General features: G+C 58.2%; 43 protein-coding genes and 2 pseudogenes (1 of these 45 cut by a window edge). 21 read left to right on the forward strand and 24 right to left on the reverse strand.

What is annotated here, in order from left to right; genetic code table 11:
- The 9 genes from JZX87_RS21225 to JZX87_RS21265 all read right to left on the reverse strand — a co-directional run.
- Positions 1-94, reverse strand: partial view of an ABC transporter substrate-binding protein gene (locus JZX87_RS21225; RefSeq protein WP_206827839.1) — the beginning only. Its footprint begins 1,628 nt before the window's first position; the window shows 94 of its 1,722 coding nt (coding positions 1-94); it begins with the start codon at positions 92-94; the stop codon falls past the left edge of the window.
- An 83-nt stretch (positions 95-177) separates the two neighbouring features.
- Positions 178-459, reverse strand: coding sequence for a DUF2160 domain-containing protein (locus JZX87_RS21230; protein WP_206827840.1), 282 nt, complete (start codon positions 457-459; stop codon positions 178-180).
- Between the two features lie 13 nt (positions 460-472).
- Entirely contained in the window at positions 473-1,291 is an 819-nt protein-coding gene (locus tag JZX87_RS21235; RefSeq protein ID WP_148144669.1) for a carbohydrate ABC transporter permease, read from the reverse strand.
- 13 nt (positions 1,292-1,304) lie between these two features.
- Positions 1,305-2,174, reverse strand: coding sequence for a carbohydrate ABC transporter permease (locus JZX87_RS21240; RefSeq protein WP_206827841.1), 870 nt, complete (start codon positions 2,172-2,174; stop codon positions 1,305-1,307).
- Positions 2,175-2,176: 2 nt separating this feature from the next.
- Positions 2,177-3,247 (reverse strand): ABC transporter ATP-binding protein, encoded by a 1,071-nt coding sequence (locus tag JZX87_RS21245; RefSeq protein ID WP_148144667.1) that lies wholly within the window; start codon positions 3,245-3,247, stop codon positions 2,177-2,179.
- Positions 3,248-3,257: 10 nt separating this feature from the next.
- Positions 3,258-4,340 carry an ABC transporter ATP-binding protein gene (locus JZX87_RS21250; protein WP_206827842.1) on the reverse strand — a complete coding sequence of 361 codons (1,083 nt, stop codon included), beginning with the start codon at positions 4,338-4,340 and terminating at the stop codon, positions 3,258-3,260.
- A gap of 52 nt (positions 4,341-4,392) precedes the next feature.
- On the reverse strand, positions 4,393-5,904 hold the full coding sequence (locus tag JZX87_RS21255; protein WP_206827843.1) for a glycerol-3-phosphate dehydrogenase: 1,512 nt from the start codon (positions 5,902-5,904) through the stop codon (positions 4,393-4,395).
- Between the two features lie 129 nt (positions 5,905-6,033).
- Entirely contained in the window at positions 6,034-6,795 is a 762-nt protein-coding gene (locus tag JZX87_RS21260; RefSeq protein ID WP_206827844.1) for a DeoR/GlpR family DNA-binding transcription regulator, read from the reverse strand.
- A 104-nt stretch (positions 6,796-6,899) separates the two neighbouring features.
- A complete protein-coding gene (locus tag JZX87_RS21265) occupies positions 6,900-7,376 on the reverse strand; it encodes an Lrp/AsnC family transcriptional regulator (protein WP_148144759.1) in 477 nt (158 codons plus the stop codon).
- A gap of 145 nt (positions 7,377-7,521) precedes the next feature.
- On the opposite strand from JZX87_RS21265, the gene putA reads away from it, so the two are divergent.
- The gene (gene putA / locus JZX87_RS21270; protein WP_206827846.1) at positions 7,522-11,208 is read left to right on the forward strand and encodes a trifunctional transcriptional regulator/proline dehydrogenase/L-glutamate gamma-semialdehyde dehydrogenase; all 3,687 of its coding nucleotides are present in this window, start codon (positions 7,522-7,524) and stop codon (positions 11,206-11,208) included.
- A 49-nt stretch (positions 11,209-11,257) separates the two neighbouring features.
- Here putA and JZX87_RS21275 read toward each other — a convergent pair whose 3' ends face one another.
- Together JZX87_RS21275 and JZX87_RS21280 are read right to left on the reverse strand one after the other, a co-directional pair.
- Positions 11,258-12,220, reverse strand: coding sequence for a GntR family transcriptional regulator (locus JZX87_RS21275; RefSeq protein ID WP_206827848.1), 963 nt, complete (start codon positions 12,218-12,220; stop codon positions 11,258-11,260).
- Positions 12,221-12,245: 25 nt separating this feature from the next.
- Positions 12,246-13,796: a UxaA family hydrolase gene (locus JZX87_RS21280; protein WP_206827850.1), complete on the reverse strand. Its 1,551-nt coding sequence runs from the start codon at positions 13,794-13,796 to the stop codon at positions 12,246-12,248.
- A gap of 1,488 nt (positions 13,797-15,284) precedes the next feature.
- On the opposite strand from JZX87_RS21280, the gene JZX87_RS21285 reads away from it, so the two are divergent.
- A complete protein-coding gene (locus tag JZX87_RS21285) occupies positions 15,285-15,539 on the forward strand; it encodes a hypothetical protein (RefSeq protein WP_206827851.1) in 255 nt (84 codons plus the stop codon).
- Between the two features lie 519 nt (positions 15,540-16,058).
- Here the strand turns inward: JZX87_RS21285 and JZX87_RS21290 are convergent.
- Positions 16,059-17,408, reverse strand: a pseudogene (locus tag JZX87_RS21290) (IS3 family transposase).
- Between the two features lie 262 nt (positions 17,409-17,670).
- Between JZX87_RS21290 and JZX87_RS21295 the strand changes: the two are divergent.
- Entirely contained in the window at positions 17,671-17,958 is a 288-nt protein-coding gene (locus JZX87_RS21295; protein ID WP_206827852.1) for a DUF982 domain-containing protein, read from the forward strand.
- An 811-nt stretch (positions 17,959-18,769) separates the two neighbouring features.
- On the opposite strand, the gene JZX87_RS21300 is transcribed toward JZX87_RS21295, so the two are convergent.
- Positions 18,770-19,807 carry a LacI family DNA-binding transcriptional regulator gene (locus tag JZX87_RS21300; protein ID WP_206827853.1) on the reverse strand — a complete coding sequence of 346 codons (1,038 nt, stop codon included), beginning with the start codon at positions 19,805-19,807 and terminating at the stop codon, positions 18,770-18,772.
- 190 nt (positions 19,808-19,997) lie between these two features.
- Here JZX87_RS21300 and JZX87_RS21305 point away from each other — a divergent pair, with 190 nt between their 5' ends.
- Entirely contained in the window at positions 19,998-21,308 is a 1,311-nt protein-coding gene (locus tag JZX87_RS21305; RefSeq protein ID WP_206827854.1) for an MFS transporter, read from the forward strand.
- Positions 21,309-21,311: 3 nt separating this feature from the next.
- Positions 21,312-22,505, forward strand: a complete 1,194-nt coding sequence (locus JZX87_RS21310; protein ID WP_206827855.1) for an enolase C-terminal domain-like protein — start codon at positions 21,312-21,314, stop codon at positions 22,503-22,505.
- A gap of 331 nt (positions 22,506-22,836) precedes the next feature.
- Here the strand turns inward: JZX87_RS21310 and JZX87_RS21315 are convergent, their stop codons facing one another.
- The gene (locus tag JZX87_RS21315; RefSeq protein ID WP_286194985.1) at positions 22,837-24,813 is read right to left on the reverse strand and encodes a putative bifunctional diguanylate cyclase/phosphodiesterase; all 1,977 of its coding nucleotides are present in this window, start codon (positions 24,811-24,813) and stop codon (positions 22,837-22,839) included.
- 254 nt (positions 24,814-25,067) lie between these two features.
- On the opposite strand from JZX87_RS21315, the gene JZX87_RS21320 reads away from it, so the two are divergent.
- Complete coding sequence (locus tag JZX87_RS21320; RefSeq protein ID WP_206827856.1) at positions 25,068-26,111, forward strand: class I SAM-dependent methyltransferase; 1,044 nt, start codon at positions 25,068-25,070, stop codon at positions 26,109-26,111.
- A gap of 242 nt (positions 26,112-26,353) precedes the next feature.
- Entirely contained in the window at positions 26,354-26,839 is a 486-nt protein-coding gene (locus tag JZX87_RS21325; protein ID WP_286194986.1) for a GFA family protein, read from the forward strand.
- A 303-nt stretch (positions 26,840-27,142) separates the two neighbouring features.
- On the opposite strand, the gene JZX87_RS21330 is transcribed toward JZX87_RS21325, so the two are convergent.
- The 5 genes from JZX87_RS21330 to JZX87_RS21350 all read right to left on the reverse strand — a co-directional run bounded on the left by JZX87_RS21330 (position 27,143) and on the right by JZX87_RS21350 (position 29,841).
- Positions 27,143-27,553, reverse strand: a complete 411-nt coding sequence (locus JZX87_RS21330) for a GFA family protein (RefSeq protein WP_206827858.1) — start codon at positions 27,551-27,553, stop codon at positions 27,143-27,145.
- A 15-nt stretch (positions 27,554-27,568) separates the two neighbouring features.
- On the reverse strand, positions 27,569-27,781 hold the full coding sequence (locus tag JZX87_RS21335) for a hypervirulence associated TUDOR domain-containing protein (RefSeq protein ID WP_206827859.1): 213 nt from the start codon (positions 27,779-27,781) through the stop codon (positions 27,569-27,571).
- Between the two features lie 79 nt (positions 27,782-27,860).
- Positions 27,861-28,283 carry a GNAT family N-acetyltransferase gene (locus tag JZX87_RS21340; RefSeq protein WP_286194987.1) on the reverse strand — a complete coding sequence of 141 codons (423 nt, stop codon included), beginning with the start codon at positions 28,281-28,283 and terminating at the stop codon, positions 27,861-27,863.
- A gap of 334 nt (positions 28,284-28,617) precedes the next feature.
- The gene (locus JZX87_RS21345) at positions 28,618-29,181 is read right to left on the reverse strand and encodes an alpha/beta hydrolase (RefSeq protein ID WP_353654231.1); all 564 of its coding nucleotides are present in this window, start codon (positions 29,179-29,181) and stop codon (positions 28,618-28,620) included.
- Between the two features lie 210 nt (positions 29,182-29,391).
- Positions 29,392-29,841 (reverse strand): DUF892 family protein, encoded by a 450-nt coding sequence (locus tag JZX87_RS21350; RefSeq protein WP_206827861.1) that lies wholly within the window; start codon positions 29,839-29,841, stop codon positions 29,392-29,394.
- A 245-nt stretch (positions 29,842-30,086) separates the two neighbouring features.
- Between JZX87_RS21350 and JZX87_RS21355 the strand changes: the two genes are divergently transcribed.
- Positions 30,087-30,470, forward strand: a complete 384-nt coding sequence (locus tag JZX87_RS21355) for a glycine zipper domain-containing protein (RefSeq protein WP_206827863.1) — start codon at positions 30,087-30,089, stop codon at positions 30,468-30,470.
- 134 nt (positions 30,471-30,604) lie between these two features.
- Here the strand turns inward: JZX87_RS21355 and JZX87_RS21360 are convergent.
- Positions 30,605-30,925, reverse strand: a pseudogene (locus tag JZX87_RS21360) (winged helix-turn-helix transcriptional regulator); the annotation flags it as partial.
- A gap of 45 nt (positions 30,926-30,970) precedes the next feature.
- On the opposite strand from JZX87_RS21360, the gene JZX87_RS21365 reads away from it, so the two are divergent.
- Both JZX87_RS21365 and JZX87_RS21370 read left to right on the forward strand, forming a co-directional pair.
- On the forward strand, positions 30,971-31,156 hold the full coding sequence (locus tag JZX87_RS21365) for an SDR family oxidoreductase (protein WP_502711330.1): 186 nt from the start codon (positions 30,971-30,973) through the stop codon (positions 31,154-31,156).
- A 306-nt stretch (positions 31,157-31,462) separates the two neighbouring features.
- The gene (locus tag JZX87_RS21370) at positions 31,463-32,299 is read left to right on the forward strand and encodes a fumarylacetoacetate hydrolase family protein (protein ID WP_206827864.1); all 837 of its coding nucleotides are present in this window, start codon (positions 31,463-31,465) and stop codon (positions 32,297-32,299) included.
- An 86-nt stretch (positions 32,300-32,385) separates the two neighbouring features.
- On the opposite strand, the gene JZX87_RS21375 is transcribed toward JZX87_RS21370, so the two are convergent.
- From JZX87_RS21375 to JZX87_RS21385, 3 genes are read right to left on the reverse strand one after another with little or no spacing between them, the layout of a single operon-like run.
- Positions 32,386-33,513, reverse strand: coding sequence for an acyl-CoA dehydrogenase family protein (locus JZX87_RS21375; protein ID WP_206827866.1), 1,128 nt, complete (start codon positions 33,511-33,513; stop codon positions 32,386-32,388).
- Between the two features lie 14 nt (positions 33,514-33,527).
- The gene (locus JZX87_RS21380) at positions 33,528-34,715 is read right to left on the reverse strand and encodes an acetyl-CoA C-acyltransferase (protein ID WP_206827868.1); all 1,188 of its coding nucleotides are present in this window, start codon (positions 34,713-34,715) and stop codon (positions 33,528-33,530) included.
- A 21-nt stretch (positions 34,716-34,736) separates the two neighbouring features.
- Positions 34,737-35,504, reverse strand: coding sequence for a 3-hydroxyacyl-CoA dehydrogenase (locus tag JZX87_RS21385; protein WP_206827871.1), 768 nt, complete (start codon positions 35,502-35,504; stop codon positions 34,737-34,739).
- A gap of 130 nt (positions 35,505-35,634) precedes the next feature.
- Between JZX87_RS21385 and JZX87_RS21390 the strand changes: the two genes are divergently transcribed.
- The 11 genes from JZX87_RS21390 to JZX87_RS21440 all read left to right on the forward strand — a co-directional run bounded on the left by JZX87_RS21390 (position 35,635) and on the right by JZX87_RS21440 (position 48,771).
- Complete coding sequence (locus tag JZX87_RS21390; protein WP_148144652.1) at positions 35,635-36,636, forward strand: AraC family transcriptional regulator; 1,002 nt, start codon at positions 35,635-35,637, stop codon at positions 36,634-36,636.
- Between the two features lie 130 nt (positions 36,637-36,766).
- Positions 36,767-37,999, forward strand: a complete 1,233-nt coding sequence (locus tag JZX87_RS21395) for a 3-methyl-2-oxobutanoate dehydrogenase (2-methylpropanoyl-transferring) subunit alpha (RefSeq protein WP_206827873.1) — start codon at positions 36,767-36,769, stop codon at positions 37,997-37,999.
- A 1-nt stretch (position 38,000) separates the two neighbouring features.
- Positions 38,001-39,014 carry an alpha-ketoacid dehydrogenase subunit beta gene (locus JZX87_RS21400; protein ID WP_206827875.1) on the forward strand — a complete coding sequence of 338 codons (1,014 nt, stop codon included), beginning with the start codon at positions 38,001-38,003 and terminating at the stop codon, positions 39,012-39,014.
- Between the two features lie 3 nt (positions 39,015-39,017).
- Positions 39,018-40,280: a dihydrolipoamide acetyltransferase family protein gene (locus JZX87_RS21405; RefSeq protein ID WP_206827878.1), complete on the forward strand. Its 1,263-nt coding sequence runs from the start codon at positions 39,018-39,020 to the stop codon at positions 40,278-40,280.
- Positions 40,281-40,283: 3 nt separating this feature from the next.
- A complete protein-coding gene (gene lpdA, locus JZX87_RS21410) occupies positions 40,284-41,678 on the forward strand; it encodes a dihydrolipoyl dehydrogenase (protein WP_206827880.1) in 1,395 nt (464 codons plus the stop codon).
- A 28-nt stretch (positions 41,679-41,706) separates the two neighbouring features.
- Positions 41,707-42,870, forward strand: coding sequence for an acyl-CoA dehydrogenase family protein (locus JZX87_RS21415; protein ID WP_206827881.1), 1,164 nt, complete (start codon positions 41,707-41,709; stop codon positions 42,868-42,870).
- Positions 42,870-44,465: a carboxyl transferase domain-containing protein gene (locus JZX87_RS21420; RefSeq protein WP_206827883.1), complete on the forward strand. Its 1,596-nt coding sequence runs from the start codon at positions 42,870-42,872 to the stop codon at positions 44,463-44,465. The genes JZX87_RS21415 and JZX87_RS21420 overlap by 1 nt, the downstream gene beginning before the upstream one ends.
- Before the next feature lie 12 nt (positions 44,466-44,477).
- Complete coding sequence (locus tag JZX87_RS21425) at positions 44,478-46,337, forward strand: acetyl/propionyl/methylcrotonyl-CoA carboxylase subunit alpha (RefSeq protein ID WP_206827885.1); 1,860 nt, start codon at positions 44,478-44,480, stop codon at positions 46,335-46,337.
- Positions 46,337-46,789, forward strand: coding sequence for a MaoC family dehydratase (locus JZX87_RS21430; RefSeq protein WP_206827887.1), 453 nt, complete (start codon positions 46,337-46,339; stop codon positions 46,787-46,789). The genes JZX87_RS21425 and JZX87_RS21430 overlap by 1 nt, the downstream gene beginning before the upstream one ends.
- Positions 46,786-47,628 carry an HpcH/HpaI aldolase/citrate lyase family protein gene (locus JZX87_RS21435; protein ID WP_206827889.1) on the forward strand — a complete coding sequence of 281 codons (843 nt, stop codon included), beginning with the start codon at positions 46,786-46,788 and terminating at the stop codon, positions 47,626-47,628. The genes JZX87_RS21430 and JZX87_RS21435 overlap by 4 nt, the downstream gene beginning before the upstream one ends.
- A gap of 57 nt (positions 47,629-47,685) precedes the next feature.
- Positions 47,686-48,771, forward strand: a complete 1,086-nt coding sequence (locus tag JZX87_RS21440; RefSeq protein WP_206827891.1) for a branched-chain amino acid aminotransferase — start codon at positions 47,686-47,688, stop codon at positions 48,769-48,771.
- Positions 48,772-48,863: 92 nt separating this feature from the next.
- Here the strand turns inward: JZX87_RS21440 and tpiA are convergent, their stop codons facing one another.
- Positions 48,864-49,538, reverse strand: coding sequence for a triose-phosphate isomerase (tpiA, locus tag JZX87_RS21445; protein ID WP_206827893.1), 675 nt, complete (start codon positions 49,536-49,538; stop codon positions 48,864-48,866).
- Positions 49,539-49,572 lie beyond the last annotated feature (34 nt).

The raw sequence follows: 49,572 nt of genomic DNA on the forward strand, positions 1-49,572 counted from the left end.
CAAGGAATTTCTTGGCGGCCGCCATATCGGCATGGGCCGCACCTGTCATTGCCAGCAGCATGACTGCCGTCGTCGTCATAAGATGCCGTCGCATATCTAGTCCTCCCGGTTGATGCGATTGCAGTTCACTTTAGTCCTGGCGGCTGGACCTCCTCCCGCCGCCCTATTGTCTTGGCCCTAAACGAAACGGAATACGCCGATCGCGTAAACCACCGACAAGGCCAGAGCCCACCACAGGCTGGGGCCTCCAAGACCCAGCCATGCGAGATGAATGAAAGCGGAGCCGAGCAGCGAAACGAACAGGCGGTCGCCCCGCGTCGTCTCGAAGCGCAGGATGCCGACGCGCGGGCCGCCGCCCGGCGAGAAATATTCCCACGCGCCCATCGCTGCGATGAGCGCGAAAATGGTGATGAAGAAGATCGCTGTCGGCAATGTCCAGGCCATCCATGAGAAGCTCATCGGTCTCTCCTTCTCAGACGCGGCCGAGGGCAAAGCCCTTGGCGATGTAGTTGCGGACGAAATAGATGACGAGCGCACCCGGAATGATGGTCAGCACACCGGCCGCCGCCAGCACGCCCCAGTCCATGCCGGAGGCAGAAACGGTGCGGGTCATCGTCGCGGCGATCGGCTTCGCGTCGGTCGTCGTCAGCGTGCGGGCTATCAGCAGCTCGACCCACGAGAACATGAAGCAGAAGAAGGCGGCGACGCCGATGCCGGACGCAATCAGCGGCATGAAAATCTTCACGAAGAAGCGCGGGAAGGAATAACCGTCGATATAGGCGGTCTCGTCGATCTCCTTCGGCACGCCGGACATGAAACCTTCGAGGATCCAGACCGCCAGCGGCACGTTGAACAGGCAATGCGCGATGGCAACCGCGATATGGGTGTCGATCAGGCCGAAGGCCGAATAGAGCTGGAAGAATGGCAGCGCGAAAACGGCAGGCGGCGCCATTCGGTTGGTCAAAAGCCAGAAGAACAGGTGCTTGTCGCCCAAAAACCGGTAGCGCGAGAAGGCATAGGCTGCCGGCAGCGCCACGAGGACGGAGATAACCGTGTTCATCACCACATAGATGATCGAGTTGATATAGCCGTTATACCAGGCCGGATCGGTGAAGATGACGGTGTAGTTTCTAAGCGTCGGATTTGTCGGCCAGAGCGTCAGTTGGCCCAAGATCTCGCTATTGGTCTTGAAGCTCATGTTGACGAGCCAGTAGATCGGCAGAAGTAAAAAGATGATGTAGATCACCGGTATCAGGAAGCCGAAACGGGCGCCGCTGCTGTTGTTGGTCATGGCGTTCTCCCCCTCACTTCTGCTCTGCATCGCTCTGCGTCATCACGGTGTAGAACACCCATGACAGCAGAAGGATGATCAGGAAGTAGATTATCGACATGGCTGCCGCCGGTCCGAGATCGAACTGGCCGATCGCCATTTTCACGAGATCGATCGACAGAAATGTCGTTGAATTGCCCGGCCCGCCGCCGGTAACGACGAAGGGTTCGGTATAGATCATGAAACTGTCCATGAAGCGCAAAAGCACGGCGATCAGCAGTACCCGCTTCATCTTCGGCAACTGGATGTAACGGAAGACAGACCAGCGCGATGCGCCATCGATGCGAGCCGCCTGATAATAGGCATCGGGGATGGAGACAAGGCCGGCGTAGCAGAGCAGCACGACGAGGCTCGTCCAGTGCCAGACATCCATGACGATCACAGTCGCCCAGGCATGCGTCGGGTTCTGGGTATAGTTGTAGGAGATGCCGAGCGAGTTTAGAAAATACCCCAGAAGCCCGATATCGACGCGGCCAAACACCTGCCAGATCGTGCCGACAACGTTCCATGGAATGAGCAGCGGTAGCGCCATAAGCACGAGGCAGACGGGAACGCCCAACCCATGTTTCGGCATGTTGAGCGCGATCAGGATGCCGAGTTGCACTTCGATCGCGAGGATGACAGCCGAGAAGATCAGGTTGCGCCAAAGCGCATCCCAGAAGCGAGGTGATGTCAGGATTTCGACAAACCAGTCGGTGCCTGCCCAGAAGAACTGATTGTTTCCGAACGTATCCTGAACCGAATAATTGACCACGGTCATTAGCGGAATAACGGCGGAAAACGCGACCAGCAGCAGGACCGGCAGAACCAGAAACCAGGCTTTGTTGTTCCAGGTCTTGTCCATGGTCAGCCCTCCTGTCCTACACGCCAGCTATCGGCAAAAATGCCAATCGCCTGCTTTTCGAATGTCACCTTCGCGTCGGCCGGAATTTCGTCATCCTCGGGCACAACGATCGAGATCGGCTGGCCGCAGAAAGAGGCGCGGACGATCTTCTGGCGGCCGATATCCTCCACCTTGTTGATGGTGATCGGCATGCCTTCGCGGCCGAGCTTTATGAACTCCGGGCGGATGCCGAGTTCGATACGCCCCTGGGCCTTCAGCGCAGGGGCGGCGGAAAGGGCGATATTCTGGTCGCCGATGCGCGCGGTCGCGCCATCGATGGCTGCGGACATGATGTTCATGCCCGGCGAGCCGATGAAATAGCCGACGAAGGTGTGACTCGGTCGCTCGAACAGTTCCGCCGGCGTACCGATCTGTACGATCTGGCCGTCATGCATGACGACGACCTTGTCGGCAAAAGTCAGTGCTTCGGTCTGGTCGTGGGTGACATAGACCATGGTGAAGCGCGACTGCCGGTGCAGGCGCTTCAGCTGCGAGCGCAGCACCCATTTCATATGCGGGTCGATCACCGTCAGCGGCTCATCGAACAGGATGGCGTTGACATTGGCCCGCACCAATCCGCGGCCGAGCGAGATTTTCTGTTTCTGGTCGGCCGTCAGCCTTTGCGCCCGGCGCTTGGCCATGCCGGCAAGATCGGTCATTTCGAGGATTTCGTTGACGCGTTTTTCGACTTCCGCCTCCGGCACCTTGCGGTTGCGCAAGGGGAAAGCGAGATTGTCGAACACCGTCATCGTGTCGTAGACGACCGGGAACTGAAAGACTTGGGCAATGTTCCGCTCCTCGGTCGAGAGCTGTGTGACATCCTTGCCGTCGAACAGAATTCGCCCGTCGGACGGTGTCAGCAGACCGGAAATGATGTTGAGCAGCGTTGTCTTTCCGCAGCCGGATGGACCAAGCAAAGCGTAAGCCCCGCCATCCTCCCATTCGTGATGGACTTCCTTCAGCGCATAGTCGCCGGCGGCCTTGGCCTTTTCGCTATAGGCGTGGCGGATATGTTCGAGCGTGATGCGTGCCATCTCGTCCTCCTCACGCTGCCAGTGGCGCGGCGATGAGCGCCTTGCCGGTCGATTGATCGAAAGCCATCAGGTGGCGACTGTCGAGATGTACCTCGAGGACCTGATCCTGCTCGATATCGTGAATGCCATGCGCAAGCATCACCCAGCGGCGACCGGCAAAATCGAGATGGATGAAGCTTTCAGATCCGGCGATCTCCGAGACCAGCGTGCGAGCCTTGAGCGGCGTCGTGTGGCCGTTGGCGGGATGCAGAAACAGGTGATGAGGCTGGAAAGCCAGCGTCACCGGCCCGTCCGCGATAGATGACAGATGCGGCGGCACCGGAATGACCGGCTCGCCGTCGAACAGGAAAGCGTTGCCGGAACGCGTCAGTGCAATCGTATTCAGCGGCGGATCGGCAAAGATTTCAGCGGTAACGAGATCGGCAGGCCGACGATAAACGTCCACTGTCCTGCCGAACTGCGTCACGGCTCCCTCATGCAAAGTCGCAGTATTGCCGCCGAGCAGCAGCGCTTCCGAAGGTTCCGTCGTGGCATAAACGAAGATCGCGCCGGAAGCGGCAAAGATTTTTGGTAGTTCCTCGCGCAATTCCTCGCGCAGCTTGTAATCGAGATTGGCGAGCGGCTCGTCGAGGAGCACGAGATTGGCGTTCTTGACGATCGCCCGCGCCAGCGCTGTGCGCTGCTGTTGACCACCGGAGAGATTGAGCGGGGTTCGGTCGAGATAGGGCGAAAGCTTCAGAAGCTCGGCGGCCTTCTTCACTTCACGATCGATGGTGGCAGCATCCTTGCCGGCGATACGCATCGGTGAGGCGATGTTTTCATACACGGTCAGCGCCGGATAGTTGATGAACTGCTGGTAGACCATCGCGACATTGCGCTTCTGCACCGGCATGCCGGTGACGTCAGCCCCATCGAAATGGATTGAGCCTTCCGTTGGCTTGTCGAGCCCCGCCATCAGCCGCATCAGCGACGTCTTGCCGGCAAGCGTCGGCCCGAGCAGGACGTTCAGCGTTCCCCGCTTTAATGTCAGGTCGGTCGGGCAAATGTGATATTCGCCCGCCACCGTCTTCGACACATTGCGCAATTCCAGCATATATACCTCGGGCCTCCCAACCCTCTGGCAACAGGCAGTTATCTCCCAAGCCTCACGCGGCCCGGCGAACGCCCGCCATGTATTCCTCCAGTCCCTGGGCTTCCTCTGCCGTCAGGAACAATCCCTGCTTGGTACGGCGCCACAGCACGTCTTCAGCCGTGCGCGCCCATTCCTTTTCGATAGACCAGCGAACTTCCGCTTCGTAAAGCGTGCCGCCAAAATGCCGGCCAAGCCCCTCGATGGATCTGGCCTCTCCCAATATCGCTTTGGCATCGGTGCCGTAGCACTTGATGAGCCGCGAGGCTTGTCGCTGACTGATGAACGGATAGGCCGCCATCAATTTTCGCTCTTCTTCTATAGCCCCCGCGACTGGAAAATCCCCACCAGGAAGATGGCTCCTGGCCGTCCAGGGGCCGCCCTTTTCGCCGATCGTCTCGCCGATCTTTTCCAGCGCGTGTTCGGAAAGGCGCCGATAGGTTGTCAGCTTGCCGCCGAAGACGTTGAGCAGTGGCGCGCCATCTGCCTCGTCTACCTTCAGCACATAATCGCGGGTCGCTTCCTGCGCCTTCGACGCGCCATCATCATAAAGCGGGCGAACGGCCGAATAGGTCCAGACGATGTCGTCCGAGGTTACAGGTTCCGAAAAATACTCGCTCGCTGCACTGCAGAGATAGTCTATTTCTTCCGGACTAATCCTGACATCTTTCGGATCGCCTGGAAAATCACGATCGGTGGTGCCGATCAGGGTATAATCGGTCTCGTAGGGAATGGCGAAGAAGATGCGATTGTCCGGGTTCTGGAAGAAATAGGCTCTTCTGTCTTCGAACTTCTTGCGCACGATGATGTGGCTGCCCTGCACGAGCCGGACATTGTGGACATTGTTGCGACCAACCGCGTTCGACAGAACTTGATCCACCCACGGACCACCGGCATTGACCAGCATCCGAGCCTTGTGGCTGGCCGTCGTGCCTGACGCTTCGTCGCGAACCTCGATCTGCCATAAGCCGCCTTCGCGACGGGCCGAAACGACCTTAGCGCGGCTCATGATCATCGCGCCCTTCGATGCGGCATCGCGGGCATTAAGCACCACCATACGGGCATCGTCCACCCAGCCGTCCGAATATTCGAAAGCCTTTCCGAAGACCGGTTTCAGCGGCTTGCCGGCTGGATCGGTCTTCAGGTTCAAAGTCTTGGTCGCCGGCAGAAGTTTTCGACCACCGAGATTGTCGTAGAGAAAAAGACCGAGCCGGATCAGCCAGGCCGGACGCACGCCACCCTTCTGGTAGGGGAGCACGAAACGGAGCGGCCAGATGACATGCGGGGCCATGGCCCACAGCACTTCACGCTCCATCAATGCTTCACGTACCAAACGGAATTCGTAATGCTCGAGATAGCGCAAGCCGCCATGGATCAGCTTGGTAGCGCCGGAGGAAGTGCCGGAGGCGAAATCGTTCATTTCGGCAAGCGCGACGGAATACCCTCTACCCGCAGCATCGCGCGCGATGCCGCATCCGTTGATGCCACCGCCAATCACGAAGAGATCGAAAACCGTATCGCCTGACATTGCCTACCGATGGCCCCGCTCACTTTCGCATTGCACAAAATTATGCTTTTTACGAAACTGAATACAGTCTAAAATGAAAGAAAAACGAATGTCAAATGAAGATTGACGGAACGCAAAAATGAGACCGGATTAATGCGTCTCTATCAGTCGAACGTCGCTTTCGGCGCAGATTTTCCGAATCTCGGGCGATGGACAACAGTCGGTAATGAATGTGTGCACCTGCGAGATATGGCCCATGCGAACGGGCGCGGTTCGTTCGAACTTTGTGGCGTCGGACACGAGAATGACATGCCGCGCATTGGCAATGATCGCCTGCGCTACCTTTACCTCGCGAAAGTCGAAATCGAGCAGCGCCCCATCTGCGTCGATGGCCGAGACACCGATTACGGCATAATCCACCTTGAACTGGCGGATGAAATCGACAGCCGCCTCTCCCACGACACCACCATCCGAACCCCGTACGACGCCACCGGCAATAATGACCTCGATCGAGGGAAACACGCGCAACCGGTTGGCTACATTGATATTATTGGTAATAACCATCAATTCGCGATGATCAACAAGCGCATCGCCGACGGCCTCCGTCGTGGTGCCTATATTGATAAAGAGCGATGAATTGTCGGGAATGATCTCGGCGGCAGCCTTGCCGATCGCCTGTTTTTCGACTGCGGCCATCGAACGGCGCGCTTCGTATTTGACATTCTCGTTGCCGCTCGGGAACACTGCCCCACCATGGACGCGGTTCAACACCTTATCATCGCAGAGATCGTTCAGGTCCTTGCGGATCGTCTGTGGGGTGACCTGGAAATGCGCAGCCAGATCCTCCACCAGCACCTTACCCTGCTCCTTGGCGATCGCGAGAATCTCTTCCTGCCGGCTGGTTAGATGCATGGTGTTTCCAAGGCTCCCTCGATTTTCGTTTTGCCATCACATTAGGACAAAACGAAACCGTGAACAATATGGGCTGGAGGGTGTGACTTGACGTTACCAGTTCGCTATTCCGGCGATGCCATGAGCTGCGGGCTGTCTTCTTTGACCGTTTGCATCACCACGTTTGTGGATGTGTTTGCCACGAAGGGAAGGGTTGAAATTTTCTCACCCAGTACGATCCTATATCGCCTGATATCTCTGGTGCGGACCTTCAGAAGATAGTCGAAGCGACCGGCGATCATGTGGCAGCCTTCGATCTCTCTGATTTTGCGAGCTGCATCGTTGAAGCTCTTCAATGCCTCCTCCCGTGTGTCGCTGAGTTTGACTTCAACGAAGGCAATGTGATCGAGACCGAGTTTTTGCGAACTGAGGATCGCTCTGAACCCTTCGATATAACCTTCTTCGATCAATCGACGCAGGCGCAATTGGCAGGGTGTTTTGGAAAGACCGATGCGGCTGGCAAGTTCTGTGATCGACAGACGTCCATCTGCTGAAAGCTCCTGCATGATCTTCTTGTCGAACTGGTCTAATTCGCTAGCCATGACGCCATATTCCAACTTTTCGCCGCTATTTGCCCGTGTATTTAGTCCAAACAAATAGATTAAGCTTGAAAACTGGGCAACGTGAAAATTCCGGCCATGTTATCTTCCGCGACTTATTGAACTCCTACGACAACCGGGAACCGCCATGACGAACCCTCGCTCCTTCGACAAGAATACCGACGCATTCCCGGCATTTGAAAATTTTGCGCCCGCCCTGCGCCAGCAGAGCGAATTGCGCCGCGCCATCACCGCTGCCTACCGCAAGCCGGAGGGCGAAAGCGTTGCTGCGCTTCTGGTGGAGGCAACATTGCCGGAAGAGACGCGCCGCGACATTCGCAAGACGGCGAGCCAGCTGATCAAGGCACTCCGCGCAAAGCACAAAGGCACGGGCGTTGAAGGGTTGGTGCATGAATATTCTCTGTCGAGCCAGGAGGGTGTCGCCCTCATGTGTCTTGCCGAAGCACTGTTGCGTATTCCCGATACGGCAACCCGCGATGCGCTGATCCGCGACAAGATTTCAGACGGCGACTGGAAGTCCCATGTCGGCGGCGGCCGTTCGCTTTTCGTCAATGCCGCCACCTGGGGCCTCGTCGTCACCGGCAAGCTTACCAACACGGTCGATGGCCGCAGCCTTTCTGCCGCGCTCACCCGGCTGATCGCCCGTTGTGGCGAACCAGTCATCCGCCGCGGCGTCGACATGGCAATGCGCATGATGGGCGAGCAATTCGTCACCGGTGAAACGATTGCCGAGGCGTTGAAGCGTGCAAAGCCGCTGGAGGAACGCGGGTTCCGCTACTCCTATGACATGCTGGGCGAGGCTGCGACGACCGCGGCAGATGCCGAGCGCTACTACAAGGATTATGAAAAGGCGATCAACGCCATCGGCCTCTCGTCTGCCGGTCGCGGCATCTATGACGGTCCTGGCATTTCCATCAAGCTCTCGGCACTGCACCCACGTTATGTCCGCGCACAGGCCGAACGCGTCATGGGCGAACTCCTGCCGAAGGTGAAGGCTCTCGCTAGCCTGGCGAAAAAATACAATATCGGCCTCAACATCGATGCCGAGGAGGCTGACCGTCTCGAACTGTCGCTCGATCTTCTGCAGAGCCTTTGCGAAGATCCTGATCTCGCCGGCTGGGAGGGCATGGGCTTCGTCGTGCAGGCCTATGGCAAGCGTTGCCCGGCCGTGCTCGACTTCATCATCGATCTTGCCCGCCGCAACAATCGCCGCATCATGGTGCGCCTCGTCAAGGGCGCTTATTGGGATGCGGAGATCAAGCGCGCCCAGGTGGACGGACTGGAAGATTTTCCAGTCTTCACGCGTAAGGTCCATACCGATGTTTCCTACATTGCCTGTGCCCGCAAACTGCTGGCGGCGACCGACGCTGTATTCCCGCAATTTGCGACCCATAATGCGCAGACTTTGGCGACGATCTATAATATCGCCGGGCCGGAATTCCAAAGCGGCAAATACGAATTCCAGTGCCTGCATGGAATGGGGGAGCCGCTCTATGACGAGGTTGTCGGCACAAGCAAACTTGGCCGCCCCGCACGTGTCTACGCTCCCGTCGGCACCCATGAAACATTGCTTGCCTATCTGGTTCGACGCCTCTTGGAAAACGGCGCCAACTCCTCCTTCGTCAACCGCATCGGCGACAAGAACGTTTCGGTAGATGAACTGGTGATCGACCCAGTCGATGTGGTTCGTGGCATGGCTGAGATGGGCGCCCGTCACGATCAGATCGCTCTCCCCCGCGATCTTTATGGTGCCCGGTTAAATTCCACCGGGCTGGATCTCTCAAACGAAACGACGCTTGCGGAACTCTCCACATCGCTGAAAAACTCGTCCACCCGTGAATGGACTTCCGCTTCAAGTTTGGAAAATGCTGGAGCCAGCCGTCCGGTGCTCAACCCTGGCGACCGGCGCGATGTTGTCGGCACGGTCACCGAGATCACGGAAGCCGGCGCCGGCAAGGCCATGACAATCGCCACGAGTGCAGCCGCGGGCTGGGCCGCCACGGCTCCCACAGACCGTGCTGCCTGCCTGGAGCGCGCAGCCGATATCATGCAGGCTCAAATGCCGGATCTGCTCGGCCTCATCATGCGCGAAGCCGGCAAGTCCATGCCCAACGCGATTGCGGAAGTACGCGAGGCAATCGATTTCCTTCGTTATTATGCCGAACAGGCGCGCCGCACGCTCGGCCCGGGACATCGTCCACTCGGCCCTGTCGTCTGCATCAGCCCATGGAACTTCCCGTTGGCGATCTTCACCGGCCAGATTGCCGCAGCGCTGGTCGCCGGCAATCCGGTTCTGGCTAAGCCCGCGGAAGAAACTCCGCTCATCGCCGCGCAGGGCATCCGCATTCTGCACGAGGCCGGCATTCCCGCCAATGCTCTTCAGCTGCTTCCGGGTGATGGTCGCATCGGTGCGGCACTCGTTGCAGCACCGCAGACCTGCGGCGTCATGTTCACCGGCTCCACTGAAGTGGCGCGTCTCATCCAGGCCGAACTGGCCCGCCGTCTGCTGCCAAACGGCAAGCCGATCCCGCTGATCGCCGAAACCGGTGGCCAGAATGCGATGATCGTCGATTCCTCGGCGCTCGCCGAGCAGGTCGTTTTCGATGTCATCGCGTCAGCCTTCGACAGCGCCGGCCAGCGTTGCTCGGCACTGCGTGTTCTCTGCCTGCAGGAAGACGTCGCAGACCGCATCCTTTCCATGCTCAAGGGCGCACTGAAGGAGCTTTCGATCGGTCGCACCGACACGCTGAATGTCGATATCGGCCCCGTCATCACTGAAGAAGCCAAGGGCAATATCGAAAAGCATATCGAAGCCATGCGCACGCTTGGCCGCAAGGTTGAGCAGTTGCCGCTCGGCCCTGAAACAGCAAACGGAACCTTCGTTGCCCCGACGATCATCGAGATCGGCTCGCTGAAGGATCTTCAGCGCGAAGTCTTCGGTCCGGTCCTGCATGTCGTACGCTACAAGCGCGATGATCTGGAACGGTTGATCGAGGATATCAACGGTACCGGCTACGGCCTGACTTTCGGCCTGCATACGCGCCTCGACGAGACGATCGCGCAGGTGACCGGCCTCATCCGGGTCGGCAATATCTATGTGAACCGAAACGTCATCGGCGCTGTCGTCGGCGTTCAGCCGTTTGGCGGACGCGGCCTGTCCGGGACAGGCCCGAAGGCAGGAGGTCCGCTTTATCTCGGCCGTCTGGTCGACAAGGCCCCGGTTCCGCCACGCCACAGCTCGGTCCATACCGATCCCGCACTCACGGATTTCGCCCGCTGGCTCGGCCAGCGCGGACGCAACAAGCTGGCACAGGATGCCCGCGAGACGGGCGCCGTTTCCGCACTTGGCCTGCAAACCGATCTCGCCGGCCCGGTCGGTGAACGCAATATCTACGCGCTTCACCCGCGTGGCCGCGTCCTGCTTGTCCCACAGACGGAAATCGGCCTCTATCGCCAACTCACCGCAGCGCTTGCTACGGGGAACGAGGTCGCAATCGATGCTGCTTCAGGCCTCAAGGCTTCGCTCGGCGATCTGCCGGCAAACGTCGCTGCGCGGATCACCTGGAGCGAGGATTGGGCCAAGGATGCCCCCTTTGCCGGTGCACTGATCGAGGGCGAAGGCGAGCGTCTCGTCGAAATCACGAAGAGGATCGCCGCGCTGCCAGGGCCACTCGTTCTCGTTCAAGCCTCACCCTCGGCAGAACTTGCGATGGATTCTGAGGCCTACTGCCTGAACTGGCTGCTTGAGGAAATCTCCACGTCAATCAACACGACCGCTGCAGGCGGCAACGCCAGCCTTATGGCGATCGGCTGATAGGTCATCTGGAAAGTCAACGCACCCGGTGTGAAAACCGGGTGTGACCTCACCAAATATATTCGACATCCGGCGTGGTCTTCGTTTCAAGATATTCCGTCAGCCGCTCCACGATCTGCCCGCAGGACAACACAAGATGTTCACGGAGGCGCTCACCTGCGTCCGTACTCCTGCCGTCCAGTATAAGGGTGATGATCTCGTTGTGATCATGCATGAAGGTTTCGATAGTCGGGTTGTCGGATAAGGTGACCTGCAGATATTTTCCGCAGATATAGGTCGGTGCAGTGCGGGAAAGCGCCTCGATGATTTCCGGATTGGGACAATATCCGAGGCATCGCTCATGAAGATCGTTTTCCAGCCTATCAAGATCGACGATATCCAGAGCAGGCGAGACGGCAATCGCTTCGCCAAGACGACCTCGCATGTCTTTAAGTTCGCTGCGCGGTATCAGCGATGCTGCGGCCTCCAGCGCGATCGGCTCCAGGATTCGCCGCAGGTCATAGAGATTTCGGCAACGTTCGACATCAAGGCCGACGATCTGCCAGTGTCCGCCGTTTCCCCGCGCAACGATCCCGAGCTTGTTGGCCCGGAAGATGAGATCGCGCGCCACCGTCCGGCCGATGCCGAAATGCCGGGCAAGCGCCAGTTCGTTTACACGCAGATGCCCGGACATCGAGTGCAGGATCAGTTCGCGCTCGATCCTGAAATACAGTTCGTCAAGAGCGCTCTGGTTTGCATCGATCTCGCCGTCGCCCAGCGTCAGATGATCAGCAGTCAGCGTAAAACGGAAAGGTTCGCTATCGTTTCCAACTACGAACCCCTGCCCGTCATGAGGGCGCACGCTGCCCTGCGCCTCCAGGATTTCGAAAGCCTGTTTCACCGGAGAGCGGCTCGACCCGAAGATCTTGGCGACTTCTGCTATCTTGATGATCGCGCCGGTAACGATCCGCTCGTCACGGATTGCCCCATCGAGATGTTCGGCTATGCGCCGATAGGCCGGCTGTCGCTCCAAGTCTCGCTCCGATTGCAGTCTGACATCAGGTGATCGCACCAAGCTGCCAAGGTACGAATTCGTTATTGCCGTAGTCATAGATTTCGCTGAGCGTCCGCTGGCCCGAAGCGACCGCGATCAGCGTCTCGAAAATCCGCTCGCCGGCTTCTTCGATGCTTTCGCGCCCGTTTACGATATCACCGCAATTGACGTCCATGTCCTCACTCATGTGTTCGAACATTTCCGTATTGGTTGCAACCTTGATCGTCGGCACCGGCTTGAAACCGGAAACGGAACCACGGCCGGTGGTGAAGATCAGCATATTGCAGCCACCGGCGATCTGGCCGGTCACCGCGACCGGATCGTAACCGGGTGTATCCATGAAGACGAAGCCGGTTTCGTCAATGATCTCCGCATACTCATAGACCGCCTGCATCGGCATTGAGCCGCCCTTGGCGACCGCTCCCAGCGATTTCTCCAGGATCGTCGTCAGGCCACCCGCCTTGTTGCCATGCGACGGGTTGTTGTTGAGTTCGGCACCGTGGCGCGACGTGTAGTCGCCCCACCATTCGATCCGGTCTATCAGCTTCTGCGCAACTTCCGGCTTTACCGCACGCATGGTCAAAAGATGTTCGGCGCCATAGATTTCCGGCGTCTCGCTCAGGACAGCCGTGCCGCCGTGCTTGACCAGAAGATCGGATACATGGCCGAGAGCGGGATTGGCGGAAATGCCGGAATAACCGTCCGAGCCGCCGCATTGCAGCGCCAGCTTCAGCTTGGAAAGCGGCTGGGTCGTCCGCTCCAGCCCTTTAAGTGCATCGAGCATTTCGACGATGATTGCAGATGCGACCTCGACCGTCTTGCGGGTGCCGCCGAGCTGCTGGATCGTCATGGTTCTAAGGAACTGGCTTTCCTCCAGCCCGTATTTCTCCTGGATCAGCGAGATCTGGTTCACCTCGCAGCCGAGGCCGATCATCAGGATACCGGCAAAGTTCGGGTTGCGCGCATAACCGCTCAGTGTCCGGATCAGATATTCGTAACCTTCGGTACCGGTACCGATCGCACAGCCCTGCCCGTGCGTCAGCGCAACCACGCCGTCGATGTTGTCGTACCCCTTCAGGCCGCCGCCGCGGTTGAAATGATCGGCAATCGCATGGGACACGGTGGCGGAACAGTTCACCGACGAGATGATGCCGATATAGTTTCGGGTGCCGACCTGGCCGTCCGGCCGCAGATAGCCTTCGAAGGTCCGGCGTTCGGCGTCCGGCACAAAATCGATCACCGGCACGTGCGACGAGAAATGGTGAGTCACGTCGCTGTGCTGCATGGCGATGTTCTGCAGATGGACATGGTCGCCGGGAGCGATATCGCAGCTGGCGATGCCGATCGTCTGGCCGTATTTCGTCGCGGCCTCACCCTTGGCGATTGCGCGGATCGCGATCTTGTGACCGCGTGGAATGACTGCGTCAGCCACAATTCCGTCGACGCCGGACGCTTCGCCAATCGCGATCTCACGTCGGGCTACGGCAACATTATCCAGTGAATTCAAGAGAATGGCGGCTGGAATATTCGAGCCGGCCTGGACATCAATTTTCATCTTATCCTCCCAAAGAAAGAAATGACTTTGTCGACAAAAGTCGTTTCACTGAGTCTATCGAACTGTCAAGGAAAATAATCGGTGATTTTGCCCCGTTGATCTGTCCACAACCCGCGTGATCACGTACAAAAGATCCGGTAGCTGTCCACCAGGTCTAAGCTCCTGAAATCGCATCTCTTGGCGGCGTCCGACTTGCATTTAGGCTGGAAGTTGAAGATGCCGCATGACGTGGGATGCTTCATCCTTAATTGCGTCTTCCGAAGAACCGGATTGCTGCGCTTTTGACGCCCCTGCGCTACGCTTGAACCCCTCGCGCTGTGTAGCGCATCGTGCGATGCAGGCAGCGATTGCAAGCAGATGCGATCGGATGGATATGGGCCACTCATCCTTTTCATGGGTCCGACATTGATTAATCCATTGCTATCTTGAAGCGGGCGCTTGCGCTAAGGAGTTCGCCGTCACCCAAGGTTCCAAATCCGGTACCGCAAGCCCCTTCCGCTTTCGAGGACTTGCTTCATGTGGCTCACCTTCTTGCCGCAGCAGCGTCGGGCTTGGGGCATCATCGCCTAAGGGTAACGAAAGCTCGGACGGTAGGTTCGTGGGCAAAGTTAAAGGCAGGGTGACAGCTGTTCTATGATTCAACACCAAGAGTGGTCTGGTCGATATCAGCCATTTCGATGTAACGATCTCTCATCGTCGTCGCGGCCTATGCAGGCGTTTTACCCAACAGCTTTACTGCGCCCTTAGAGGCGCGGTGTTTTCGAAGATCGTGCTCATTGCTAGTTTCGAGGGGCGATATGTTTGGTCGGTATTAGGTCTTCATCCAACAGCGTTCAGCTATCCCCAACTAAAAGTTACCGCTCGAACGTTAATGGAGAGCGGAAAACCTTTCGATGAAACTGCAAGGCGGCTGCTTGAAAGACTGGCGATCGAGGATGACGCCGGGTCGCTGCCGATCCTTTGCAACGGATCTGGACACAAGGACGATCCATTGTCCCCGGCAGGCTTAGGTTTTTAGAATCCTAACAAGCAGATCCATTTGGAACGGCGAACTCGAGATTGGAGATCTAGTAGATGAGAGCCATCTGTTCGGCTCAAAGAGCCACGGCGCGCATTCCAGCGCATGAAGATATCCAATATGATCTTGATGGATACCCACGCGCGCTCGACTTCTCGGCTATTCGCTTGGGTTTCGAGACGCGGTTATTCTGGAGAGGACATCGACGATATAATGAAAGTGTATGGACCTGGTGCTAACCGAACGGAACAATGAGAAACGGCGGCACCCTCGCCACTCGTTTCAGCGGTCGTCTGCTTTTGCAATTCGCTCTCGAACTTTTCGTCTAGTGGCCTCATGAAGACGACTTTCTCACCTCCCCGATCCCCGTCAGCTTGATCCGCAGCCGCAGGAGGGTTGATTCGACCCAATTCTAGCCATTAGTGTGCCTGTTCTAGTCGCTATTGGTTCAACGCTGACAGGAATGACGCATGGAAGCTGACCCCAAGATCATCTACTCTTCCCGCTGCACGAAGTTTGCCAAGGATGGCCGGGTGGTTGAAGTTAACATTTTCCGACTTGAGCTCGAAACTGGATGGAATTTAGAAGTTGTGAACGAGCACAACACATCGACCGTTTGGGACGATCCATTCGAGACAGACGAGGAAGCTTACGCGGAATTCCTCTCCACTGTGGAAGAGGAGGGTATGGCCGCATTTGAAGACGTACCGACGGTAGTTCATTGACATTAGTGCGTCACTATCGTTTTCGGCGGGTTTAGCAAACTGAAGGCTCGTCTATCCGAAATGAGTGTTCGGCCCCTCGCTGGTCTGACAAAGCGCATCAACAATCACAAATCGCATGATGAGAAACCTTAGCGGGAACTAATAGGCGAGCGTGTGGTTCGGCGGACGTGAACGGGCCTCAGGCATCCTGATCCACCTCCAGAAGTCCCCAAGTGCAGGTTCGGTCCCCCTCAGATCGGGCCTGCCCGCCCGGCTTCGGAGATCCCCAAACCTCAACTAGGCGCTCGTTCCGGGGCTCTTTTTGTTCCAGGTGTTGGCCTCCCTTTTTTCGCCGCATGGCTGCGGCAATACGCTATTGTTTTTGGACCCACTTGGAGGCGGAGATAGACGCTCGCCCCGAATGATACAGCCGTTCGCTATTGTGCCCATCGAAATTGACGATGATTGTCCGTCATCAAATGATTTGAGACTTTTGGGGCTCTGGAAGAATGGAGTTTCCGGCTCGGTCTGCGGGTTGATTTAAGCCGCTTTGGCTTGGTGGTTCAAGCGGCGCTGTTTGATCGTATCTTGTTTGATCCTTTCGCGTTCGAGCAGGATAGTCTGGCCGCATCCGAAGTAGACGTCGGCCGGAGTGAGATTGTCGAGGCTCTCGTGGTATCGTCGATGATTCTAATGCTCGACGAAGGCCGCGATCTGGGCTTCGAGGTCTTCCTGGAAGAAGTAGTTTTCCAAGAGGATGCGGTTCTTCAGCGTTTGGTGCCAGCGTTCGATCTTGCCCTGCGTTTGCGGATGACCGGGAGCGCCATGGACCTGGTCGATCTTGTACTTCTCCAGCCATTCGCCGAGATCGGAGGCGACGTAACACGGCCATTGTCCGACAGCAGTCGCGGTCGGTGTCGACCTTGACCTTGTCGCAGCCTTAGGCGGCCAGTGCCAGATCGAGCGTGTCGGTGACATCTTCCACCTTCATGCTGGTGCACAGCTTCCAGGCGATGATGTAACGAGAATAATCGTCGAGGATGGTCGACAGGTAAAACCATCCCCAGCCGATGACCTCCAGGTAGGTGAAGTCGGTTTGCCACATCTCGTTCGGCCGCGTGGTCTTGTCCTTGAACTCGTCGTTGGCCTTGATGACGATATAGGCTGGTGACGTAATTAGGTCATGGGCCTTGAGCAGGCGGTAGCCCGAAGCCTCTGACACGAAATAGCCTTCCGTGTCGGTGAACTTTACCGCCAGCTCGCGCGGCGAGAGGTCGGCGTGATCGAGTGCGAGTGAGATGATGCGATCCCGGATATCCTCGGGGATGCGGTTCCACACCCGTGATGGCGCGGACGTCCGGTCTTCTAGCCCTTCAACGCCATGGGTCAGGAAGCGATCATACCAGCGATAGAAGGTCGGCCTTGGAATGCCGAGCTTGTCGAGGGTTTGCCTGGCCGACAGATGCGACTGTTCGACAAACCGAATGATTTCCAGTTTCTCGGTGGCGGGGTATCTCATTCGTCGTCGCCCCCATCCGCGATCATGCTTTTTTTGAGCAGGCGGTTTTCCAAGGTGAGGTCGGCCAGCGCCTCTTTCAGGTCGCGGCTTTCACGGCGCAGCGCTTTCACCTCGTCGCTGGTGGCCGAACGGGCGGTGTCACCCGCAAGTCGTTTCTTGCCCGCTTCGAGGAATTCCTTTGACCAGCTATAATACAGGCTCTCGGCAATCCCCTCACGGCGGCAGATCGCAGCAATGCTGTCTTCGCCTCGCAGCCCTTCAAGCACGATGCGGATTTTGTCCTCGGCTGAATGGTGCTTGCGCGTGGCGCGGCGGATGTCCTTGATCGTCTTTTCGGCCGCCGATGTCTGCGGCCCGGTTTTCTGTCTCATCTTCGCTTCCTTTGATAGAGCTACGATGAGCCGAAAATCCTCTCTTCTCAATTAAGCCAATTCTGTCTCATGGGCGCTGATGTCGGACACAGTGTTGCAGCCCCACCTGCATAAGCTGATCAAGCCTGGCAGCGCTGGATCGGGGTCGCTTTACTTACAGCCTCCTCTTCCAATGACCGTGGTGACAACCCTAGCAATTTTCCATCTGTGGCACGGTTATTGCTCGGTAAACGTTTGATGAAGCGCAGGAGGAGTTTGTGTTTTGGAACGGGACAATTTGCATATTTTCAATCCAGTCATAATCTCTCTCGGGGACGCAAATCCAGACTTAACCATCAGTTCGGTCGAGGAAGCTGCCGAGGAACTTCTATCGGAATGGCCAATCGAGGATGGCGACCGCTATTATGAAGCGGTGAAGGCATGCCTCGACTGTATCACGTCGGACGCAGATCCTGATTTGGCCCGTACGGCATTCGTTCAAGCTGCCGAGGAGGCCGGAATGTCGATCAAAGGGGCATTTTCCGGCACTTGTAGCTTTCAAGCTGTTTGACGACACGGCGGTAGGGTCTCGAAGCGAATCGCGAGGGTGGAGAGGGAAGGTTCAGCCTCTCAACCGAACCCTCCCGCACACGACCAGCCTGACATGACGGTCTCTGCACTCAATCGCCTTTGGCAAGAGCGCTGATCGAATATGAGCAAGAGATTGATTGGATAGCAAGCTGAGACCGCTGCCCGATACCGTACTGACCTACGGATATTCGATGCGTTGAAAAAAATCAGCAAGTGGTATGGACGGGTCCTGGACTCCATCGCCTGAACAGCAGGCGGCCTCAATTCCTGCTGCCTGGCCATTATGGCCATACACCCTATTTTCTGAGATAGCTCTTCGCTCCGCCAGTAGAATAGCAGAAACGACCCCCTCTGGGCCCAACCCAGTAGTCGCCAGACCTACAGGGGCCCTCGCCCCATAAAGCCGGGCTCATTTGATCCGCAGCGTTGTTGAGCAGGCGCAACGCTCCAGCGCCTAAGGCCGAAAAGCTCTTTTTGCTCGCGCTGACCGAGCCATCATTGCACGAAGGTCTCACCCCTGCATCCTGCTACACCAACTTTGCTCCCGCTGCATGGATAGTTTGCAGCTTCGACATTGAGACTGACGAACAAGATTCCATTGACGTCCAGCTGAAAGCAAAAACTCGACAGATCAGATTATTTAGCTTATCAACCTCTGTCGCCCGCACCTCCTGGAAGTGGCGGCCTGCGTCCTCGAATACCGGGTCTGAACTTCGATGAAAGGAACCGTCTCCAACTACGAGACGTCCGCTAAAGCGCGCGGCTCACTCCACTCAAGCGGTTTGCATATTTTATCCGCTTTCAGCGTCCACGAGCACCATGGGAAACAATTCCAAACGGGGTGCTGAATTTGCCTCTGGCTTTCGCGACAAACTAAGCTCCCTGATCATCACCTCTCCGAGCCGGTACCCATACGCCCTCAGGTCCACCCTGAATGATGTGAGTGTTGGCGCGAGATATCGACAGACGGGATTTTCGCGAAATCCTATGACCGCCACGTCCTTCCCTGGACAAATTCCCGCCTGATTGAGTTTCTGGTAAAGGCCCATCGCCATCGTCTCCTGGATCAGAAGGACTGCGGTAGGTCTTACTTTCATATCCAGTAAAGCGCTCGCAATTTCGGCACCGCCCGCAATTCGATCGTAGGGTCGCAGGACGAGTTCCTCGTCAAATGGAAGCCCTGCATCGGATAGACCTTTTTGATAGCCGTGCAGAAAGGCGAAGTTACTGTTCGTGTCCTGAGACGTTAGACCGAGAAGGATGCGTCTGTGTCCAGCGGCCGTCAAGCGATCAACTGCGGCCCTTGCCACTCCCGCAAAATCAAGATCAAGCGCTGCGTAGTCCCCTTTTGTCTCACTGCTTCCCAAAGCGACGAACGGCACGTCTCCTCGCCGCAGGTAATCGATGCGTGGGTCATACCGCTGGACGTTTGAGATGACAAAAGCATCCGCGAGATGCCTGTCGACGGCCCTGTAAAGGAACTCGTTCTGATCCTGATCCGACGAACAAGGAAGAATCAATAAGTCGAGGCCTGCTGACGACAGCGACGCCTGAAGCCCTTCGCTGAGCGCCATGAAAAATGTCTCTCCGGCGACGGTGCGTCCTATGTCGGTTCGCATCGTCAAGGCGACCGTGTTCGTACTTCCACTCCTAAGGCTGCGCCCCGACTGGTTGGGTCTATATCCAAGTCTCTCTGCTTCCGCTCTAATCTTGTCCTGCGTTTCCTTGCTGACCTCCGGGCTGCCGTTCATCGCGCGCGACACAGTGCTAATGGACATCTTGAGATGGGACGCGAGATCGCGAATTCCGATGCCTGACCGCTTTTTCATGCTTACCCTTTTTGTCTCTCAACACTATTGACATGGAGTAGGACGCGGTGGCAACTTCCCGGAAACGTTTCCGGAGAAGAGGATCGCGTCGGATTTTTCTGCGTTATTGGGCTGCGTTTCTGCCAAATATCACGCTTCATGATGCCTGACGCACCGCAAACGTTTCCGGCAATCTGCTTTTGGAGGAATTATGGCAGACCTGGAGAAAGATGTTGTCCGCAAAATCACGCGGCGACTGTTACCTGTTCTAATATTTAGCTACTTCATCGCGATCCTGGATCGCGCGAATGTTGGGGTAGCTGCCCTAACGATGAACCAGGACCTCGGACTATCCACGGCTGCGTTCGGTTTCGCCGCGGGCGTGTTTTTTGTCCCTTACGTCCTGCTCGAGCTGCCGTCCAATCTTGCTCTCGAACGTTTCGGCGCGCGGTGGTGGATTGCCCGCATCATGCTTACATGGGGACTTATCTCCGCTGCCCACGCATTTGTATGGAGCGCCGAAAGCCTGTATGTTCTTCGAGCACTTCTCGGTGCTGCCGAGGCTGGCTTCTTCCCGGGCGTAGTTTTCTATCTGACGCTTTGGTTTCCGGCGGCCTACCGTGGCCGCATCATGAGCATGTTCATGACGGGTATTCCGATCGCGCTCGTTTTGGGCACGCCTCTGTCAACCGTACTCCTGGAACTCGATGGGCTGCTCGGCCTTCACGGGTGGCAGTGGATGTATATCATCGAAGGGATTCCGGCCGTCGTCCTGGCGGTGTTTATCCCGTTCCTTCTCCCGAGCACTCCCCGGGAAGCCAAGTTTCTGTCTGACCAAGAGAAAAACTGGTTGGTTTCGCGGCTGGAAACAGAGCGTGCCGAGCGTTCGGCCAACAGTCAGGGCGGCCATAGCAAGCAATTAATGAAGGCGCTGCTAAGTCCGCAAGTCCTTCTGTTTTGCCTCATGTACTACGGTCTCACCAACCTCAATGGCGCGGTCAGCACGTTCTTGCCCCTGATCCTGAAGGAGTTCGGCTTCGGACAACTGCAATCCGGCTTCGTCGCAGCAATTCCCTATGCGTTCGGCGCAGTCGGAATGCTTCTCCTTGGGCGTTTAGCTGACAAGCCCGGCAAGCGGGTGGCAACCAACTATCTCGCGCTGGGGATCTCGATCGTCGGCCTTCTCGTTACCGCGTGGATCAACGACCCGACGCTCAAGCTGATTTCGCTATGCTTTGCCGCAATCGGCGTCTTCGGCGCAATGCCAGTGTTCTGGGGATTGCCAACGGCCGTCCTGAGCGGGGTTGTTGCCGCCGGCGGTATCGCGTTGATCAACTCACTTGGCAATCTGTCGAGCGTCATCAATCCATGGGTGATCGGGATCATTCGCGACCAGACGGGCAACTTCAATGGCGGCTTCTATTGGCTCGCACTGATGGCGACAATGTCGATCGTCGTCCTCACAGTCATAACACTCACATTTGGGCGGACTGCTGCTGCCAGCAACGCCTCAAGGACATAAATCATGCAGATCACAGAAGTCCGACTACGTCAACTCCACGGCACCCTGCCAACTAAAGGGGACCTTTGGGAGGAACGCCTCGTACGCCCCATCGACGTCTACCCCGAGTATCGGGATCGTAACGACCACGAAGGAGGCGTCCAGACACCCGACGGGTTCAAGATCGTCACCTACTTTGTCGAGATCCACACAGATGACGGCGTCTCTGGTCTAGCGGGCCCGATACCGGAAGGCGTGGCATTCATCATTGCTAAGCAGCTGCGACGTTTCCTGGTCGGCCAAGACCCCATTGCCGGGGAGAAACTCTGGGACCAAATGCACCGCGGCATGGTTCACGGAAGGCAAGGCGACGCGATGCTCGCGATCAGCGCGATCGACTGCGCGTTATGGGATCTGCGTGGAAAATGGATGGAGCAGCCAGTCTATCGCTTGATCGGCGGTCCGACCCAAACGAAGATCCCAGCATACGCTTCGATGTTGGGATTTGCGGTGCTAGACGCTGGCAAAGTTCGCGATCGAGCCATTGAATACAAGGAAAAGGGCTATCGCGCGCAGAAGTGGTTCTTCCGGCATGGCCCGATGAGTGGTTACGAGGGACTGAAAAAGAATGTCGAACTCGTCCGGACCCTGCGTGAGGCGGTCGGCGAGGACTACGATCTTATGTTCGATTGCTGGCAGGCCATGGATGTTGGCTATGTCGTCGAGCTCGCCGACAGGATCCAGGAGTTCAAACCTCGGTGGCTTGAAGAATGCGTCATGCCGGATCGCATCGACAGCTACACGAAGTTACGCGACAGGATCCGCATTCCACTTTCCGGCGCGGAGCATGAATACACTCGTTGGGGCTTCAAGCGTTTTCTGGACACGGGGGCCCTCGATGTGATCCAGCCCGACATCTATTGGTGCGGGGGGCTGAGCGAAACGTTGAAAATCGCGGCATATGCGACGGCGAATGATGTAATCACCATTCCCCATGGCCATTCGACATTCGCGACGGCCCACTTCTCAGCCACCCAGTCTCCAATCCACACTCCCTATCAGGAGTATCTGGTCAAGTGGAACGCGGTTCATCAGCACTTTCTCGTGGATCCACTCGATGTGGTTGACGGCTTCATCGAAGTGCCGGAGCGTCCGGGCTTGGCGATGAAAATCGATGAAACCAAAATTCAACAAGAGGCTATCGTTTTACCTGCTTGAAGCTCGAGGCAAACCGGTTTTTGCTCATTACTTCGGCTCCTCAGGAGATACCCGCGGAGCCGTTTCAAACTGCAGGTCGACGGGAGGATCAACAATGCCCGTTCAATTGGTTTTGGAAGGATCTTCATCAGGCAATTAAAACAGCGATACTGGCTATCGCCGTCCGTATTAGACGCATCGGATCCTGATACCGCCATCAGGCGAAATGCGGTCCGCCTTCACCAAGATCGCAGGTCGAAAACTGAGAACGATAGCGTAATAGAGGCCTATCGAAAGGCCGATCCTTGATCTGGTTCGCTATCACAGAGAACGCCAAGGCATAACGTTCAACCTACGCTGTTTCTGGCTGGTTTGAACGGAAAAACGTTATCGGTCGAAGCTGATCCGCTGGCGCAGGTCGCGCGATGTAATACCCTTGGAGATGGTGGATGCCATACTGTAGCATCAGTCGCTGATGTTCGATTGTCTCCACACCTTCAACTAAGATCCTCACTCCACGATTTCTCAGCAGGTTGATGATATCGAGGAGCATTCTTCGGCCTCTCTCCGTACGAGAGTCGTGCAGGAAGGAGCGATCGATTTTCACTATGTCGAAATCTATCAGGCGGAGCCATGACAACCCTGCGAAGCCTGTCCCGAAGTCGTCGAGCCAGACTTGGACACCCAGCTTCCGTAGGTCGCTGATGCAACGTACAAGGTGTTGATCGATTTCGAGTTCCACACCTTCGGTAATCTCGAAGGCGAGCCTCGCGCCATCTATTTCGCATTCCGCCAAGGTCGCTGCGACGTAGTCTGCGAAACCAGGCATTTTTAGTTCAGTGGGGGACACATTGACGCTGGCGACACGAACCAAATCCGTCACCAATAGATCGATACAAGCAGTACGTATTGCCCAACGTCCGAGGCCAATGATCGCTCCCGTCCTCTCTGCGATGGGAATGAAGACATCTGGCCCGACTGGGGTCCCATCAAGCATTCTCAAGCGCATCAGTGCCTCTGCCCCGTCGAGCACGCCTGTCTGCATATTGCGGATCGGCTGATAAACCAGCGAGACTAATTTCTGATCGAGTGCAATTTTGAGGGTCGCTGCGACATCTTCACGGTCAACACTATACCTTGGATCCATGGCGTCGAAGAGAGCAACGACGTTGCGTCCTCTTGCTTTGGCGGCATAAAGCGCCCGATCAGCCTCGTGAACAACCTTGTCGACCTGCTTGATTTCCTCACGGGTATAGGAGACGCCGACGCTCACGGTGATTATCGGAGTTCCATCTCGCCTATGCTGGTGCGGCAGAGCCAACTCCACAATGGCTTGACGTATCGCTTCTGCAAGCGCCGTCACGTCGTTCGAAATTGTTGCCGTTTTGATGACGATGAATTCCTCGCCCCCGTAGCGTCCAATCACTGCTCCATGAGACGATGCCGTCTGTTGGAGATGTTCGGATATTGACACAAGGCATTGGTCGCCTTGCTGATGCCCGTAGCAATCATTGTAATGTTTGAAGTAGTCAACATCGATGAGCAGGACTGCAAAAGAAGCGCCATCGTCGAGCCAGCGCTGCCAGTGGTCACGTAGTCGTTGATCGATAGCTCTACGATTTTCGAGCCCGGTCAGGGGGTCAGTGTTTGAGAGATGCAAGAGGGCCTTGCCTCTCTCGTGGGCGGCAGCTTGCTGTAGGCTTGCCTCAAGAGCGTTTAGAAAGACTTTGTAACGTTCTCTATTGAGCTGAAGATTTACGTATGCGGTGAAAATGAAACAAGAGATACAGAATGCCCCCATTATCAACTTATGAGTAAGAGGCATTGGTGCGAAAACGGAAAGAGCGGCTAAGAAAATGACCATATTGGCCGTAGACGAGGCTATCGCTACGTTTGACCTAAACCGGAAGAACAGGTTGACGCTCATCATAAAGATTGCGCCAAAAACCATGTAGTATGAGAATGCGACCCGATCCGCAGTCATCTGCGCTGTAACGAGCCACACGAGATAGCCCGTAGAGACCGAGATAGCTGAGACTACGTCAATCGTGTTCGCTGTGGCTTTGCGGTTAAGCAAAAGTTCTAGAATGCACAGCGCACTGATACCGACAATGAAGCGCCCAATGATAGTGGTCTGGGCAACGTCGGCGATAAAGAGGCAATCTGTCAACGAATACGCGAGATAGGCACCTACAGCGATCCAGAGCCCTCTTCGCGTGGCACTCTTTCGTTCAATCTCACTCTGCAGATCAAATAGGCCACGCAGCTCCCTCGTCGACAAACTCGAACTGGGTCTCGCAGCTGCAGTTTCGGCCAACACGTGCATCATGCCCTGTTACCCACCATGGTGCAGCCTCGACACCGGACCGCTAGCTAAGGTTGGATAACCTTGCGTGCACTTCACATCAATTAATGACAGCGGAGCTTTGCAAAAACCGCACGGAATTGTTCCAACTTCGCTAACATTCTCTGAACGTTAGACGAGCTTTAATGAAGGCATGCGATCCTTGGGTGCTTGTCATCGGCACACATGCTGAAGATTTTAGCGATTTCTTTTGATATTCATTTACTTAAGAGGCGCACGTGGCAAAGCCCGCATTTTCATTCGACGGCCAAAGCTTGATCACTCCGCAGTCCGTCAGCGACCACCTCAATCCGCAAACCGAGGCGCAACTAGCCGACCTGGTGCAGACCGCAGCGGCTGAGTTCGAAATAATCATCAACGTTGCGATGCAGCGGCTATCGTCCACGCAGAACCGCGCGAATGCCGTGAAGTGGCTTATTGCTCGACTTCACGATGTTCGCTTGAAATATGGGCTAGCCGTGTGGAAAAAGCTGGCACCGATCATCAGGTCTCATTCTTCCGCTGAGATCCTGCGCCAGTGCGCTTTTACCAGCTGGTCTTTCGAGAAGCCACGGGGTTACTCCGGAGATGCCACCCTTATCGACTTTATCTATCAGCATCCTGCGATAGCCGAAGAAGTAGCAAAAACCACTCCACTCGGCCGAGACATCTTCGGATACACCATCAATGCTCCAGGTCCGGTCGCTGTGAGAGAACGACGCGATATTCTGACGAAATTCGTTGATGATACCGCGGCCCGCGTCGGCCCTGATACGGAAATCCTTGCAATTGCTGCCGGTCACCTACGTGAGGCGGAGACATCTAAGGCATTGCATGAGAACCGCCTCAAGCGATGGCTTGCTCTTGATCAAGATCCTCTCAGCATCGGTTCCATTGCAACCCAATTCAGCGGAACTCGTGTCGAGCCTATCGATGGGTCGGTACGCGGCCTTCTTGCAAGGAAGCACCAGGTCGGCTCATTCGATTTGATCTACGCTGCCGGTCTGTATGACTATCTCACCGACAAGGTAGCGATCCGACTGACACAGGTTTGCATGGAAATGTTGAAGCCTGGCGGTACATTTTTGTTCGCGAATTTTTCCGACGAAATGGCTGACGATGGCTACATGGAATCTTACATGAATTGGGAGCTCTTGCAGAGGTCTGAAAGCGATATGTGGCGGATCGCCAACGCGAGCGCTACGACCGATACTCTGGGGACCGCAGTCTGGTATGGTACCAATCGGAACATCATCTACAGCACCCTCCGAAGAAAACCTTAGGCCGACAAATCTAAATAATCTTCCTCTGCCGCAAATTAACATGGCTCCGACTGTTTCGGAGTTTCGACGTATCATGCGGCCGCTTCGAGATCTCGACGATCTCAGCGGCCGTTTATAACGCGTGGCCGCCTCCAGCTTCTGCCTCAGGCGGCACTTCGGCACGTGGAAGGCGACCCTTGGATACCGCTTGGGCCTCATCTGCTCGCCTCCCCTGTCATCGGACTAGATGATATTCTCGAGCCATGTTCCTGTGTCGGTCTCGATCAGAGGCTTCTTGTTCTCGGAGATCAACGGTGAGACACACTGGCGGCTGTCGCTGCGGAGCGATCAAATTTGAAGCAAAGTCCGAGCCGTTCTATTCGCGCTACTGTCATTGCGATGATTGCCGGAGAGCTAGCGGAGCGCCGGTCGCAGCTTTTGTCGGCTTCTTTTGCAAAGACATTATTTTTAGTGGCTTGGAAGGGTCATCTTACGGCAAAGACCCTATTCAACGAACGTTCTGCCCGACATGCGGATCCCCAATCGCTTATTGCGACGGACGCATTGATGACCAGATATTTTTCATGATTGGCGCTATGGATCATCCAGAGCAGTACCCACCGTTAGCCCACGGGTATGCAAGGATCGCAGTTGCCGTATCTACATATGGACGATGGCCTTCCTCGAATGACCGCCAACACAGTCCCTCGCCCACGCGATTGACGACGCTGTGCGAAACCCGCCAATAACTCCGGAACCTTGTTATAGGCGAAAGCCCCTAAGGACCTTCCGTGCCTCGGACCACGCTCGATGTGCCTTCTTTGCCCGTTGATATTCCGACAACAGGAGCGTCGTGGCCTGAGTTCCCGGCGGTCTGGGAACGGACGTCATTCCCCCTGTCGTCCTCATCGATCAGATTGCGAGCTTTCCTCGCATTCCGCTCGTAATACACGCACACCCTCCCAAAACACGGCTGCGTATATGAAGCACCGCTAAATCGCGGTGTGAAGTGGCGCACCAGTTACAGTACGTGTTTAATTGAAGTTGCAGGGTCAACGCTCTCGATGGATCACGTCTCCTTTGACATCAGTCCAGGGATGCATGCGGATTTCATATATCGAGCGCTGGGGTGCCGGAAAAGCAGGATCGGCAAATGCGCCTACAGGAATCGCATAGACTCCGGGCGTATCCTCGTTTTCGTAATAGACAGTTGATCCGCAATCCGGACAGAAATGGTAGCGTGCCCACATACCGCTATCTCCAATCCTTTCGTACAGCCGAGAACTTCCTTCGATTTCCACATCCGTCTTCGCGTATCGGGCCTGGACTGCAAAGGCACTTCCGGTTCGTAGCTGGCATTCCAGGCAATGACAGACCGAAACCCTTTGAGGCTCGCCATGGCAATTGGCCCGTAGCTGACCGCACCTACACTTTGCTACCCGGAGTGACCTGCTGGACCTCATTAGCGAAAAGAGGCCTTAAGACGTCTTCTTGAGGGCGCTCGGCTTATGTGCCGCCTTGGCTCCAGATTTAGAGCTCTCGACGATGATTTGTGGATCCGCCCTGGAAGCCTTTACCTCGTGCCCCTTGATTTTCGTCGGGCTGGTTTGCTTGCTGATCACCTTACCTGTCGTCTCACCTTGGCTCGTTTTCCACGCCACAGTGTCGCCCTTCTTCAGATCGTCTGCCATACGGCGTCCTCCATGATATCGGCAGCAAACATCTGAGAGGATCATATGGTTCCGTTGAAGCTGTCGTCGCCTGGGTAAGCTATTTCACTATGTAGGACATACCTACAGATCTTGGGGCGGTTTCCCTAAATCCAAATTGTTCATAAAGCTTGTTGGCGGGTACGTCGGCAATCAAGCTCACATAAGCTGTCTTCGGTAGCATCGTGTTCACATATTCCATGATTGCCGTCATGATCGCCTTACCTAGCCCGCGACCCTGGTGATCTGGCTGTACTGCAACATCGGTTATCTGGAAAAAGCAGCCGCCATCACCAATCAGCCGACCCATTCCAATCACCTGACCATCGACCACTACGACCACGGCGAAGACAGTTCCCGCTAGCCCGATTTCAGCCGCTGCCCTCGAAAATGGCGTTAAACCAGCGTTTTGGCGGAGACGCATGTAATCGTCGTAGTCGGGCGTTCTCTCCTCGACAGAATAGTGCTTATCTGTGCTGGCCATATGTTTCTTCCCATGTGCACGCTAGGGGTACCTCTTATAGCTGCTCATGTAATTCCTTGAGCAACTTCTTGCGTTCCCGCCTGCGAGTGATCTGGCGCGTGAGCGCTTCGGATGCTCGGACTGCCGATCCGCTGTCGGACTTCGGGAGGTCAAATTTTCGCGTCGCTCCGATCAGTAGGTCCTCCGAGCCGTAAATGCCCAGTATCGTAATCTCGATGTTTTCTGCAACTGCATCGATGTCCTCCGACGAAGATTTGAAGGTAGACAGCCCAGATGCAAAGGGTCCCAAGACTGGCCGCAGCGGAGACGATCGGAGCGTTCGCTTGTAGTAAGTCTAGCATTCGAAGTTCCTGTCTCTGAAAATTAGGCTAAGTGTGTGCGGAGAAATTCCAGGCCGAGCCGTGCGCCCGTCATTGAGATTGTATGACCAACACCTGACTCGATCTTCAGATCTACCTTGAAGCCAGCCGCCTGGAGCGGCGAGGGTAGAGGCGAATGGCGGGATTGTCCGATCATTCTGCCCGTGAATGAGAAGAACCGGTGTGCCACTGCTGGCGGAAGAAACCGGGACGGGCGGGAGAAGGCCGGAATAGCCAATCAGAGCGCCGACGTTCCATCTGCCAGACGCAGCAGCGTCAAGAGCAACAATCGCGCCCTGTGACACACCGACAAAGGCGACCCGATCGAGTGCTTCCTCAAACCGCTCGCGCTTGATGATCTGATCGATCGTGCGATCGAATGCGTCGCGGATTTCGGCAAGGCGGTCAGGCCGAAGTTGATTACCGTCGACTTGAAACCAGAGATGACCAGGTCCAGCCACTTTGCGAAATGGCGCGTCGGGCGTGGCGAACCGTGCTGCAGGTAGGCTTGTCTTCCAGGACGAGGCGAGTGGCATCATCTGCGCACCTGACGCTCCGATGCAATGGAAAAGAATGATAAGTCCGGTCGTCAGTGCCAAGCTCGCTGACTTTCAGTGTGAGATCAAAAACAGAGGGCGCTCAACCCTTACGGAGAACGCCCTCTTCGACCCGGAACGAGGCAACGCGAGGGTCATCGCGGCGTCATCAGTTACGGGGCCAAGCTCGAGACGATTGACTCGATTGTGAGATCAGAACCGGTCAGCAGTCGTCTCGAACCAAGTACGATGACGGACTTCGTCCTGATGGGCCTTCATAAAGAACGCTTTCGTTTCCGGTCGAGCCTCTTCGTGCTGCGAGGCACGCTCATAGGCAGAGACTGTGTCGTCTTCGTTCGTCTTCATTGCCTTTAGGATTGTCTTGTCGCCGAAAATGTCGGCGAGCGCGATTCTACCCGTTGTCAGCATCTGCTTCATGTCACCCTTCTCAGGAGCATCGATGCCGGCTTCTGCAGCGATTTCGTTAAGGGTGGAGAGATGCTGGAGATGATCTTGACGAAACTCGTCGACCTTTGCGCTAAGCGTTTTGTCATCGAGACGCTCGATCGTAGACTCGTAAGCTGCAATCGCATCGTGCTCGAGGTAGATCAGATCCTTCACGAGCTTTCCAAAGTCGCTCTCATTCCCAACCATAGTAACCATTGTTTTCTCCCTTTCCAATGAGGCAGGGGAAAGACATGACAGTTGAGCACGTTCCATTCGTAAGGACGACGGTACGGAACCGTACGATCGGCTCGTCTCAGCAACTCAAGGCAATCAGAAGGGTTCTATAAGCGCCGCCGCGTCTCGATCGACTGGATTCCTCCAGTGGCGCACATGCATAGCCGGGGCTCGCGGCGATACAAACACAGATCATGAGTTGTGCTAAAGATTTTAAGGAGGTGGAAATGGCGAATGAAAAATCAGCTGCGGTTGAAGCATTCGAAGCCGAACAGGTTCGGCAAAGATCGACCAGTCTTCTAGATGAGGGTTTGGAGGAAACGTTCCCGGCGTCTGATCAAGTTTCGGCCACCACGACCTCAATACCCTCAGGAACTGGGCGACGGGCAGCATCCGATGCGCCACGTGTCGACCAAGCTCTCGAATCGATCCTTGAACATCGAAATGACCCGTACGTTGAGCCGCGCGAGCAGCTCGCTGCTCTCAGGGACGAGGCCGAGAGCCTGCAGTATCGAGCGACCGACAACGTGAGGAATAGGATCCAACGAAATCCTTGGCAGGCGATCGGCCTTGCTGCCGTAGTCGGCTTTATCGTCGGAATTACGCGATAACTGGACATGAACATCAACAAGGCCTCCCATTGCCGACGTGGGTGGCCGATTTGCTTACAGTACCTAGCTTATTTACCTGCCTTATCAAAGCGAGCGGCGGCCGCCTCGATCTGAGGGCCATTTTCTAGCGACTAGGCGCAGAGCGCTTCAAATGGTTGTCTTAGAGAATGCCCCAAAGGGGTAATTGCGTATTCGACACCAATCGGCTGCGTTGGCAAGACAGTCCTCGTCACCAAACCATTTCGTTCCAGCCTCTTCAGCGCCTCTGCAAGCGCTTTGTGCGTAATCGCGTCGAGACGTCGCTTGATCTCGTTAACCCGTGACGGCTTCGGACAAATCACGGTCAATATAAGTATCGTCCACTTATCTGCAATCTTATCCAGCACGGGACGCACGACCGTCATCTCGTTAAGGGCGCGACAGGATAGAGATTCCGAGTCGATATACTGGTCCATATCTAGGCTACTCAGGGTGCGTAATGGATATCAGATTTACAGCGTATATCATTTCGAGACCGTCAAGTGAAAGGAGATGATGTCCACGAGTCTTTGATTGCGCCTATACCTATGAAGCGGATGGCACGTCCAGAGGAAGTCGCGGCGGCTACGCTTTTCCTGCTGAGCGACGAGGCAAGCTACATCGCAGGTGTCGAACTTTGCGTCGATGGAGGAATGCGGCAGATCTGAGCCTATGGAAATGAAGCTATCGTAGATGTGGTGCGCTTGCATTCCAAACGAGCGCACCACTTGAGGACTTTACTGTTGAGCAGCCGCGACACCTTCAGACTCCGGCGCGTCCTGTACCTGCTCGCGCGTAACGTTCAACACGATCCGTGCGATCCGACCCAGCTTCAACCATCGCTGTGTCAGCGCCATTTGCAGGAACTGCACTGTTAGGGCTGTGGCCGTAGTGGATGTCGAAGCTGTAGTCTCTCCCGAAACGCCGGGTGCCGCTTCGGCCTGCTCCCAATCCCCTACATCTCAGGAGAGATTATGAAACTGGTTCGATTTGGCGGGCCGGGCGCAGAGCGCCTTGGCATTTTGGATGGCGAAGGCCGCATTCGCGAGGTGAGCAGCCTTGTTGCGGATTTCGCAGGCGAGGCGGTGTCGCCGGCAAGCCTTCAACGGATCCGCAATGCCGACCTAGCTACCTTGCCGATCGCCGAAAATAGCGCGCGGCTCGGCCCCTGCGTGGCAAAACCCGGACATTTCATCGCGATCGGCCTGAACTATGTCGATCACGCGCATGAATCCAACATGCCCATCCCGAGCGAGCCCGTCGCCTTCAGCAAGGCGCCCTCCTCCATTTCCGGCCCGACCGATGACGTGGTCATGCCGGAAGGATCGGAGAAATCGGACTGGGAGGTGGAGATCGCGATGGTGATCGGCACCACCGCTTTCAACGTCTTTGAGGCCGATGCACTCGACCATGTGGCTGGCTTCTGCATCTGCAACGACGTGTCCGAACGGTCCTACCAGATCGAACGCGGCGGCCAGTGGATCAAGGGCAAGAGCCTGCCGACCTATGGTCCTATCGGCCCCTGGCTCGTAACCCGTGACGAAATTGCCGATGTCCAGAACCTCGGTCTCTGGCTCGATGTCAACGGCGAGCGCCGACAGACCGGTTCGACAAGCTCGATGATCTTCTCGCTTGCCCATATCGTCTCCTACCTGTCGCGTTTCATGCGGCTGGAACCTGGTGATATCATCACGACAGGCACACCGCCCGGTGTCGGAATGGGCATGAAGCCGCCGACCTATCTCAAACGAGGCGATGTGATGACGCTTGGGATCGACGGTTTGGGAGATCAGCGCCAAACTGTCAGGTAGCCCATACAGGCATCGAGCCAAGCACAGCGAATTACATCCGTAGATGCGATTCCGATTTTGCCCGCGTCTATTGCAGAGGCGGGCATTCACAAATTCCGCGCAATGACCAGCCGCTGAATGTCGCTCGTGCCTTCATAGATCTGGCAAATGCGCGCGTCCCGATAGATACGCTCCACCGGATAATCGCTCATATAACCATAACCACCATGGATCTGGATCGCGTCGGAGCAGACGCGTTCGACGATTTCCGATGCAAAGAGCTTCGCCATCGAAGCCTCCGAAAGACAGGGCATCTCGGCCTCCCGCAATGCAGCCGCATGCCAGACGAGTTGTCGGGCCGCTTCAATCTGTGTTGCCATGTCGGCCAGCCGGAAGGCAACGGCCTGGTGATCGAAGATTGCCTTGCCGAAAGCCTTTCTCTCGCGGGCGTAATCGCGCGCCGCCTCGAAGGCCGCCTGCGCCATGCCGACCGATTGCGCCGCAATGCCGATCCTGCCGCCCTCCAGATTGGCAAGCGCGATCCGGTAACCCTCTCCCTCTTCGCCGAGCCTCAAGTCCGCTGGAATCCGCATCTCATTAAACGCGATCTGGCAGGTGTCGGATGCATGAAGGCCGAGTTTCTCCTCGACGCGGATCACCTCATAACCGGGCGTATCGGTCGGAACGATGAAGGCCGTTATGCCCTTCTTGCCCGCGTCGGGATCAGTGACGGCGAAAACGATGATCATCTGGCCGTTCTTGCCCGAGGTGATGAACTGTTTTGCGCCGTCGATCACGTAATGATCGCCATCGCGCCGGGCGCGCGTCTTGAGGTTCGAGGCGTCAGAACCCGCTTGCGGTTCGGTCAGCGCAAAACCTCCGATCCACTCGCCGGACGCAAGACGCGGCAAAAGGCGCTCCTTCTGTTCCTCCGTCCCGAATTTGAGGATCGGCACGCAGCCGACAGAACTGTGGACACTCATGATCGTCGAGCAAGGCCCATCGCCGGCCGCGATCTCTTCGACGGCCGCCGCATAGGCGAGCACACCGGTATCCGATCCGCCATAAGCTTCCGGCACCAGCATGCCGAGCAGCCCGAGCGCACCCATTTCCTGCAACTCTTCACTCGGGAAAAGGTGTTCCCTGTCCCGTTTTGCAGCACCCGACGCCAGGCGCTCGCGGGCAAAGCTGCGGGCCATTTCGCGGATCTGCTGCTGGGTTTCCGAAAGGATCATCGGTCTTCCTCCCGTCAGGATCGTTCGATGGCAATGCCCGTCGCTTCGCCACCGCCGATGCAAAGTGCCGCCATGCCGCGTTTCAGGTCGTAGCGTTCAAGTGCTGCAATCAGCGTCACCAGAATACGCGCGCCGGATGCGCCGATCGGATGACCGAGCGCACAGGCACCGCCATGCACATTGACCTTGTCATGCGGCAGGTCGAGATCCCGCATCGCCGCCATGGCGACGACCGCGAAGGCCTCGTTGATCTCGAACAGGTCGACATCGGAAAGCGACAGGCCCGTCCGGTCGGAGAGCTTTTGCAAGGCACCGATCGGTGCCGTGGCAAAGAGCGCCGGCTCCTGCGAATGCGTGGCATGGCCGATGATCGTAGCGAGCGGCGTAAGCCCCCTGCGTTCGGCTTGCGAACGCCGCATCAGCACCAGTGCCGCCGCGCCATCCGAGATCGAGCTGGAATTGGCAGCCGTCACCGTACCACCCTCACGAAAAGCGGGTTTCAGGGTCGCGATCTTTTCGGGTTTGGCCTTGCCGGGCTGTTCATCCCGATGCGCCACCTGCTCGGTTCTGCCAGATTTGACCGTGACCGGAACGATCTCGCTGTCGAACCAGCCTTCCGCGATCGCCTTCTGCGCCCGCATGAGGGAAGTTACGGCATATTCGTCCTGCGCCTCACGGGTAAACTGATAGGCCTCGGCGCAATCTTCGGCGAATGTGCCCATCAACCGCCCCTTGTCATAGGCGTCTTCGAGCCCGTCGAGAAACATGTGGTCGAGGACGCGGCCATGCCCCAGCCTGTAACCGCCCCGCGCCCGATCCAGAAGATATGGCGCATTGGTCATGCTCTCCATGCCGCCGGCAACAGCAATTGCAGCACTACCGGCGGCAATCAGGTCATGGCTCATCATAACGGCCTTCATGCCGGAACCGCACATCTTGTTGACCGTCGTCGCACCCGCGGCGAAAGGAAGCCCGGCATGGATCGCCGCCTGCCTTGCCGGCGCCTGCCCCTGTCCGGCCGGAAGCACGCAGCCGACGACGACTTCGTCAACCCCATCCGCTTGCACGCCGCTTCTCTCAAGAGCGGCGCGAATGGATACCGCACCGAGATCTGCTGCGGTCACGTCCTTCAATTCGCCCTGAAAGCCGCCGATCGGCGTGCGGGCCGAACCAACGATGACGACGGGATCCTGCAATTGCATCTTGCCTCCTCTGTGCGCCAATCAGCGCGCTCCCATCCGGATTGCGCCGTCGAGGCGAATGACTTCGCCGTTCAGCATGGTGTTTTCCAGGATTTGGCGAACCAGCGCCGCAAACTCGGATGGCCTCCCGAGCCGTGGAGGAAATGGCACACTGCTACCGAGCGCATGGCGCACTTCCTCAGGCATGGCCGCCATCATCGGCGTTTCGAAAACGCCGGGCGCTATGGTCATGACACGAATGCCGTAACGCGCCAGTTCACGGGCGATCGGCAGCGTCATCGCCGCAATCCCGCCTTTGGAGGCCGCATAGGCCGCCTGTCCGACCTGCCCGTCGAATGCCGCGATCGAGGCCGTATTGACGATCACGCCGCGCTCGCTCTCGGCATCGGGTTCGCTATCCCTTATCGCATTGGCGGCAAGCCTGAGCAGGTTGAAGGAGCCGACCAGATTAACATTGATCGTCCGGGCAAAATTTTCGAGTTCATGCGGCCCGTCGCGTCCGATCACCTTCTGCGCCGGTGCAATGCCGGCGCAATTGACCAGCCCGCGCAGATTTCCGAAGGTTTCGAGCGCCGCGGCCACTGCGGCTTCCCCATCTCCGGCGCTGGTGACGTCGGTGCGGACGAAAGACACGTGCCCTGCAAATTCCTGCGCGAAGGCCTCCCCCTTGTCTCGATCGAGGTCGGCGATCATCACGCGCGCACCAGCCTCGGCCAACATGCGCACCGTCGCGGCGCCAAGGCCGGAACAGCCGCCGGAGACGATGAAACCGGCATCGCGGATCAGCATGTGTAAGTCCTCCCTTGCCGGCAGGCTCCTCAGCCCGCATGGCAGATGGCACTTTATAAGCTTTCACTGTTGCAAGCGATGACGGAAGTGATCCATAATTTCGGCCAGTTTTGCCATATGGGCTGAAGTGATGGCTGAGACCGAACGACATATGATCGCCCCGAGCTTTGTCGGTGAAGCGCTCGACAGCCTGAGGCGCAGCGGGCGTCCGACCGAGCCGTTGCTTCGCGATCTCGGCCTGCCGCCTGTCGTCACCGAGCCGGTTTCGGCGCAGACATTCGGGCAATTGTGGCTGGCGATTGCCGCCGAACTCGACGACGAATGTTTCGGCCTCGGCACCCGACCGATGCAGCGCGGCAGCTTTACCCTTCTCTGCCATTGCGTGCTGCATGCCCCGACGCTGGAGCGGGCATTGCGGCGGGCGTTGCGCTTTCTCAACCTCGTTCTCGGTGAGCCGACGGGCCGGCTTATCGTTCATGACGGTATTGCGGAGGTGCAGTTGAGCGACCAGGGAGAGCCTCGATCCGCCTTTGCCTATCGCAGCTACTGGATCATCCTGCATGGGCTTATCTGCTGGCTGGTCGGCCGCCGCATCCCGATCCGCCTCGTCGATTTCCGCTGCGCCGAGCCGGAACAGAGCGCCGATCACCGGCTCTTTTTCGGCGCGCCAATCCGTTTTTCGCAATCCGTCAGCCGGCTGGGCTTTGACGCCGCCATGCTGACCCTGCCGATCTCGCGCAACGAGCAGCAATTGCGGCAGTTCCTGCGCGGCGCACCTGCAAACATCCTGTTGCGCTATCGCTATGACGCCGGAACGGCTGCGGCGGTCAGGCGTCGCCTTACCCAGAGGGAACCTGCCGACTGGGCAAGCTTCGCGACACTCGCCAACGACATGCGCATGTCGTCTTCGACGCTTCGCCACCGCCTGCATGACGAGGGCCAAAGTTATGCCGGCATAAAGGACGAGATCCGCCGCGACCTCGCCTGCGGTATGCTGACCAATACGGGCGAAACCGTCAGCGAGATCGCCACCCGTCTCGGCTATTCCGAACCGAGCGCCTTCTATCGGGCATTCAAGAAATGGATGGGGCAAAGCCCAGAAGCCTTCCGAAAGAGCCAGACGAGCCTGTAGCCGGCTCATCTGTGGCAAAACTGTCCGAAAATTCACAGCAGTTCTGTCATGGCTTGCCATTGGCGCTGCGAATACCATTCTTTTCTAATCGACACGCTTTTGAGGAGAAGCAGGTCGATCGGGAGGAAATATGGTTGATACAGGTCATCTGAGCCTGCACGTTCCGGAGCCTGCAGTGCGTCCGGGCGGGCAGCCCGATTTTTCCAACGTGAAGATCGCAAGGGCTGGCGCTGTGCCGCGCCCGGACGTGGATGCGCCAGCCGAAGACATTCGCGATCTCGCCTATTCGATCATCCGCGTGCTGAACCGGGATGGCGAGGCAGTCGGCCCCTGGGCCGGACTTTTGTCCGATGACGACCTGAGAACCGGCCTGCGCCACATGATGACGCTCCGGGCCTTCGATGCCCGCATGCTGATGGCGCAGCGGCAAGGCAAGACGTCGTTTTACATGCAGCATCTGGGCGAGGAAGCCGTCAGCTGTGCCTTTCGCAAAGCCTTGAACAAGGGCGACATGAATTTCCCCACCTACCGACAGGCAGGCCTTCTCATCGCCGACGACTATCCGATGGTCGAGATGATGAACCAGATCTATTCCAACGAAAGCGACCCGTTGCGCGGCCGGCAGCTGCCGATCATGTATTCGTCGAAGGAGCATGGCTTCTTCACGATTTCCGGCAATCTCGCCACGCAATATGTGCAGGCCGTCGGCTGGGCCATGGCGTCGGCGATCAAGAACGACAGCCGCATTGCCGCCGCCTGGATCGGTGACGGATCGACGGCGGAATCGGATTTTCATTCGGCGCTGGTCTTCGCCTCGACTTACCGGGCGCCGGTCATCCTCAACGTCGTCAACAACCAGTGGGCCATCTCGACATTTCAGGGCATCGCCCGCGGCGGCTCCGGCACCTTTGCCGCCCGCGGCCTCGGTTTCGGCATTCCGGCGCTGAGGGTCGATGGCAATGATTATTTGGCCGTGCATGCCGTCGCCTGTTGGGCGGCGGAGCGGGCAAGACGCAATCTCGGGCCGACGCTGATCGAATACGTCACCTACCGGGTCGGCGCGCATTCCACCTCCGACGACCCGAGCGCCTACCGTCCGAAGACGGAATCCGAAGCCTGGCCGCTTGGAGATCCGGTCTTGCGGTTGAAGAAACACCTGATCCTGCGCGGCCTCTGGTCTGAAGAACGGCATGTGCAGGCGGAAGCGGAAATCGCGGACGAGGTGATCGCCGCCCAGCGCAAGGCCGAGGAACACGGAACGATGCATGCCGGCGGCAGGCCCTCCGTGCGCGATATCTTCGAAGGCGTCTATGCCGAGATGCCGCCGCATCTGCGCCGCCAGCGGCAGAAGGCGGGATACTGACATGGCCCGGATGACGATGATCGAGGCGGTGAGAAGCGCCATGGATGTCGCGATGGGGCGGGATGAGGATGTCGTGGTCTTCGGCGAGGATGTCGGTTATTTCGGCGGCGTTTTCCGCTGTACGCAAGGGTTGCAGGCGAAATACGGCAAGACCCGCTGTTTCGACACGCCGATCAACGAATCCGGCATCGTCGGCACCGCCATCGGCATGGCCGCCTATGGGCTGAAACCCTGCGTCGAAATCCAGTTCGCCGACTATATGTACCCCGCCTATGACCAGCTGACGCAGGAGGCCGCGCGCATCCGCTATCGCTCCAACGGCGATTTCACCTGCCCGATCGTGGTGCGCATGCCCACCGGCGGCGGTATTTTTGGCGGACAGACCCATAGCCAGAGCCCGGAAGCTCTGTTCACCCACGTCTGCGGCCTCAAGGTCGTCGTGCCATCCAATCCCTATGATGCCAAGGGCCTGCTGATTGCCGCGATCGAAGATCCCGACCCGGTGATGTTCCTCGAGCCGAAGCGGCTCTATAACGGCCCGTTCGACGGGCATCACGAACGGCCGGTCACCCCTTGGTCGAAACACTCACTCGGCGATGTGCCGGATGACTATTATTCGATCCCGATCGGCAGGGCGGAAGTGCGCCGGCAAGGTTCGGCCGTCACCGTGATTGCCTATGGCACGATGGTGCATGTGGCACTCGCCGCCGCCGAAGATACCGGCATTGATGCCGAAGTCATCGATCTCAGAAGCCTTCTGCCGCTCGATCTAGATGCGATCGTGAGGTCGGTCTCCAAGACAGGGCGCTGCGTTATCGTGCATGAAGCAACGCTCACCTCCGGCTTCGGCGGGGAGATCGCAGCATTGGTGCAGGAACATTGCTTCTATCATCTCGAAGCCCCGGTCATGCGCGTCGCCGGCTGGGATACGCCTTACCCGCATGCGCAGGAATGGGACTATTTTCCCGGCCCCGCCCGCGTCGGGCGCGCGCTGACCGACGTCATGGAGGCCTGAGCCATGGGCGAGTTCACCATCAAGATGCCGGATGTCGGCGAAGGCGTTGCCGAAGCCGAGCTTGTCGAATGGCTGGTGAAGGTCGGCGATCCCGTGCGCGAGGACATGACGGTCGCCGCCGTGATGACCGACAAGGCGACGGTGGAAATTCCTACCCCCGTCAGCGGAACCGTGATCTGGCTCGGCGGCGAGATCGGCGACACGATCGCAGTCCGGGCACCGCTGATCCGGATCGAGACGGAAGGTGGCAGCAACGAAGTCACCGCTCCTGAGCCGGTCAAGGCCGAAGAACCTAGGCCAGAGAAGGCCGAGCCCGCTGAAAAACCAACGAAACCTGCCACGCCCGTTACGTCACCGGCACCGTCCCTCTCTTCAACCCTATCAACGGAGATGGACAAGCCGCTTGCCGCTCCATCGGTGCGGCTGCTGGCACGAGACAACGGCATAGACCTTCGCCAGTTGAGCGGAACGGGGCCGGCCGGGCGCATCCTGCGCGAGGATGTCGAGCAATTCCTTGCCCATGGCAAGGAGGCACCGGCCCCGCAGCAGGGTTTTGCCAGGAAGACCTCGAAGGAGGAGATCAAGCTCACCGGCCTTCGCCGCCGCATCGCCGAGAAGATGACGCTTTCCACCTCGCGCATCCCTCATATCACCTATGTGGAAGAGGTCGACGTGACGGCGCTGGAGGAGTTGCGGGCGACGATGAACAGTGCGCGCAAGCCCGACCAACCGAAACTCACGCTCCTTCCTTTCCTGATGCGGGCAATGGTCAAGGCGGTAACCGATCAGCCCGACATCAACGCTACATTCGATGGTGATGCCAGTATACTGACCCGGTCCGGCGCGGTGAATATCGGTATCGCCACCCAGACACCGTCAGGCCTCACCGTACCGGTCGTCAGGCACGCAGAAGCACGCAGTATCTGGGATTGCGCAACGGAAATGAACCGGCTGGCGGAGGCCGCCCGTTCCGGTACCGCCACGCGTGACGAGCTGACCGGTTCGACCATCACCATCAGTTCGCTCGGCGCGCTCGGCGGCATCGTCTCAACGCCGGTCATCAATCATCCGGAAGTGGCGATCGTCGGCGTCAACAAGATCGCCGCCCGCCCGCTCTGGGATGGGGCGCAATTCGTGCCGCGCAAGATGATGAACCTCTCCTCCAGCTTCGACCACCGCATCATAGACGGTTTTGACGCGGCAACCTTTATCCAGCGCCTGCGCACACTGCTTGAAACTCCAGCCCTGATCTTCATCGAAGGGTGAGCCATGAAAGAGATTTCCTGCAAGCTTCTCGTCATCGGCGCCGGCCCCGGCGGTTATGCCTGCGCCATCCGCGCCGGCCAGCTCGGCATCGATACGGTCATCGTCGAGGCTGCCAAGCCCGGCGGCACCTGCCTCACCATCGGCTGCATCCCTTCCAAGGCGCTGATCCACGCGGCGGAGGTTTTTGATGCAACACGGCAGATGGCAGGCGGACGCAATGCAATGGGCATTCGCGTCGATCAACCGTCGATCGATCTTGCCGGCACCATGACCTGGAAGGACGGCATTGTCGGGCGGCTGACAAGCGGTGTTTCCGGCCTGTTGCAGAAGGCCCGCGTCAAGATCGTTTCCGGCCGCGCCCGTTTCAGTGACGGCAAGACGGTGGAGGTGGAAACCGAAACCGGCCAGCAGATCGTTCGCGCGGAAACCGTGGTGATCGCCACAGGCTCCGACCCGGTCGAACTTCCAGCCCTGCCCTTCGGTGGACCCGTCATCTCCTCGACCGAAGCACTGTCGCTTAGGCAAGTGCCGAACAGGCTCATCGTGGTCGGCGGCGGTTATATCGGGCTGGAGCTCGGCACCGCTTTTGCGAAGCTCGGATCGGAGGTAACCGTGGTGGAAGCGACGGCGCAGATCCTGCCGATCTACGATGCCGACCTGATCAAGCCTGTGACACGCAGGCTGACTGAGCGCGGCATCAGGCTTTTCACCAACACCAAAGCGATCGGGCTTTCCGAGAAGGGCGATGCGCTGGTTGTCGAAGGACCGGATAGACGGCAGGAACTGCCGGCAGATCATATCCTCGTTGCCGTCGGCCGCCGTCCGCGCAGCGTCGGGTCCGGGCTTGAAGACCTCGATCTCGATCGATCCGGTCCATACCTGCGTATCGACGATCGCTGTCGCACTTCGATGCGTGGCGTCTATGCGATCGGCGATGTCACCGGCGAACCGATGCTGGCGCATCGCGCCATCGCGCAGGGCGAGATGGTGGCGGAGATAGTTGCGGGGAAAAAGCGCGCCTGGGACAAGCGCTCCATCCCCTCGATCTGCTTCACCGATCCGGAAATCGTCAGCGCCGGGCTTTCACCGGCAGAAGCACGCGCTCAAGGCTACGAAGTGAAGGTCGGGCAGTTCCCCTTCACCGCCAATGGAAGGGCGATGACGATGCAGGACGAAGACGGTTTTGTCCGCATTGTGGCGCGCGCCGATACCAATCTCGTACTGGGGCTGCAGGCGGTCGGGTCAGGCGTATCCGAACTTTCGGCGGCATTTTCGCTGGCAATCGAGATGGGGGCTCGGCTGGAGGATATCGCCGGCACGATCCATGTCCATCCGACACGCAGCGAAGCCCTGCAGGAGGCGGCGCTCAAGGCGATGGGACACGCGCTGCATATCTAAACGGAACGGCTATCTGGGAGGAGGCCCGATGACTGACATGGATTTTGGCCTTAGCGATATGGCTCGCTCGATCCGCGAGACGACGCAGCGTTTTGCGCGCGAACGCATTGTGCCAATCGCCGCCGAAATCGATGCGAAGGATCGCTTTCCCATCGAACTCTGGCCGGAAATGGGTGCGCTCGGGCTGCATGGCATCACGGTTGCGGAAGACGATGGCGGGCTTGGACTGGGTTATCTGGAACATGTCATCGCCTGCGAGGAGGTAAGCCGCGCCTCGGCCTCCGTTGGCCTGTCCTACGGAGCGCATTCCAACCTCTGCATCAACCAGATCGCACGCTGGGCAACGCCCGATCAGAAGGCAAGATATCTCCCCGGCCTGATTTCCGGAGACCATGTCGGAAGCCTCGCCATGTCGGAGACAGGTGCAGGTTCGGATGTCGTCTCCATGCGATTGCGAGCCGACAGGGTCGAAGGCGGCTTTCGCCTGAACGGCACCAAATTCTGGATCACCAATGCGCCCTATGCCCAGACCCTCGTCGTCTACGCCAAGACGGAACCCGACGCCGGATCGAAGGGCATCACCGCCTTCCTGATCGAGAAGGGTTTTGCCGGTTTTTCCATCGGCCAGAAGATCGACAAGGTCGGCATGCGCGGCTCGCCGACCGCCGAGCTCGTTTTCAACGACTGCTTCGTGCCGCAGGAAAATCTCATGGGACCGCTGAACGGCGGCGCGAAAGTGCTGATGTCCGGCCTCGATTACGAGCGGGTCGTGCTGTCCGGCATCCAGCTCGGCATCATGCAGGCCTGCCTCGATGTCGTGTTGCCTTACCTGCGGGAGCGAAAACAGTTCGGAGTGCCGATCGGCAGTTTCCAGCTGATGCAGGCCAAGGTCGCCGATATGGTCGTGGCGCTGAACTCAGCCCGGGCCTATGTCTATGCCGTGGCACGCGCCTGCGATGCAGGCCGCACAACAAGGCAGGACGCCGCCGGTGCCATCCTCTATGCGTCGGAAAGCGCAGTAAAGGTCGCCGAACAGGCTATCCAGGCGCTCGGAGGCGCGGGCTATACGAAGGATTGGCCGGTGGAGCGTTTCTGGCGCGACGCCAAGCTGCTCGATATCGGTGCCGGCACCAATGAAGTGCGCCGCATGCTGATCGGCCGAGAAGTGATTGGTGCCGGGGGCAACGGCTGATGCCCCAGATCCGGACCACGCTCGATCGCAATTCCGAAGGCTTCAAGGCCAATGAGGCGCATAACCGCGCGCTTTCCGAAGAACTGCGGGAGAAAGTTGCGGCGGCTGCGCGCGGCGGATCGGAAAGCCATCGCGAGCGCCATGTCGCACGCGGAAAGCTGTTGCCCAGAGACCGGGTGCAGCGGCTGCTAGATCCCGGCTCGCCGCTCTTGGAAATCGGCCAGCTTGCAGCAGGCGGCATGTATGGCGATGAAGCACCGGCTGCTGGAATGATCACCGGCATCGGTCGGGTGTCGGGCCGCGAATGCATGATCGTCGCGCATGACCCGACGGTGAAGGGCGGCGCCTATTTCCCGATGACGGTGAAGAAGCATTTGCGGGCACAGGAGATCGCGTCTGAAAACCGCCTGCCCTGCATCTATCTGGTTGATTCCGGCGGGGCCAACCTGCCGCATCAGGCGGAAGTCTTTCCGGACCGCGATCATTTCGGCCGGATCTTCTACAATCAGGCGCAGATGTCGGCGGCGGGTATCGCGCAGATCGCCTGCGTGATGGGAAGCTGCACGGCGGGCGGCGCCTATGTTCCGGCCATGTCCGACGAGACGGTGATCGTGCGCAATCAGGGCACGATCTTCCTCGCCGGCCCGCCGCTGGTGGAGGCCGCGACCGGTGAAGTGATTTCGGCCGAGGAACTGGGCGGCGCGGAAACCCATGGAAGAAAATCAGGCGTCGTCGATCATGTCGCCGAGAATGACGAACATGCGCTGTTGATCGTCCGGGATATCGTGGCGACCCTCAACCGGCCAAAGGCAGTCGATATCGAGATCGCAAATCCGCGCCCTCCTCTGCGGGAGACGTCAGAGCTTTACGGCGTCGTGCCGCAGGATGTGCGCACGCCCTATGATGTGCGCGAGGTCATCGCCCGCGTCGTCGACGGATCGGAACTGCAGGAGTTCAAGCCCCTCTACGGTTCGACGCTCGTCTGCGGTTTTGCCCGCATCTGGGGTATTCCGGTCGCCATTCTGGCCAATAGTGGCGTGCTGTTTTCGGAAAGCGCCTTGAAGGGCGCGCATTTCATCGAGCTTGCCTGCCAGCGCCGTATTCCGCTGCTGTTCCTGCAGAATATTTCCGGCTTCATGGTCGGCGGCAGATATGAGGCGGAAGGCATTGCCAAGAACGGTGCAAAGCTGGTGACGGCTGTCGCAACGGCTTCCGTTCCAAAGATCACCGTGCTGATCGGCGGCAGTTTCGGCGCCGGCAATTACGGCATGTGCGGTCGCGCCTACCAGCCACGCTTCCTGTTTTCATGGCCGAATGCGCGGATTTCCGTCATGGGCGGCGAACAGGCGGCATCCGTCCTCGCCTCCGTGCATCGCAATGCCGAGACATGGAGTGCAGCGGAAGCGGAAGCCTTCAAGACCCCGATCCGGCAGAAATACGAGGACGAGGGCAATCCGTATTACGCAACCGCCAGGCTTTGGGACGACGGCGTAATCGATCCCGCCCAGACCCGCGACGTGCTGGGGCTGGCCTTCTCCGCAGTGCTGAACGCGCCGATCCCCGACCGTGCGCAGTTCGGCCTGTTTAGGATGTGAGGAGGATGACCGGTGATTGAAAGCCTGCTGATCGCCAATCGCGGAGAAATCGCCCGCCGCATCATCCGCACCGCAAGCCGGCTCGGCATTCGCACCATTGCCGTATATTCCGATGCAGATGCCGCCATGCCCTTTGTGCGCGAGGCCGATCAAGCGGTACATATCGGTCCAGCCGCGGCGCGAGACAGCTATCTCCGCCATGACCGTATTCTCGACGCGGCCCGACAGACAGGCGCTCAGGCGATTCATCCCGGCTACGGGTTTCTGTCGGAAAATGCCGAATTTGCAGAGGCTGTTATCGCGAATGGGCTGACATGGGTGGGCGCTCCGCCCGCCGCCATCCGCGCCATGGGGCTGAAGGACGCCGCCAAGCAACGGATGATCGCCACAAACGTGCCGGTCACGCCGGGTTATCTCGGCGAAGACCAGAATCCCGCCCGGCTGCAGCGGGAAGCCGAAGCGATCGGTTATCCGGTGCTGATCAAGGCCGTTGCGGGCGGCGGCGGCAAAGGCATGCGCAAGGTCGATACGGCTTCCGATTTTCTCGCAGCACTAGAAAGCTGCCGGCGCGAGGCGGCTTCCTCCTTTGGTGACGACCGGGTTCTGATCGAGAAATACATCCTGTCGCCGCGGCATATCGAGGTTCAGGTTTTTGGCGATACGTTCGGCAATGTCGTGCATCTCTTCGAGCGCGACTGCTCATTGCAGCGCCGCCATCAGAAGGTGATTGAGGAAGCCCCCGCACCGGGTATGGACGCGGCAACACGCGACGCCGTCTGCGATGCCGCCGTCAAAGCAGCAAGGGCGGTGGAATATGTCGGGGCCGGAACGGTTGAGTTTATTGCCGATGCCTCCGAAGGACTGCGTGCCGACCGCATCTGGTTCATGGAAATGAACACGCGGCTGCAGGTAGAACATCCGGTTACCGAGGCAATTACCGGGCAGGATCTGGTGGAATGGCAGATCCGGGTCGCTTCGGGCGAGCGCTTGCCACTGAGGCAGGACGAGCTTTCCATCAACGGCTGGGCGATGGAGGCGCGGCTTTACGCCGAAAACCCGTCCAACAATTTCCTGCCCTCCACCGGCCTGTTGGAGCATCTGCGCCTTCCGCCAAGCGTTCGCGTCGATAGCGGCGTCGAGCAAGGCGACGAGGTGACCGCCCATTACGACCCGATGATCGCCAAGCTGATCAGCCATGCCCCAGGCCGCCGACAGGCAGCAAACACACTTACCCATGCCATGGCGAGCGTCGAAATCTGGCCCGTTCGCACCAATGCCGCCTTTCTGGCACGCACCTTGAAACACCCGGATTTTCTGGAGGGCGCCGTCGATACCGGCTTCATCGCCCGCCATCTGGCCGATCTTGTTCCATCGACAGAACCCGACGAGCGCGTGTTGCAGGCGGCTGCCGCAGCACTCCTGCCGACCGGCGCGCAGGAGCCATGGACCGCGCTTGCCGGATTCCGCCTGAATGCGGAGGCCTATCGGCTGGTGAGCGTGGAAGTAGACGGCCGCCCCTATCTGGTGACCCTGGACCCTTCCCGGCGCAAAAGCGGTAATGGCCCCGCAGATGTCGTCTTTGTCGATGGCGCGGCATGGCCTTTCAGCTCGCCTCGCGCCGATCACGCCAGTGGAAGCCACAACCATGCGGATGGCGCGATCATCGCCCCCATGCCCGGCACCGTCATCGCCGTATCTGTCGGTGAGGGAGAGAAGGTCGTCCGCAGCCAGCCACTCGTGGTGATCGAGGCAATGAAGATGGAACAGACGTTGAGTGCGCCTTTCGACGGCACCGTTGTCGAACTCAAGGCCATGTCCGGCGCACAGGTTACGGAAGGCAGCCTGCTCGTGCGCATCGAGGGAGACCAATGATGGCCGGACGCTATTTCGAGGACTGGACCATCGGCGACCGGATCGCCCACGAGATCCGCCGCACGGTGACGGAAACCGACAATCTCCTCTTCTCCACCATGACCCATAATCCACAGCCGCTGCATCTCGATATCGAGGCGGCAAAGGCGAGCGAATTCGGCCGGATCATCGTCAACGGCACCTTCACCTTCGCGCTGATGGTCGGGCTTTCCGTCAGCGATACGACGCTCGGAACACTCGTTGCCAATCTGGGTTACGACAAGCTCACCATGCCCAAGCCGGTCTTTATTGGCGACACGATGAGGGCGGAAACCGAAATAGTCGAGCTGAAGGAAAGCCGTTCGCGACCAGCGGCCGGTATCGTCACCTTCCGCCATGAACTGATCAACCAGCGCAACGAGATCGTCTGCCAATGCCTGCGCAGCGCCCTTCTTCACCGGAGGCCGCAATGACATTGCGCTCCCTGCTTTTCGTCCCCGGTGACCGGCCGGACCGGATGGAAAAAGCGCTCGGGCTGGATGCCGATGCGCTGATCCTCGACCTGGAAGATTCCGTCGCGCTCGAGGCAAAGGCGACGGCGAGGCAAATGACCGCCGAATTTCTCCGTTCCGCCAGACGAGACCGAAAACTCTTCGTCCGAATAAACCCGCTCGACAGCGGCTTTCTGGGGGATGATCTCGACACGTTGAAGGATGTGAAGCCCGATGCTTTCGTGCTGCCTAAAGCCGAGGGGGGAGCAAGTGTCGAGGCGATGGCTGTACGCGCTCCGGGCATTCCCATCCTGCCGATTGCCACCGAAACGCCGGCGGCGGTGTTCGAACTCGGCAGTTATCGGAGCGTCCGGCATTTGATCCTTGGCCTCACCTGGGGCGCGGAAGACCTGCCGGCTGCAATCGGCGCCACGGGTTCACGCGAGGAGGACGGGCGCTATACACCACCCTATGAAATGCTCCGCTCGCTCACCCTCTTCGGCGCGCATGCCGCAGGCGTGGAGGCAATCGAAACGGTCTATCCGGCATTTCGTGATCTCGACGGGCTGGCCGTCTATGCCCGGCGTGCAAGACGGGACGGCTTTACCGGCATGATGGCGATCCATCCCGAACAGCTGCCTGTCATCAATGCGGCATTCACCCCGACAGCCGAGGAATTGGCGCAGGCACAGGCGATTGTGGACGCATTTTCCGCCAATCCGGGACAGGGAGTGCTTAACTTCAACGGCCGGATGATCGATAAACCGCATTTGAAACAGGCAAGACGACTGCTTGGGCTTGCCGAAAGGCAGTCGCCGTGATTCAACAACGCCGACAAAGCCGCGTTTGAGCGGCCGATCCATATCTCTAGGTGACCCATGCTGGAATTCGAAATCGTCAAGAATGCTAAACCCATGGCAGAGGCCGATCGCGCCCTCGCCTTCCAGAACCTCGGTTTCGGAACGCTGTTCAGCGATCACATGGCCGTCATTCACTGGAGCGCCGACAAGGGCTGGCATTCGGCGCAGGTAACCGCTCGTGCACCCTTCGCTCTTGATCCGGCCAGCAGCGTGCTTCACTACGCGCAGGAAATCTTCGAAGGCATGAAGGCCTACCGGGCTGCCGATGGCAAGGTCGTGCTGTTCCGCCCGGATCAGAACGCAAAACGCTTCAACGCCTCGGCACGCCGGCTCGCAATGCCCGAACTGCCTGAAGAGGATTTTCTCGCCGCCATCGAGAAGCTGGTCGCCGTGGACAGGAAATGGGTGCCGGAAGGCAATGGCGGCAGCCTCTATCTTCGCCCCTTCATGTTCGCCAACGAGTCCTTCCTCGGTGTCCGGCCGTCGAAGGAATATATCTTCTGCGTCATCGCCTCGCCTGTCGGTCCCTATTTCAAGGGCGGCGCCAAGCCGGTGAAGATCTGGGTTTCCGAAGATTATACCCGTGCGGCTGTCGGTGGCACGGGTGCTGCCAAGTGTGGCGGCAATTATGCAGCAAGCCTGGTTGCCCAGGCCGAAGCCGGCAGCCAAGGCTGCGATCAGGTCCTGTTCCTTGATGCCGCCGAGCGCAAATGGATCGAGGAACTCGGTGGCATGAACATCTTCTTCGTCTTCAACGACGGATCGATGGTCACGCCGCCGCTCGGCACAATCCTGCCCGGCATTACCCGCAACTCCGTCCTGACGCTCGCGAAGGACAACAATATCGCCGTTGAAGAACGCCCTTACGCGTTTGACGAGCTGCAGGCGGATGTCGCCTCCGGCCGCCTGGTCGAAGCCTTCGCCTGTGGCACGGCGGCTGTCGTTGCCGGTATCGGAGAATTGAAGCATCGCAGCGGCTCGCTCACCATCGGCACCGGCGAGACGGGAGCGGTCACGACCCTGTTAAGAGACAAGCTGGTCGGTATCCAGACCCAGGCACTTGCCGACAGCCACGGTTGGCTTCACTCGATCCCGGTTAGCTGAGGCCGCGCGCATCCGCACTTGAGGACTTGGTGGCGCCCGTCATATAGAAGCGACGGGCGCCCCGAAAACCGATTGGTTGACGGCGAGGACCGTCAATAGGCGCTGCAGATGGACAGGAAGTCATTGGCCGTCAGGCTGGCACCTCCGACAAGCGCTCCATCCACGTTTTCCACGTGCAGAACTTCATCGACATTCGAGGGTTTTACCGACCCACCGTACAAAATCCTCATACGATCGCCCTCGCTATTGAAGCGTTTGCAGAGTTCGGAACGGATAAAGCGGTGTGCTTCTGCAATATCTGCGATCGAGGCCGTACGACCTGTACCGATCGCCCAAACCGGCTCATAGGCAATAACGGTATTCTCTCCCGTCGCGCCGTCGGGCAATGATCTAGCCAGTTGGTACCGAAGCACGTCGAGCGTCCGGCCGCTCGATCTCTCCTCTTCCGTTTCGCCGATGCAGACGACGGCAATCAATCCGGACTTATGCGCGGCAATTGTCTTGGATCGCACCAGGGCGTCGTCTTCCCGGTATCTGGTGCGTCGTTCGGAGTGGCCAATGATGACATGGCTGCCAAAACTATCGGCAATCATGCCGGCGGAAATATCTCCGGTGTAGGCACCGTTTTCCCGATCATGGCAATCCTGCGCTCCAATTTTCAACGGCGTATCTGCCGTCATTAAGGTCGCTGAATGCAGTAACGTGGCTGGTACGCAAATCAGCGGATCGTGTCCCGGGAGATGGTGTAGCTGAATAAGGGTGGTCATCGGGATTTTCCGGTAGGGTTGGGTTGTTCAAGCA

The organism is Agrobacterium sp. Ap1 (assembly GCF_017313375.1).
GTDB lineage: Bacteria > Pseudomonadota > Alphaproteobacteria > Rhizobiales > Rhizobiaceae > Neorhizobium > Neorhizobium cellulosilyticum.

What these genes read in the sequence shown, in the direction of transcription:
- JZX87_RS21230 (WP_206827840.1), bottom strand. Translation starts at nt 459, where the DNA reads ATGAGCTTCTCATGGATGGCCTGGACATTGCCGACAGCGATCTTCTTC.
- JZX87_RS21235 (WP_148144669.1), bottom strand. Translation starts at nt 1,291, where the DNA reads ATGACCAACAACAGCAGCGGCGCCCGTTTCGGCTTCCTGATACCGGTG.
- JZX87_RS21240 (WP_206827841.1), bottom strand. Translation starts at nt 2,174, where the DNA reads ATGGACAAGACCTGGAACAACAAAGCCTGGTTTCTGGTTCTGCCGGTC.
- JZX87_RS21245 (WP_148144667.1), bottom strand. Translation starts at nt 3,247, where the DNA reads ATGGCACGCATCACGCTCGAACATATCCGCCACGCCTATAGCGAAAAG.
- JZX87_RS21250 (WP_206827842.1), bottom strand. Translation starts at nt 4,340, where the DNA reads ATGCTGGAATTGCGCAATGTGTCGAAGACGGTGGCGGGCGAATATCAC.
- JZX87_RS21255 (WP_206827843.1), bottom strand. Translation starts at nt 5,904, where the DNA reads ATGTCAGGCGATACGGTTTTCGATCTCTTCGTGATTGGCGGTGGCATC.
- JZX87_RS21260 (WP_206827844.1), bottom strand. Translation starts at nt 6,795, where the DNA reads ATGCATCTAACCAGCCGGCAGGAAGAGATTCTCGCGATCGCCAAGGAG.
- JZX87_RS21265 (WP_148144759.1), bottom strand. Translation starts at nt 7,376, where the DNA reads ATGGCTAGCGAATTAGACCAGTTCGACAAGAAGATCATGCAGGAGCTT.
- putA (WP_206827846.1), top strand. Translation starts at nt 7,522, where the DNA reads ATGACGAACCCTCGCTCCTTCGACAAGAATACCGACGCATTCCCGGCA.
- JZX87_RS21280 (WP_206827850.1), bottom strand. Translation starts at nt 13,796, where the DNA reads ATGAAAATTGATGTCCAGGCCGGCTCGAATATTCCAGCCGCCATTCTC.
- JZX87_RS21285 (WP_206827851.1), top strand. Translation starts at nt 15,285, where the DNA reads ATGGAAGCTGACCCCAAGATCATCTACTCTTCCCGCTGCACGAAGTTT.
- JZX87_RS21300 (WP_206827853.1), bottom strand. Translation starts at nt 19,807, where the DNA reads ATGAAAAAGCGGTCAGGCATCGGAATTCGCGATCTCGCGTCCCATCTC.
- JZX87_RS21305 (WP_206827854.1), top strand. Translation starts at nt 19,998, where the DNA reads ATGGCAGACCTGGAGAAAGATGTTGTCCGCAAAATCACGCGGCGACTG.
- JZX87_RS21310 (WP_206827855.1), top strand. Translation starts at nt 21,312, where the DNA reads ATGCAGATCACAGAAGTCCGACTACGTCAACTCCACGGCACCCTGCCA.
- JZX87_RS21315 (WP_286194985.1), bottom strand. Translation starts at nt 24,813, where the DNA reads ATGATGCACGTGTTGGCCGAAACTGCAGCTGCGAGACCCAGTTCGAGT.
- JZX87_RS21325 (WP_286194986.1), top strand. Translation starts at nt 26,354, where the DNA reads ATGTTCCTGTGTCGGTCTCGATCAGAGGCTTCTTGTTCTCGGAGATCA.
- JZX87_RS21330 (WP_206827858.1), bottom strand. Translation starts at nt 27,553, where the DNA reads ATGAGGTCCAGCAGGTCACTCCGGGTAGCAAAGTGTAGGTGCGGTCAG.
- JZX87_RS21335 (WP_206827859.1), bottom strand. Translation starts at nt 27,781, where the DNA reads ATGGCAGACGATCTGAAGAAGGGCGACACTGTGGCGTGGAAAACGAGC.
- JZX87_RS21340 (WP_286194987.1), bottom strand. Translation starts at nt 28,283, where the DNA reads ATGGCCAGCACAGATAAGCACTATTCTGTCGAGGAGAGAACGCCCGAC.
- JZX87_RS21345 (WP_353654231.1), bottom strand. Translation starts at nt 29,181, where the DNA reads ATGATGCCACTCGCCTCGTCCTGGAAGACAAGCCTACCTGCAGCACGG.
- JZX87_RS21350 (WP_206827861.1), bottom strand. Translation starts at nt 29,841, where the DNA reads ATGGTTACTATGGTTGGGAATGAGAGCGACTTTGGAAAGCTCGTGAAG.
- JZX87_RS21355 (WP_206827863.1), top strand. Translation starts at nt 30,087, where the DNA reads ATGGCGAATGAAAAATCAGCTGCGGTTGAAGCATTCGAAGCCGAACAG.
- JZX87_RS21370 (WP_206827864.1), top strand. Translation starts at nt 31,463, where the DNA reads ATGAAACTGGTTCGATTTGGCGGGCCGGGCGCAGAGCGCCTTGGCATT.
- JZX87_RS21375 (WP_206827866.1), bottom strand. Translation starts at nt 33,513, where the DNA reads ATGATCCTTTCGGAAACCCAGCAGCAGATCCGCGAAATGGCCCGCAGC.
- JZX87_RS21380 (WP_206827868.1), bottom strand. Translation starts at nt 34,715, where the DNA reads ATGCAATTGCAGGATCCCGTCGTCATCGTTGGTTCGGCCCGCACGCCG.
- JZX87_RS21385 (WP_206827871.1), bottom strand. Translation starts at nt 35,504, where the DNA reads ATGCTGATCCGCGATGCCGGTTTCATCGTCTCCGGCGGCTGTTCCGGC.
- JZX87_RS21390 (WP_148144652.1), top strand. Translation starts at nt 35,635, where the DNA reads ATGGCTGAGACCGAACGACATATGATCGCCCCGAGCTTTGTCGGTGAA.
- JZX87_RS21395 (WP_206827873.1), top strand. Translation starts at nt 36,767, where the DNA reads ATGGTTGATACAGGTCATCTGAGCCTGCACGTTCCGGAGCCTGCAGTG.
- JZX87_RS21400 (WP_206827875.1), top strand. Translation starts at nt 38,001, where the DNA reads ATGGCCCGGATGACGATGATCGAGGCGGTGAGAAGCGCCATGGATGTC.
- JZX87_RS21405 (WP_206827878.1), top strand. Translation starts at nt 39,018, where the DNA reads ATGGGCGAGTTCACCATCAAGATGCCGGATGTCGGCGAAGGCGTTGCC.
- lpdA (WP_206827880.1), top strand. Translation starts at nt 40,284, where the DNA reads ATGAAAGAGATTTCCTGCAAGCTTCTCGTCATCGGCGCCGGCCCCGGC.
- JZX87_RS21415 (WP_206827881.1), top strand. Translation starts at nt 41,707, where the DNA reads ATGACTGACATGGATTTTGGCCTTAGCGATATGGCTCGCTCGATCCGC.
- JZX87_RS21420 (WP_206827883.1), top strand. Translation starts at nt 42,870, where the DNA reads ATGCCCCAGATCCGGACCACGCTCGATCGCAATTCCGAAGGCTTCAAG.
- JZX87_RS21430 (WP_206827887.1), top strand. Translation starts at nt 46,337, where the DNA reads ATGGCCGGACGCTATTTCGAGGACTGGACCATCGGCGACCGGATCGCC.
- JZX87_RS21435 (WP_206827889.1), top strand. Translation starts at nt 46,786, where the DNA reads ATGACATTGCGCTCCCTGCTTTTCGTCCCCGGTGACCGGCCGGACCGG.
- JZX87_RS21440 (WP_206827891.1), top strand. Translation starts at nt 47,686, where the DNA reads ATGCTGGAATTCGAAATCGTCAAGAATGCTAAACCCATGGCAGAGGCC.
- tpiA (WP_206827893.1), bottom strand. Translation starts at nt 49,538, where the DNA reads ATGACCACCCTTATTCAGCTACACCATCTCCCGGGACACGATCCGCTG.